This is a genomic window from Chryseobacterium sp. MEBOG07, from assembly GCF_021869745.1.
GTDB classification, from domain to species: Bacteria; Bacteroidota; Bacteroidia; order Flavobacteriales; family Weeksellaceae; genus Chryseobacterium; species Chryseobacterium viscerum.
In genome coordinates, this window is record NZ_CP084579.1 from 1672474 (window position 1) to 1730144 (window position 57671).

47 protein-coding genes, 2 tRNA genes, 3 pseudogenes and 1 riboswitch (2 of these 53 only partly in view) are annotated in these 57671 nt (G+C 36.0%); of the genes and pseudogenes, 26 read left to right on the forward strand and 26 right to left on the reverse strand.

Translation table 11 applies throughout. The annotated features are described in order from the left end of the window. The 4 genes from LF886_RS07680 to LF886_RS07695 form a co-directional block, all read left to right on the forward strand. Positions 1–705, forward strand: the final stretch of a protein-coding gene (locus LF886_RS07680; protein ID WP_410685529.1) for a zinc-dependent metalloprotease. 1881 nt of this gene lie to the left of the window's left edge; 705 of the gene's 2586 nt are visible here — the last part of the coding sequence; the start codon falls outside the window, past its left edge; the stop codon is at positions 703–705. Positions 706–711: 6 nt separating this feature from the next. Continuing rightward, positions 712–4044: a SusC/RagA family TonB-linked outer membrane protein gene (locus LF886_RS07685; protein WP_236853592.1), complete on the forward strand. Its 3333-nt coding sequence runs from the start codon at positions 712–714 to the stop codon at positions 4042–4044. A gap of 12 nt (positions 4045–4056) precedes the next feature. After that, on the forward strand, positions 4057–5376 hold the full coding sequence (locus LF886_RS07690) for a RagB/SusD family nutrient uptake outer membrane protein (protein WP_236853593.1): 1320 nt from the start codon (positions 4057–4059) through the stop codon (positions 5374–5376). Positions 5377–5455: 79 nt separating this feature from the next. Continuing rightward, positions 5456–6217 (forward strand): LytR/AlgR family response regulator transcription factor, encoded by a 762-nt coding sequence (locus LF886_RS07695; RefSeq protein WP_236853594.1) that lies wholly within the window; start codon positions 5456–5458, stop codon positions 6215–6217. Positions 6218–6490: 273 nt separating this feature from the next. Here the strand turns inward: LF886_RS07695 and LF886_RS07700 are convergent. Together LF886_RS07700 and LF886_RS07705 are read right to left on the reverse strand one after the other, a co-directional pair. Then, positions 6491–6563 (reverse strand) — tRNA-Phe (locus LF886_RS07700). 492 nt (positions 6564–7055) lie between these two features. Continuing rightward, complete coding sequence (locus tag LF886_RS07705) at positions 7056–8420, reverse strand: DUF3472 domain-containing protein (protein WP_236853595.1); 1365 nt, start codon at positions 8418–8420, stop codon at positions 7056–7058. Between the two features lie 633 nt (positions 8421–9053). Between LF886_RS07705 and LF886_RS07710 the strand changes: the two genes are divergently transcribed. Next, positions 9054–10175 carry a hypothetical protein gene (locus tag LF886_RS07710; RefSeq protein WP_236853596.1) on the forward strand — a complete coding sequence of 374 codons (1122 nt, stop codon included), beginning with the start codon at positions 9054–9056 and terminating at the stop codon, positions 10173–10175. A 321-nt stretch (positions 10176–10496) separates the two neighbouring features. Here the strand turns inward: LF886_RS07710 and LF886_RS07715 are convergent. From LF886_RS07715 to LF886_RS07725, 3 genes are all read right to left on the reverse strand, one after another. Continuing rightward, positions 10497–10569: transfer RNA gene (locus LF886_RS07715), tRNA-Phe, on the reverse strand. A 108-nt stretch (positions 10570–10677) separates the two neighbouring features. Beyond that, positions 10678–12519: a lysophospholipid acyltransferase family protein gene (locus tag LF886_RS07720; protein ID WP_124534040.1), complete on the reverse strand. Its 1842-nt coding sequence runs from the start codon at positions 12517–12519 to the stop codon at positions 10678–10680. A 22-nt stretch (positions 12520–12541) separates the two neighbouring features. Further along, complete coding sequence (locus tag LF886_RS07725) at positions 12542–13780, reverse strand: aspartate kinase (RefSeq protein WP_236853597.1); 1239 nt, start codon at positions 13778–13780, stop codon at positions 12542–12544. Positions 13781–14103: 323 nt separating this feature from the next. Here LF886_RS07725 and fbp point away from each other — a divergent pair, with 323 nt between their 5' ends. Together fbp and LF886_RS07735 are read left to right on the forward strand one after the other, a co-directional pair. After that, positions 14104–15120, forward strand: coding sequence for a class 1 fructose-bisphosphatase (fbp, locus tag LF886_RS07730; RefSeq protein ID WP_109737937.1), 1017 nt, complete (start codon positions 14104–14106; stop codon positions 15118–15120). Next, positions 15121–16125: an o-succinylbenzoate synthase gene (locus LF886_RS07735; RefSeq protein ID WP_236853598.1), complete on the forward strand. Its 1005-nt coding sequence runs from the start codon at positions 15121–15123 to the stop codon at positions 16123–16125. Between the two features lie 14 nt (positions 16126–16139). Here LF886_RS07735 and LF886_RS07740 read toward each other — a convergent pair whose 3' ends face one another. Both LF886_RS07740 and LF886_RS07745 read right to left on the reverse strand, forming a co-directional pair. Then, on the reverse strand, positions 16140–16307 hold the full coding sequence (locus LF886_RS07740) for a bacteriocin-like protein (RefSeq protein WP_236853599.1): 168 nt from the start codon (positions 16305–16307) through the stop codon (positions 16140–16142). 463 nt (positions 16308–16770) lie between these two features. Next, on the reverse strand, positions 16771–17901 hold the full coding sequence (locus tag LF886_RS07745; protein WP_236853600.1) for an alpha/beta hydrolase: 1131 nt from the start codon (positions 17899–17901) through the stop codon (positions 16771–16773). 129 nt (positions 17902–18030) lie between these two features. Between LF886_RS07745 and LF886_RS07750 the strand changes: the two genes are divergently transcribed. Beyond that, positions 18031–19728, forward strand: coding sequence for a glutamine--tRNA ligase/YqeY domain fusion protein (locus tag LF886_RS07750; RefSeq protein WP_236853601.1), 1698 nt, complete (start codon positions 18031–18033; stop codon positions 19726–19728). Positions 19729–20396: 668 nt separating this feature from the next. Here the strand turns inward: LF886_RS07750 and LF886_RS07755 are convergent. Together LF886_RS07755 and LF886_RS07760 are read right to left on the reverse strand one after the other, a co-directional pair. Then, a complete protein-coding gene (locus LF886_RS07755; RefSeq protein WP_236853602.1) occupies positions 20397–22325 on the reverse strand; it encodes an oleate hydratase in 1929 nt (642 codons plus the stop codon). Between the two features lie 89 nt (positions 22326–22414). Continuing rightward, positions 22415–23293: a helix-turn-helix domain-containing protein gene (locus LF886_RS07760; RefSeq protein WP_236853603.1), complete on the reverse strand. Its 879-nt coding sequence runs from the start codon at positions 23291–23293 to the stop codon at positions 22415–22417. A 303-nt stretch (positions 23294–23596) separates the two neighbouring features. On the opposite strand from LF886_RS07760, the gene LF886_RS07765 reads away from it, so the two are divergent. Beyond that, positions 23597–24778 (forward strand): MFS transporter, encoded by a 1182-nt coding sequence (locus LF886_RS07765; RefSeq protein WP_410685627.1) that lies wholly within the window; start codon positions 23597–23599, stop codon positions 24776–24778. Positions 24779–24872: 94 nt separating this feature from the next. Here the strand turns inward: LF886_RS07765 and LF886_RS07770 are convergent, their stop codons facing one another. Next, the gene (locus LF886_RS07770) at positions 24873–25838 is read right to left on the reverse strand and encodes a YpdA family putative bacillithiol disulfide reductase (protein ID WP_236853605.1); all 966 of its coding nucleotides are present in this window, start codon (positions 25836–25838) and stop codon (positions 24873–24875) included. Positions 25839–25937: 99 nt separating this feature from the next. Between LF886_RS07770 and LF886_RS07775 the strand changes: the two genes are divergently transcribed. After that, positions 25938–26582, forward strand: coding sequence for a hypothetical protein (locus LF886_RS07775; protein WP_236853606.1), 645 nt, complete (start codon positions 25938–25940; stop codon positions 26580–26582). Positions 26583–26632: 50 nt separating this feature from the next. Here LF886_RS07775 and LF886_RS07780 read toward each other — a convergent pair whose 3' ends face one another. From LF886_RS07780 to LF886_RS07805, 6 genes and pseudogenes are all read right to left on the reverse strand, one after another. Next, on the reverse strand, positions 26633–27919 hold the full coding sequence (locus LF886_RS07780; protein WP_236853607.1) for a glycosyl transferase family 1: 1287 nt from the start codon (positions 27917–27919) through the stop codon (positions 26633–26635). Positions 27920–27964: 45 nt separating this feature from the next. Further along, positions 27965–30504, reverse strand: a pseudogene (locus LF886_RS07785) (YfhO family protein). A gap of 31 nt (positions 30505–30535) precedes the next feature. After that, a complete protein-coding gene (locus LF886_RS07790; protein ID WP_103232921.1) occupies positions 30536–30766 on the reverse strand; it encodes a hypothetical protein in 231 nt (76 codons plus the stop codon). A gap of 58 nt (positions 30767–30824) precedes the next feature. Beyond that, a complete protein-coding gene (locus LF886_RS07795) occupies positions 30825–31874 on the reverse strand; it encodes a DUF6263 family protein (RefSeq protein ID WP_236853608.1) in 1050 nt (349 codons plus the stop codon). A 290-nt stretch (positions 31875–32164) separates the two neighbouring features. Continuing rightward, complete coding sequence (gene rlmB / locus LF886_RS07800; protein WP_236853609.1) at positions 32165–32923, reverse strand: 23S rRNA (guanosine(2251)-2'-O)-methyltransferase RlmB; 759 nt, start codon at positions 32921–32923, stop codon at positions 32165–32167. Positions 32924–33036: 113 nt separating this feature from the next. Further along, positions 33037–33510, reverse strand: a complete 474-nt coding sequence (locus LF886_RS07805) for a DinB family protein (RefSeq protein ID WP_109737943.1) — start codon at positions 33508–33510, stop codon at positions 33037–33039. A gap of 251 nt (positions 33511–33761) precedes the next feature. Here LF886_RS07805 and LF886_RS07810 point away from each other — a divergent pair. The 10 genes and pseudogenes from LF886_RS07810 (at position 33762) to LF886_RS07855 (ending at position 42539) form a co-directional block, all read left to right on the forward strand. Then, positions 33762–34765: pseudogene (locus tag LF886_RS07810) on the forward strand (AAA family ATPase). Further along, a complete protein-coding gene (locus LF886_RS07815) occupies positions 34765–35223 on the forward strand; it encodes a GNAT family N-acetyltransferase (protein ID WP_236853610.1) in 459 nt (152 codons plus the stop codon). The pseudogene LF886_RS07810 and the gene LF886_RS07815 overlap by 1 nt, the downstream one beginning before the upstream one ends. Before the next feature lie 66 nt (positions 35224–35289). Further along, positions 35290–36153 (forward strand): DUF58 domain-containing protein, encoded by an 864-nt coding sequence (locus LF886_RS07820; RefSeq protein ID WP_236853611.1) that lies wholly within the window; start codon positions 35290–35292, stop codon positions 36151–36153. A 58-nt stretch (positions 36154–36211) separates the two neighbouring features. After that, entirely contained in the window at positions 36212–37108 is an 897-nt protein-coding gene (locus tag LF886_RS07825) for a BatD family protein (protein ID WP_236853612.1), read from the forward strand. Next, a complete protein-coding gene (locus LF886_RS07830) occupies positions 37101–38093 on the forward strand; it encodes a VWA domain-containing protein (protein WP_152289818.1) in 993 nt (330 codons plus the stop codon). The genes LF886_RS07825 and LF886_RS07830 overlap by 8 nt, the downstream gene beginning before the upstream one ends. After that, the gene (locus tag LF886_RS07835; RefSeq protein WP_236853613.1) at positions 38093–39100 is read left to right on the forward strand and encodes a vWA domain-containing protein; all 1008 of its coding nucleotides are present in this window, start codon (positions 38093–38095) and stop codon (positions 39098–39100) included. The genes LF886_RS07830 and LF886_RS07835 overlap by 1 nt, the downstream gene beginning before the upstream one ends. Before the next feature lie 100 nt (positions 39101–39200). After that, positions 39201–39947, forward strand: a complete 747-nt coding sequence (locus LF886_RS07840; RefSeq protein ID WP_236853614.1) for a tetratricopeptide repeat protein — start codon at positions 39201–39203, stop codon at positions 39945–39947. A gap of 23 nt (positions 39948–39970) precedes the next feature. Continuing rightward, positions 39971–41686: a BatD family protein gene (locus LF886_RS07845; RefSeq protein WP_236853615.1), complete on the forward strand. Its 1716-nt coding sequence runs from the start codon at positions 39971–39973 to the stop codon at positions 41684–41686. Between the two features lie 44 nt (positions 41687–41730). After that, on the forward strand, positions 41731–42333 hold the full coding sequence (locus LF886_RS07850) for a MarC family protein (RefSeq protein ID WP_109737946.1): 603 nt from the start codon (positions 41731–41733) through the stop codon (positions 42331–42333). A 5-nt stretch (positions 42334–42338) separates the two neighbouring features. After that, positions 42339–42539 (forward strand): hypothetical protein, encoded by a 201-nt coding sequence (locus tag LF886_RS07855; protein WP_103232907.1) that lies wholly within the window; start codon positions 42339–42341, stop codon positions 42537–42539. A gap of 247 nt (positions 42540–42786) precedes the next feature. Here LF886_RS07855 and LF886_RS07860 read toward each other — a convergent pair whose 3' ends face one another. From LF886_RS07860 to LF886_RS07880, 5 genes are all read right to left on the reverse strand, one after another. After that, positions 42787–43755: a chorismate-binding protein gene (locus LF886_RS07860; protein ID WP_236853616.1), complete on the reverse strand. Its 969-nt coding sequence runs from the start codon at positions 43753–43755 to the stop codon at positions 42787–42789. A gap of 145 nt (positions 43756–43900) precedes the next feature. Further along, positions 43901–44329 (reverse strand): PaaI family thioesterase, encoded by a 429-nt coding sequence (locus tag LF886_RS07865; RefSeq protein ID WP_103234937.1) that lies wholly within the window; start codon positions 44327–44329, stop codon positions 43901–43903. A gap of 27 nt (positions 44330–44356) precedes the next feature. Further along, the gene (locus tag LF886_RS07870) at positions 44357–44944 is read right to left on the reverse strand and encodes a 1-acyl-sn-glycerol-3-phosphate acyltransferase (RefSeq protein WP_236853617.1); all 588 of its coding nucleotides are present in this window, start codon (positions 44942–44944) and stop codon (positions 44357–44359) included. A 315-nt stretch (positions 44945–45259) separates the two neighbouring features. Continuing rightward, the gene (locus tag LF886_RS07875; protein ID WP_236853618.1) at positions 45260–46981 is read right to left on the reverse strand and encodes a PspC domain-containing protein; all 1722 of its coding nucleotides are present in this window, start codon (positions 46979–46981) and stop codon (positions 45260–45262) included. An 11-nt stretch (positions 46982–46992) separates the two neighbouring features. Beyond that, on the reverse strand, positions 46993–47322 hold the full coding sequence (locus tag LF886_RS07880; protein WP_103234940.1) for a PadR family transcriptional regulator: 330 nt from the start codon (positions 47320–47322) through the stop codon (positions 46993–46995). A gap of 557 nt (positions 47323–47879) precedes the next feature. On the opposite strand from LF886_RS07880, the gene LF886_RS07885 reads away from it, so the two are divergent. Together LF886_RS07885 and LF886_RS07890 are read left to right on the forward strand one after the other, a co-directional pair. Continuing rightward, positions 47880–48575 carry an XAC2610-related protein gene (locus LF886_RS07885; protein ID WP_236853619.1) on the forward strand — a complete coding sequence of 232 codons (696 nt, stop codon included), beginning with the start codon at positions 47880–47882 and terminating at the stop codon, positions 48573–48575. Between the two features lie 8 nt (positions 48576–48583). After that, complete coding sequence (locus LF886_RS07890) at positions 48584–49174, forward strand: HD domain-containing protein (RefSeq protein WP_124533883.1); 591 nt, start codon at positions 48584–48586, stop codon at positions 49172–49174. 56 nt (positions 49175–49230) lie between these two features. On the opposite strand, the gene LF886_RS07895 is transcribed toward LF886_RS07890, so the two are convergent. The 5 genes and pseudogenes from LF886_RS07895 to LF886_RS07915 form a co-directional block, all read right to left on the reverse strand. Continuing rightward, the gene (locus tag LF886_RS07895) at positions 49231–49614 is read right to left on the reverse strand and encodes an acyl-CoA thioesterase (RefSeq protein WP_236853620.1); all 384 of its coding nucleotides are present in this window, start codon (positions 49612–49614) and stop codon (positions 49231–49233) included. Positions 49615–49729: 115 nt separating this feature from the next. Continuing rightward, positions 49730–49909: riboswitch (cobalamin riboswitch) on the reverse strand. 33 nt (positions 49910–49942) lie between these two features. Continuing rightward, on the reverse strand, positions 49943–50743 hold the full coding sequence (locus tag LF886_RS07900) for a hypothetical protein (protein ID WP_103234988.1): 801 nt from the start codon (positions 50741–50743) through the stop codon (positions 49943–49945). A gap of 30 nt (positions 50744–50773) precedes the next feature. Beyond that, a complete protein-coding gene (locus tag LF886_RS07905; protein ID WP_236853621.1) occupies positions 50774–51436 on the reverse strand; it encodes an ATP-binding cassette domain-containing protein in 663 nt (220 codons plus the stop codon). A 479-nt stretch (positions 51437–51915) separates the two neighbouring features. Continuing rightward, complete coding sequence (locus LF886_RS07910) at positions 51916–52584, reverse strand: hypothetical protein (RefSeq protein ID WP_236853622.1); 669 nt, start codon at positions 52582–52584, stop codon at positions 51916–51918. 128 nt (positions 52585–52712) lie between these two features. Beyond that, positions 52713–54859, reverse strand: a pseudogene (locus LF886_RS07915) (endonuclease MutS2). A 255-nt stretch (positions 54860–55114) separates the two neighbouring features. Here LF886_RS07915 and LF886_RS07920 point away from each other — a divergent pair. From LF886_RS07920 to LF886_RS07935, 4 genes are all read left to right on the forward strand, one after another. After that, entirely contained in the window at positions 55115–55396 is a 282-nt protein-coding gene (locus tag LF886_RS07920; RefSeq protein WP_236853623.1) for a hypothetical protein, read from the forward strand. Positions 55397–55525: 129 nt separating this feature from the next. Next, on the forward strand, positions 55526–56056 hold the full coding sequence (locus LF886_RS07925) for a GNAT family N-acetyltransferase (RefSeq protein ID WP_236853624.1): 531 nt from the start codon (positions 55526–55528) through the stop codon (positions 56054–56056). Between the two features lie 38 nt (positions 56057–56094). Next, on the forward strand, positions 56095–57093 hold the full coding sequence (locus LF886_RS07930) for an acyltransferase family protein (RefSeq protein ID WP_236853625.1): 999 nt from the start codon (positions 56095–56097) through the stop codon (positions 57091–57093). A 37-nt stretch (positions 57094–57130) separates the two neighbouring features. After that, positions 57131–57671: the 5' portion of a uracil-DNA glycosylase gene (locus tag LF886_RS07935; protein WP_124533867.1), read on the forward strand. Its footprint extends 101 nt past the window's final position; the window shows 541 of its 642 coding nt (coding positions 1–541); the start codon lies at positions 57131–57133; its stop codon lies beyond the right edge, outside the window.

The following is a 57671-nucleotide window of genomic DNA, read 5'->3' on the forward strand; positions in this document are numbered from 1 at the left end:
TATCTGAACAATACTGTTTTTGGCAACAAGAAGAAAGCTTACGAAGCAGTTCCTGCAGAAATACAGAGAAGAGCTGTTGATTATCTTATTAAAAATGCCATCAATCTTCCGGAATGGTTATTCTTCAACCCGATTACAGAAAAAACGTACCCGGTTAAAGATTCACCAATGGGACCATTCGAGCAGACACCGTATACCCTTGCAAGAGGAACGCAGTATGCGAATATCTACTCTCTGTTGATGGATGACCGATTGTTGAGATTGCTTGAAAATGAATTGAAACATCAGGTTTCTGGTTCTAAAGAAGAAATCTACACGGTTGAAAACCTATTTGATCAGCTAAGAACAGCTATTTTCAATAAAAAAGGAAGCTTGACGATGCTTGAGAAGATGACTCAGAAAAATTATGTGGATGCTCTGATCGTTTCGGTAAACAAACTATTTGAAAAAACAGCTGTGAAAGGATTGAGAGTAGATGATACACTGAATATCCCAACCATCTGCAACTTCCATGAAGATGACCATGGTCTTAGGAATATCAATTATTCATCCATGAAAAGAGTATCTGAAGTCACTACTTACAAAAGAGCAGAACTTCAGAAGGTTCTGGACTTACTGAACAGAACAAGATATAGAGGTGATGATGCTTCCAGAGCGCATTACACAGATTTAATCATTCGTATTCAAGAGGCTTTAAACAAATAAACAGCTATGAAAAAAACTCTAATACTTTTACCTCTTTTGGCTGCTAATATTGTAATGGCCCAGCAAAAGAAAACGATCACCGGGAAAATAGAAGACGGAAACACTTCCCATATCATTACCGGTGCCTCTATAAAAATAGAGACTCAATCTGTCTCTACAAAAACAGAATTGGAAGGAATTATCGAAAGTGTATCAGTAGGTACAGTAACCGATAAGGACGGAAAATTTATATTGGAAATCCCTGAAGATACAAAATCTGTATTGGTAAGCTACCCGGGCTATGAGTCCCGAGTGATTCAACTTAATGAAGGGCAGACCAATTATACAATAAGACTGACTTCTGAAGTTACAGATAAAAATAAGATCCAGGAAGTTATCATCACCGGATATCAGAAAATTGAAAAACGTAAGCAGACCTCAGCAGTTTCTACCGTGAAAATGGATAATATCAGCCAGGCTGGTGTTGCCAGTGTAGACCAGATGCTGGCAGGGCAGATTGCGGGTGTGGTAGTAACTCCTGAAACAGGGGCTCCGGGAAGTCCCGCGAAGATCAGAATCAGAGGTACAGCTTCTCTTTCCGGTCCTCAGGATCCGCTATGGGTAATTGACGGTCTTCCGTTAGAAGGAAATGATGTTCCGAACTTTACCGATAAAGATAATATTGACCAGCTTCAAAACTTCTCTATTGCAGGGCTGAACCCTAACGATATTGAAGATATTACCATTCTTAAAGATGCAGCAGCAACAGCAATTTATGGGGCAAGAGCTGCAAATGGAGTAATCTCCATTACAACCAAAAAAGGAAAAAAAGGAAGTATGAAACTGAACTTTTCAGCAGATACTTTCATTACATCACGTCCTGATTTTGACAAACTGAATCTTCTGAACGCTTCCGAAAAAGTAGACCTGGAATTGATGCTTGCCAAGCGTGCAGACCTTACTTACCGTGCAGATAAAGGGGAAGTGATGAGAATTCTGACTCAGAACAGCCAGCTTGATGCTTTCAGAAACGGAGGTTTTGATGCGTTGAACTCATTCACACGCCAGCAAATCGATGGTTTAAGAAACAGCAATACAGACTGGGGTAAACTGTTGTACAGAAATGCCATCAACAAACAATATGGATTAAGTGTTTCCGGAGGAAGTGATCGTGCAGATTACTATTTCTCTCTGGGATACTATGATGAAGAAGGAACAACTATCGGTACAGGTTTTAAACGTTACAACCTGACTTTAAAAAATAATTATAAATTAAGCGATAAGTTAAATGCAGGAATCTCTATTTTTGGAACGCAAAGTGAACGTACATCTTTTGTAACGGATGCTGATGCTTCAATAAACCCTGTTAATTACTCAAGAAATGCCAATCCTTATCTGAAACCTTTCAATGCAGACGGAAGCTACAACTATGATAAAGATATGGATGGTTATGAGGATCGTTATGTTCCTTTCAATTTCCTTGAAGAAAGAGAAAATACAAACTATTCACTGAAAAACAACTCTTTGAAAGCGATTTTAGATTTAGAATATAAAGCTTCAAAAAGTTTAAGATTTACCTCTCAGTTAGGTCTTCAGTATGACACCAATAAAACAGAGAAATTTGCAGCGGAGAATACCTACTTCACCAGAAAAATGAGAGAAAATACCCGTTATTACAAAGACGGTAAATACAATTACTTTCTACCAGCTGGTGCTGTAAAACAAAACTGGGATAATGATTTCTTCCAGTATAACTGGAAATTGCAGGCGGCATATAGCACAAAGATCAACTCAAAACACGAAATTGATTTGATGGCAGGAACGGAAATCCGTAAAACAGAGGATAATACGACCATTACAAGAGCTTTTGGGTATGATCCAAAAACCAGAAGAGCTACGGCAATTGTTTTCCCGAATTCAGGTTTTGGGGCAGATAAAAGATATGAAACATACCGTGAGGCAGCTCCTATAGAGAATGCTTATGCTTCTATGTTTGCTACAGCATCTTACACCTACGATCAGAAATATACATTTTTCGGAAGTGTAAGATATGACGGAACTAACCTTTTTGGGGTGAATAAAAAATATAAATACCTTCCAATATGGGCCATTTCAGGATCATGGCTGGTGACGAAGGAAGACTTCATGAAAAATGTTTCTGCGGTATCTAACCTTAGACTGAGAGCGTCTTACGGTCTTCAGGGGAATATCGACAGAAATACATCGCCATTCTTTATTGGTGAATACAATGATGCGACGATTCTTCCGGGAATGAAAGAAGGAGTCATCAATGTGATCAGCCCGCCAAATGATAAATTGAGATGGGAAAAAACGACCAACACCAACGTTGGTCTTGATTTAGGATTGTTCAATAACCGTGTTAGCCTTACCGCTGATGTTTACAGCAGAAAAGGAACAGATATGATCAGTATGAGAGAAACTCCTCTTGAAACAGGGTTTGAATACACGATGATGAACTGGGGAAGCTTGACCAATAAAGGTTTTGAATTGGCAATATCTACCAGAAACATCAATCATGATAATTTCAAGTGGACTACTACAATCAACTTTGCACACAACAAGAGTAGAGTATTGAGCGAGCAGCCTCGTGAAAACGCTTTCCTTCCTTCAAGAGAAGGTCTGCCTGTAAATGCAGTTTTCGCTTTGAAAACGGCAGGAATGGATGAGCACGGAAACCCATTGTTCTGGAAAGGAGACCAAAAGATTTCCGCAGCAGAATTCTTTAAATTATATGATGTGTATGCAGATTTTCTTCCGGGACAGCTTGTGAATACAAAACTTTCAAACGCTGAGCTGAGAAGTCTATTTACGTATGTTGGAGATAGAGATCCGAAATTTACGGGAGGTATTATTAACACATTTAAGGTAAGTGATTTTGACCTTACTATCTCTGCAACATTCAATCTGAAGCAGACGGTAATGAGAACACCTTCTTACCGAGGCATGGATCTGGATAGAGGAAGAAACTATACAAGAGATATCTATGAAGCAGGAGGTTCGCTTCCGGGAATTACAAGTCCTGAAATGGATGCTAATCCGGACGGATGGATGGCGAATAAATGGTTTGCCAGCAATCGCTCAAGCGCATACAATCTGCTTGATGTATGGGCAAAAGAGATCAGCTATATCAGAATCAGCAGCATCCGTTTGGGGTATACACTTCCTAAAGAGTTTACAAATCCTATGGGGATCAGCAGTCTGAGACTGAGTGTTGAAGGACGTAACCTGTTTGTATTCAGTAACGGATATAGCGGATATTTCGATCCGGAAACGTATGGTAATATTTATGCACAGCCTATCACCAAGTCGGTGACTGTAGGATTTAATGTTTCTTTTTAAAACTTGAGAAAAATGAGAAAAATTACAACAATCATAGCGCTTGCCGCAATCAGCTTTATCAGTATCGGATGTGACAGGTTTTTAGATATTCAGCCAGAAGGAAAGGTTATTCCTGTTACCGCTGAAGATTACCGAAAAGTACTTACGTCAGCCTATTCAAAATATCCCGTTCACAAATCTCTGATAGCCCTTCGTACCGATGAAACAAGTATTGATGACAATGGAGTAGATTTTATTTCTTATCGTGAAATTGCGATGTGGAAGGATTCAAACTATGACTCTAACTCTGCGGAGCTTCCTTGGTTAAGCTTTTATAACGTGAACTTCTATCTGAATCAGATCATCAACGAAGGCAGCAAAACAATGCAGGATTCTCCAGAGAAGAGTCAGATTTTGGCAGAAGCGTATGCGCTTCGTGCTTATCTGTATTTTGATATGGTGAACTTATATGGGAAACCATACAATAATGCTACAGCTTCTACAGACAGAGGAGTTCCAATCAATCTTGAAATTGATCTTGAGGAGGTATTGAAGCCCTCTTCCGTGCAGGAAGTATACAATCAGGTTCATTCAGACCTTAAAAAAGCAGAAGATCTGATGGTAGAGCAGAAGCAGGCATTAGGAACAAGCTACAGATTCTCAAAGACAGCATTGTTGGCTTTTGAAGCAAGAACAGCTCTATATGAAGGAGACTGGAACAAAGCAGTAAACTATGCAGATCAGGTATTGGCGGTAAAAGGAGATTTGAGTAATTTGAATACAACAAGTACCCCGCCTAACCATTATGCTTCTCCAGAATCTATCATGGCGTTGGACAATACTTGGGATAACTCTATAAAGAACTTATCTTTTGCATCTCCGGAACTGATTTCTTCATACAATACTACTGCTGATAAAAGGTTTGGCATGTATTTTGAAAAAAATGGTAGTAAGTATAAAGTCATTAAAGGAGGAAGCTTAGAATTCAAAGTGTCCTTCAGAACAGCAGAGCAGTACTTTATAAAATCTGAAGCATTATTAAAGCTGAACAAACTGACTGAGGCTAAAGAAACACTTCTGAAAGTATTGAAAAACAGATATACTCCGGACGGGTATACTTCGGTACAAAATACAGTGTCTTCAATGGATTCTACAGCATTCATGAACTTTATCATGGATGAAAGATTCAGAGAATTTGCTTTGGAAGGACAAAGATGGTTTGACTTAAGAAGAGCAAATCAGAAAAAAATAAGCCATACAATAAGTGGCAAAGAATATATTCTTCAGCAGAATGATCCGAGATATACCATTGAATATCCGATGAGTGCGAAGAAGAATAACCCTAATCTATAGAACTTCATATCAAATTCAATACAGAGGAAACCGCTTGAACTTAATTGTTTTAGCGGTTTTTTTGTACTTTTGCACCGTTATGAAAATTGCCATTATAGAAGATGAGCTGCTGGCTGTGAATTATCTGAAAAATCTTTTGGATACACAGAGCATAGTCCCTGTTACAGAGGCTGTTATTCTTCGTTCCAAAAAACAGGCAATTGACTTTTTTGAGAAAGATTCTGTCGATCTTATCTTTATGGATATTCATCTTGGTGACGGGATGAGTCTGGAAATTTTCGAACATGTAGAACTTTTTACCCCCATTGTTTTCATTACTGCGTTTGATGAATATGCCATGAGAGTCTTCAGGCATTTTACAATCGATTATCTTCTGAAACCTTTCGAGGAAGAAGATCTGCATAAAGCTTTACATAAATTCATCTCCATAAGAAACAATTTTGACCCTGAGCCTGTGCTTAGGTCCATTTCTTCATTACGCCAGACAGAAGATGAGGTGATGAAGCGTTTTATGGTGAGAGAAGGGAATAAGCTTAAATCAATAGACGAGCATAATACCGCTTATTTTTTTGCATCGGGGAAATACCTTTTCCTTACCACAAAAGATCATCAGACCTATATTTACGATGATACCATCAAAGATATTATTCAGAAGTTGAATCCCGATATTTTCTTTAAAATAAACCGTAAGTTTATCATTAATAAAGAAGCCGTTTCTGAAATTATCAAACATTCCAGTCAGAAAGTAGAACTTAGGCTTTCTCCGGAACCGGAAGTGAATGCTGAGATTTTTATCAGTAAGATGCAGATTGCTGAATGCCTGAACTGGCTGAACAGTTGATTAGACTTATTTGAATCTGTATCATTATATAAACGCAAAGTTGATCTTCAATCGTCATATTGGTAAGTGTGCTAAGAAAACGATAAGTCGCTTATGAAGCCCTATAATTGTGCTCACGCTTAAAAGAATCAATGAAGTTGATTCCCTGCTTTGCTTCCTCAAAATTTAACCTTATATATTAAATCTTTGCGTTAATTTTTACTTTATACCTGCATTAATTCCCAAGAAATAAAACAACAAAAAAACCTCTAAAATGAATTAGAGGTTTTAAAGTGGTTTCTCCAGGAATCGAACCAGGGACACATGGATTTTCAATCCATTGCTCTACCAACTGAGCTAAGAAACCATTTATGTTTTTGTTTATTACTTCGTTGTTTTAAAGTGATGCAAAAGTATAACATTTTGTAATACCACGCAAGTATTTTGTTATATTTTTTTGAATAAATCTATTGCTATAGCTGGTTTTTGTATTCAATGTTCTGTTCATCAGTGTTTTGATATGCTTTACTTTTTTTATTTTTTCAGAAAATTATTTTTAACTGTTTATTGCAGATGTATTTTTAGGGGTAAAATTCAGTAAAGAATTTTCTATCAGCCCTAGAAGTAGTATAGTTCCCTGTAATTTATAGCTGAAGCATTTTTATCGGTACTGTCTCTGTAAAAAACCGCATTCCTGATAGAGAAGTTTGCCCAATTCACTGAGCTAAGAAGTCAATGTGAGTATTGCATGTACTTCGTTGTTTATAGCAGTTATGCTATACAATTAAAATTAGGCATAATAAAAAAGCCAGTTCTTATTTTAGGATAAGGAACTGGCTATTTTTTTTAGATTATAATATTAGGGGAGGGTTGTGAAATTGATGTTGGGAGCCTGCGTAGGTGCAGTAACGGAAAACTGTGAGCCGGGAGCAACAGTTGTATTAAAGAACCCTCCATTTTGCAAAAAGAAAGAATTACCGCTTGTTCCTCCCATTGCGTCTATTCTTTGTTGTGCATTATAAGTGTTATCTACACTAAACTTTGCTCCGGAAATAGATACCCAGTTACCATTTGAAGTTCTTGCCCATTGATTTTTAAACTGTGCCTTTCTGCCCTGATATCCATTTTCGGGATTGAAATTTTCAACGAAACTGTAGAAGCTTTTAAGATAAGTATTGGTTTGAGGTCTCTTCCAGCTGGCGATCAGTTTCCATGTTGTAGCATCCGGAGATAAAAACCAGGCTGTAAAATCTGTTTTTCCAGTTCCATCAGGTTCTCCTTTTAATAAGAACTTATAGGTTTTTCCTGCGCTCCAGTTGTATTTATAATAGCTTTGTCCGCCAGAACCCTCATTGCCAAATTCTCCTATCGTTACTCCGGTACCTGCTCTGTTCAGAACAATTTTATGATCAGGAGGAATGTTATTGGGATTATCCGTATCAAAAGGGCTCCATACAGAGAATAGAATTCTTCTTTCTGTAGCAGAGTTCACCTGCATTCCAAAATAGCCAGTACTAAAGCCATTGGCCATAAAATAAGAGCCAATCTTATCTTCTCCCACAGGAACTGTTACCTCGTTGTAATAATAGCTAACATTACTAGTGGTTGGAATTATATAATTCAGGTGGCAGGAAGGTCCTCTGCGTGCCCAATAATAGTAAGAAGGATCATTGCTGTACACATTAGTTCCTGTAGAAGCTGCTCCACCGAAAGTAACATCTGTGACATCTGCAAAGTAACCACCGGTTTTAGAAACACCCTGAAGATCTACTTTTACATAACCTGGAGTGGAAACAGTAAAATCTCCAACAGTATACTCCTTATACGTAGATCCTGTTAAAGTAACATTCTTGGATTTACTGCCTATAGTTACTTTTACAACACTTTTACCCGAAGGAACAGAGGCTTTTAATCCGATGCTTAATGTTCCCGTATTACTCACTCTGAAATAGGTGCTGATAACACTATTGGAGTTCGTCCAGTTACCTAAGTTACTTGAGGTAATAACCTCGTTGGCTCCCAAAGGTTTTACTGTTAAAAAAGAATTACCGGCAACCGGCACACTGAAGGAGTTTGCTTTCTTTAAAGCGGAGATGTTTTTTTGTGTTGCAGCGGTGTCCTCTGCTGCCATAGTGCTTTCTGCACATGATTGAAAAATGAGCATAGCAGCAATACCCCAAAAAGTATTGGCTAGTAATTTTACTTTCATAATTGTGTTTTTCATTAATTTTATCTGGCTAAATTAAGTTTTATCTGTTAAATAAAAAAAAATAATTCTCATAATTTTGATTGTTTTTCATGCTAAATAGAATTGTTTTTCTATTTTTTTGATGGATAATAAACAAAAAATTAAATCACGAAAAGATTTAAAAATTTAAAAGAGAAAGGAAGAAAACGATCTAAATCAAAAATGAAGTTTGTAGAGAGTGTTTATAGCAGGCTTTATTGTGTTACTCACTTATTTTTGATGTTGTAATTGGAGATATGACAATTATTCAGGCTCCGGTTGGAGAGAAAGGAAACAGAATGACTTGGAGAAAATATATAGAAACTAGATAATTTACAACTTTTAAGTAGATTACTAAGACCCTTATACTTTTTCATGTGTTCTGAGAAAATTTTTGCACAACCGTATTACGATTTGATAGTATTATTTGCAGACCCTTGCAAAGCTAATCATGACCATTTTTTATTAAGTATCTAGATCATAAATAAATAATTATATTAGTGACAAGTTTAACAAAATACGGATATAGTATTTTTTTTACGAAATTCTTATATCTTTTGTTTCGTAAAGAATAATGTTAAGCTTCATTTTGTACAAACCAAAACCGAAAAATATTAATTAAAAAAAACTATGAACTCAACCGAAGTAATAAATCATACAAAATGGTTTTCGAAATTTTCATTATCTTTTTTAGCAATTGTTGGTACTATAAATACTGCTCTTTTTATAATCTCACCTCTTTTACCCTATAAAATTTCACAATTTATACTCCCTGCCGGATTTTTTGCATTAGGCTTAGCAATACTATTCTCAATTGGTTTTTCTTTTTATTGGCACAAAAAAGAAAATAATGGAACTTTTAATTCTATAAAATATATTTCTTGGCTTTCAACATTGTTGCGTTATTGGATTGCATTTCTACTGTTAGATTTTGGCTTTCAAAAAATATTTGAAGTTAATTTTAATTATTCATATCATATAAGTGATTCTTTATCAGGTGCATTAACAGGTCCGGAGTTAACCTGGAAGTACTATGGATTTTCTTACGGACTTGCTGTAATTGTAGCGTTTTTTCAAATCATTGGTAGTATTCTTTTGTTATTTAAACGTACAACTTTATTAGGGATTACAATACTTTTACCTGTAATGCTGAATATTGTTTTGATTAATATTTTTTATAATATTGGACCAATTACATTATTTACATCAATCCTAATAACATTAGGCTTAGTTAATCTGTTTTTACAGCAAAAAGTTAATATAATAAACTTCTTTAATCAATACAAAAATAGACTACCATCAATTGGTAATAATTTTTCACGCTCAATCGCTCGTGTGTTATGTATTCTAATTCCTTTATTGTTTGTTATCTACTATAATTATGACGTTCACCTTTCAAAAAAATATTTTGGAAAATGGAAAGTCACGTCGATGTCACGTAATGGAAAATTGGTTAAAGACAATGAATGGCAAGAAGATACTTTGGCTTGGAAAACAATTTATATTGAAGAAAGAGGAAAAATGTATTATTGCCCAAATCCATTTATGTATGTGGATAGTACTTCAATATTTATGAAATATCATTACGATGATAAAAAACAGAATTTTAAGGTTATATCTTACGAAAAGAATCCGACTAAACCTGATACAATTCCTGTTCAGATTAACAATTTTAGAAATAATTCAATGCAATGGAAGATGATTTTTTACAAGGATACTATTCAAATGAATTTAAAGAGAGAAAATTTTTAACTTACACGCTTTCTGGAAAAGTGTTACTGATGTTGTTCACTGTTCATAATTACAATTTTGTGTAATCATATTTGAAGTAATAGGCCTCTTTTATCGGTTGGCTATAACCCCATCAATTTTAATATAAATACGATATTTTGTTATATTACTTTTTGAACCCACTAGTCAAGATGTTCAAATTTTGAATAGGTCTGCTTTGATAGTGGGTAGGGTGGGGAAATTTGCTGAGTATACAAATTTTAGTGGGGAAGCATTAAATGTGAGAAAAGTGTTGCTTGTAAAAAACAAAAAAACCTCTAAAATGAATTAGAGGTTTTAAAGTGGTTTCTCCAGGAATCGAACCAGGGACACATGGATTTTCAATCCATTGCTCTACCAACTGAGCTAAGAAACCATTATATTTTTGTTTGACTTACTTCGTTGTTTTAAAGTGATGCAAAAGTAGCAAGTTTTAGTATACAAAGCAAGTAGTCATCGTACTTTTTTGAATAAAATTAAAAACTTACTGATTATCAGCCGGATTATTTTCCTGCTCCTTTCTGATCTGTTCGCTCATCTCTTCCAATACCGGTTTTATCGTGTTTTCTGGAAGATCACTGATTCGGATATACATCAATCCATCGATCGCATCATTGAAGTTAGGGTCAACGTTGAAAGCAATTACTTTAGCATTTTGTTTGATGTATTTCTTGATCAAAACAGGAAGTCTCAATTCCGGTTCAAGGTCATCGATAATCTTGTCCAGCTTATTAAGGTCAGATTCCATTTCCTCAAAGAAAATGTTTTTGTCCCTGTCACGAAGCTTTACTTTATATTCATTCCTTGGAGTGATATATTGAGCTACTGCAGAATCAAAATAATTGGAACGCATAAATTCGATCATCAGAGATTTTGAGAACTCCGAGAACTTATTGGAGATACTCACACCACCCATCAGGAACTTATGATCAGGATTTCTCAGACATACATGTACAATTCCTCTCCATAAAAGGAAAAGAGGAAGAGGTTTCTGCTGATACTCCTGGCAGATATAGGCACGGCCCATTTCAATCACTTTTTTGAAGAAAGGATGAATGTCCTGCTCAAACTCAAATAAAGAGCTTGTATAGAAGCCTTTGATGCCATATTTTTTCATTACCTCTCTACCAAGTGCCATTCTGTAAGCACCGGCCAGCTTTTTCTCACCATTGTCCCAAAGGAATAAGTGGTGGTAATGTTTGTCATATTCATCAAGGTCAAACGGAAGGTTACTTCCTTCACCTACCGCACGGAAAGTAAGCTCTCTCTGACGTCCGATTTCCCTCATAATAGAAGGAATTTCTTCGTATGTCGTGAAGTAGATCTCATAATTTCCGTTACTGAACAACATTTTATCTGTTCCTCTCAGCTTATCAACATCTTTTATGATATCTTCCACAGGAGTTTCATCAATAATATTCTGAACGATATTTTCTTCCTTCAACAAAGGAAATTTTACGGATAAATTCTGAAGATTGATGCTTTGAGCAAGGGATTTTCTCTTTTCGTAGTAAGATTTCATCATATACACCTTACGCTTCAGAAATTCGCCCAATTCCTCAATCGTTTCCATTTCGTCCATGGCCTTTACAGTGATCTGTCGTCCGATTCTGATTCTGATAGGTTTTTCCCTGTCATTCATCATTTCAGCAGGAAGCATCAAAGTCTGTAAATTCGGATGAAGCTTAGCCACCTGATAAAAAAGTCGGCTGTTCTTAGCATGGAAATACATAGGAACTACCGGTACTTTAGCCATTCTGATAAGCTTAAGTGCCGTTTTTTCCCATTCTTTATCTAAAATTTCTCCGTAAGGATTGTTTTTGTTGGAAACTTCTCCCGCCGGAAAAATACCTACACAGCCACCGTTTTGCAAATGCTTGAGAGTTTCACGCATTCCTGAAGAGCTGCTGTAAGCTTCTTTTCTACCTTCAAAAGGGTTTACTGCGATTACATACGGTTCCATAGGTTTGATCTTTTCCAAAAGGAAATTTCCCATCACCTTAAAATCCGGACGAACCTCAGATAAGACCTTGCACATCAGAATCCCGTCAATAGCACCCAGCGGATGATTGGAAACCAGTATAAATGGTCCCGTTTTGGGAATCTTTGCCAAGTCTTCTTCAAAAGCTACATAACTTAGGTTTCTTTCTCTTACAAATGAGTCGAAAAAGTCTTTGCCTTCCTTGTCTTTTAGTTTATCGTATAATTTATTTACTTCGTTTATTTTAGCAATGCTCATCACAGCAGATGCTACTGGGTTCTTTAGAAACCCAATTTTGTTTAAGCCGGAAGCTTTGATCAGATCGTTTTTCGAAATTAAACTCATGTGTGTTTAGTCGCAATTAATATTATTGTGTTACCATTTGAAGAGTATTCTTGGAAATTTGTTCCAATAATACATTTTTTTCATGGTAAAATTTATCAATGTGATCCATCTTCGCATTTCTTACTGTGAATAAAGATACATTTTTAATTGTTTCGGTTTTAAAAATTTTTTGAAGCTCTTCTTCGAGTTCTTCAATATGATTAAACTTATCTTCAAGGCACAATGCCAGGGAGATTGCAGTATTCTGCATCAGGGAAACTTTGATCTTATATTTAGATAAATATCCGAAAATTAAGCTCATATGATCTTCTGCAATAAAAGAGAAGTCTCTGGTAGAGATTTTCAAAAGATCCTGATTTTCTTTTAAAATATAAGATTCTTCGTTTTGGTTTTTCTCGGAAGCACCTACTTTTGTTCCTTCTTTAGTGGGATCTACGAAAGATTTTACATAAAAAGGAATGCTTTTTTGCTGTAGGGGCTGTAATGTTTTCGGGTGAATAACGCTTGCCCCGTAATAAGCCATTTCAATAGCCTCTTCATAAGAAATATTAGAAAGAAGCGTTACATCATTGAATTTTCTTGGATCTCCGGTCATTACTCCCGGTACATCTTTCCAGATGGTCATAGCTTCAGCATTTAAGCAGTAAGCAAAAATAGCCGCAGAGTAGTCAGATCCCTCTCTTCCTAACGTCACCGTAAAATTATTGTCGTCGGAACCTATGAACCCCTGGGTTACATAGCAGATTTCAGGATTAAGATTGGAAATGAATTCTTCAGTTCTTGTCCAGTCTACGGTACCCTCTCTGTATGAATTATCCGTTTTAATATAATCTCTGGCATCTAACCATTGATTGGTAAACTGGATTTCATTCAGGTATTCACTCAATATTTTAGTAGAAATCATTTCTCCACAGCTTACTACCTGATCGTATACGAAACTGTAGTTAGGAGATTTATTTCTTCTTAAAAAAGAATCAATATCATCAAAAAAGATATTGATTTCAGCGAAAACCGCATGGTTTTCAGGGAAAAGTCCTTCCGCAATCTCAATGTGTTTTCGTTTTATCTTTTCAATCTCAGTTTGATAGTTATCCTTTTTGAAATAAAGTTCTACAACTTTTTCCAATTCATTCGTGGTCTTGCCCATTGCTGAAATTATCAGCAAGCATTTGGCAAATCCCTGGCTTTTTAGAACCATAGACACGTTTTTCACACTCTCAGCATCTTTTACTGATGCTCCACCAAACTTGAAAATTTTCATTAAATTGTTAAAAATAAAATTGTTAGATAAAAAATTACATGAGTTTTTTACGGACGTCAAAATTATAAATTTACAACGAGATATGAAATAGCCTAGCGAAATGATAGAATTAAGATTTCCTTAAAATCAATAATTGTTGAAATAATCTGATTTTTCATAGGTCTGTGATAGCAAATTCGGGGACCCTATTTTTTGTAACTGCTTCATATAATGTTGCATTTGTCTTGTATTGTATTGAGATACAGTAGGTAACCTCTTTTGTAATTAAATTTCCTTAATGCGATAAATTTTCCGAAATTTGAGCAAAACGTAAAAAGAAAAATATGTCAAATCAACCATTACAGACTTTAGGAGAATTTCTTATAGATAAGCAGGACGATTTTCAGTATTCTACAGGTGAATTCTCTCGTCTTCTGAGTGCCATAAGATTGGCTTCGAAAGTGGTAAACAGAGAAGTAAATAAAGCCGGAATTGTAGATATAACAGGAGCTGCCGGAAATCAGAATATTCAGGGTGAAGAACAGCAGAAATTGGATGTAATCGCTAATGAAATTTTTATTACGGCTTTGTCTCAAAGAGAGGTTGTTTGTGGTATTGCTTCTGAAGAAAATGATGATTTTATTGATATTAAATGTGGAGAAAACGGTCATTTAAGTAAATATGTTGTACTTATCGATCCGTTGGACGGATCTTCCAATATTGATGTCAATGTTTCTGTAGGAACCATTTTTTCTATTTACAGAAGAGTTACAGAACCTGGAACTCCCGTACAGTTAGAAGACTTTTTACAAAAAGGAATCAATCAGATTGCTGCAGGATATGTTATTTACGGTTCTTCTACAATGATTGTTTATACTACCGGAAACGGAGTGAATGGATTCACGCTGGATCCTTCTTTGGGAACTTATTATCTTTCTCATCCTAATATGACTTTCCCAAGAACAGGTAAAATCTATTCTATCAACGAAGGAAATTATATCAAATTTCCTCAGGGGGTAAAAAATTACCTTAAGTACTGCCAGATGGAAGAAGGAGATCGTCCTTATACATCAAGATACATCGGTTCTTTGGTAGCAGACTTCCATAGAAACATGCTGAAAGGAGGAATTTATATCTATCCTTCTTATTCACAGGCTCCGAATGGTAAATTAAGATTGTTATACGAATGTAATCCAATGGCATTCCTTGCAGAACAGGCAGGAGGAAAAGCAACAGACGGATTCAGAAGAATTCTTGAAATAGAACCTACAGAACTTCACCAGAGAATTCCGTTTTTCTGTGGAAGTATAGAAATGGTAGAGAAAGCAGAAGAATTTATGCGTATCGACAGCGTAAAATAAATGGAAGCAACTTATTTAAAATATTTATTACAGTTTAAACGCCCGAGTGGAACATCTCGCGGCGTTTTGCTTGATAAGGAAACCTTTATCCTGACTATCTCAAAAGATGGAAGAAAAGGAGTAGGTGAGTGTGCTATTTTCAGAGGACTGAGTTTCGATGACAGACCTGACTATGAAGAAAAACTAAAGTGGCTTTGTGAAAATATAGATCAGGACACTTCTTTTTTGAAAGAAGAGTTGAAGGAGTTTCCATCAATTTGGTTTGGTTATGAACAAGCTGTTCTGAATCTTAAATATGGAGACAGCCTTTATTTTCCAAGTGAGTTTACCGAAGGAAAATCTGCTATTACCATCAACGGTCTGATATGGATGGGAGAGGTAGGATACATGGAAGAACAGATTCAGGAGAAGCTGGAAAAAGGATTTCATTGCATTAAATTGAAAATCGGTGTCGATTGGAAATCAGAACATGTTATTCTTCAGAAGTTAAGAGAAAAATTCTCCAAAGACCAGCTGGAGCTTCGTGTAGATGCCAACGGAGGATTCAGTAAAGATGAAGCCGTTATCGTTTTGCAACAGCTTGCAGATCTTCACATTCATTCCATTGAGCAGCCTATCAAAGCCGGAAACTGGAATGATATGGCAGAATTGTGTGCCAACACACCCACTCCAATTGCATTAGATGAAGAGTTGATAGGGATTATTGATCTTGAAGAAAAGAAAAAGCTTTTAGAAAAAATACAACCCCAATATATCATTCTGAAGCCAGCATTGGTAGGAGGATTTTCCGGTTCGGATGAATGGATTTCCCTTGCTGAAAATCAGAATATAGACTGGTGGATTACTTCCGCGTTGGAAAGTAATATTGGCTTGAATGCTATTGCTCAATATACATTTACAAAAAAAAGCCCAATGCCTCAAGGTTTGGGCACTGGAGCTTTATTTGTCAATAATTTTGAATCTGATCTGGAACTCAGAAATGAGCTGCTATGGTTCAAAATATAACTGAGAAGAGTTAATTAGCATGATGGAGCAGGTGAATCCACGCATGTAGCCTGGCCACAGTAGTCAGGAGCCCATGATCTACAGCACATAGCACTTGGGTTCCAGCTGTTGCATCCAAGAGGAGGTCTTCCTCCTTTGATCGTCTTTAATTCTCCTCTTTTGATTTTTTTTAGATTTTTCATGTTTAATATTTTATTTGATTGACAATCAAATGTCGAAAACTTTTTTCAATTATACAACATGTAGGGAATTATTTAGCTATATTTAACAATATGGCGAAAATTATTATATAGATATTAAATATCAAGATGAATAGGTAGAGAAGTAATCTGAGTACTAAAAATGAAAATACATTCCTGCATTAAATTTGTAGGAAGTGTAGTCAATTTTCAGTTCTGTTTAATGGCTAAAGTAGTTTTCTATCGAATAGTTAATATTTAGAGGTTGTTATTCAGTTAAATCACATCTTTTACGAAGATGGCCTTCTTTATATAGTTTAAAATATAAGAAAACCTTTTTTTAATCTGTTCCATAATAAAAAATTGTAATTCCCTATACTTTGAATTGGCAATCTCTATGCCATACTCTAGTATTGAATTAATTTTAACGCAGAGTTCATTTTTTAAGGATTATTTTAATTATTTGTTAAGAAATAATTGTGAAAATATTTTCAGTATTCTTTGTTCTGTTGGTAATGAGGTTTCTGTCTATTCCATTTAAATTCTGAATGATATCATTCTGTACCTGTGAACTTGAGAGATATCCCCAATGATGTCCTACTTCATATTTTAAGCTGTTTAAAAGGTCATCTTTCACAAACGTACAATCAATAATAGAAACAATATCCTTATAACGGTCAATGTCACTCGGTCCGTTTTTACCCAGTCTTGGCGTCAGAATGTTTTTGGTGAACTGAGAAATGCCCAAAACTGCATCCTGTCTGTTGAGATAAATAGATATCCGGTTGGCTAATAAGGGCAGTTTATTAAAAGAATCTTCAGAATCTTCAAATACTTTATAGGTCACATCTGCATTCAACAGAAGAACCTGATCTATGACACGAAGTATATTTTCACGTTTAAGACTGTACAGCATGCTTTGAAGGACTCTGTTTCCCAAAGAATGGGTCATAATATGAATTCTTTGGTTGCAGGGCACAAGATCCCGGTTTGAAAAAATATCCTTTAAAAACTGGGTATAGAAATAAAACATTCTCATCAGTGATGCTCCGGAATTGATACTGGATGCCTTATCATCAAAATAACTTAACGGAATAATACTCCCTGAGGCAGGCCAGCTTACAAATAAAATATGTTCTACGGGCGATGCCGGATTATCAATGAATATTTTCTTAAGGTCTAGAATAGCTTTTAATTCATCATCAAAATCATACAAATAACCATGGATGAATATCAATACATCACTCCTTTCTTTAGTAGAAGACATATTTTTATAAAGCTCATAGAACATTCTCTGAGTTCCGCCCAGATTATTGGCTGTAAGAGGAGAAGTTTTAACTCCTTTTTCGCTCAACAGAACATCTAAAACGTCTTGATACCCTTGTTTTTCGGGTTCGGAGAACAGTTTGTAGTTTACAATATTCCTGTTGGTGTAATCTTTCTTTTTTTTGGCTTGTGCAGTGGGTTCCTTATAGTTTTCAAAATCACATTTCGCAATCCTGAAATTGGGAATTGAGTATTCATCATTAGAAAAAGAGTCCACTTTTTCGCCTTTATGCCGGATGATTTTCCGGTTGCTTAAGATATAAACGGCCATGATGGTGATTGGGTTAAAATGGTTTTAGCTTTCCCGAAATTAGTGAAAAATATTGAATTATAAGCGATAAGGCTTTTAAATTATCACTTTTACAAACGCTTATTTTTCCGTAACTTTGTGAAACTTTTTTTGCTAAAAAATAAAAGCTACCTTAATGGAAGAAGAAAAAAATCCCTCAATTTTATTGAGCAAATTATTGAAGATGATCTGGCAAACGGTTTGAATAAAGATCAAATCCGTTTCCGTTTTCCGCCTGAACCAAATGGTTACCTGCATGTAGGGCACACAAAAGCAATCTGCATCAACTTTGGGCTGGGCGAAAAATACAATGCTCCCGTAAACCTTCGTTTCGACGATACGAATCCTGAAAAAGAAGAACAGGAATTCGTAGATTCTATCATGAAAGACGTAGAATGGTTAGGTTTTAAATGGGATAAAGTTTTGTACGCATCCGATTACTTCCAGCAGCTTTACGATTGGGCAGTTCAGTTAATTAAAGAAGGAAAAGCTTACGTAGATGAGCAAGCGTCTGAAGTCATTACAGAACAAAGAAAAAATCCTGCAGAACCGGGAGTTGAATCTCCATACAGAAACCGTCCTGTTGAAGAATCGTTAGATTTATTCGAAAGGATGAAAAATGGTGAATTTGAAAGTGGTTCAATGTCTCTTCGTGCAAAAATCGACATGGTTTCGCCAAATATGAATATGCGTGACCCTGTTATGTACAGAATTTTGAACAAACCTCACCACAGAACAGGTACTGCGTGGAAAATCTATCCAATGTACGACTGGGCTCATGGGGAATCCGATTATATCGAACAAATTTCACACTCGTTGTGCTCTTTGGAGTTTGAAAACCACAGACCTTTGTACAACTGGTATTTAGATCAGGTGTATGAAGAAGGAAGAGTTAAAAACAAGCAGAGAGAATTTGCGAGAATGAACGTTTCCTATATGATTACTTCCAAAAGAAAGCTGCAGAGATTGGTAGCGGAAGGAGCTGTAACCGGATGGGATGATCCTAGAATGCCTACCATTTCAGGAATGAGAAGAAAAGGATATACTCCGACGTCTATCAGAAACTTTATTGATAAAGTAGGGGTGGCGAAAAGAGAAAATCTAATTGAAATTCAGTTGCTAGACTTCTGTGTACGTGAAAACCTGAATAAGGTAGCTAAGCGTGTGATGGCAGTTGTAGATCCGGTAAAATTAGTGATCGAAAACTATCCTGAAGACAAGGAAGAATGGTTGGATACTGAAAATAATCCTGAGCAGGAAAATGCAGGAACAAGAGAAGTACCTTTCTCAAGAGAATTATATATCGAGCGCGAAGACTTCAAAGAGGAAGCTAACAATAAATTCTTCAGACTTAAATTAGGCGGAGAAGTTCGTTTGAAATCTGCTTACATCATCAAAGCTGAAAGAGTAGAGAAGGATGAAAATGGAGAGATCACAACCATCTACGCTTCTTATGATGAGAAGAGTAAATCTGGAAGTGGAACAGAGGAGAGTTTAAGAAAAGTAAAAGGAACTCTACACTGGGTATCTGCAAAACATGCTATTCCTGTAGAAGTAAGAAGCTACAATCATCTGTTTACAGTGGAGCAGCCTGATGCGGAGAAAGATGTTGACTTCTTAAACTTCATCAACCCTGAATCTGTAACTACAGCGAAAGGTTTTGCTGAACCAAGCCTTAAAGAAGTTGCGATAGGAGAGCCACTACAGTTCCAAAGAATTGGATACTTTACAAAAGATCAGGATTCTACAGAGGATACATTCGTATTTAACCGTACAGTAACGCTGAAAGATTCTTATAAGCCTGAATAATTTTCAGGATACTTAATATATAAAAGCAGGACTTCATTGGAGTCCTGCTTTTTATTTTTGTTGAGCAACGCAAAGGCGCTAAGAAATTCATGCATTGTGAATATTTTTAAGTCGTAAGGAAATCAAAAATTTCCAGCAAGTGTACTACTTAATCAATCAATATTTTTAGGCTAAGAAATTAATAGTGTTCAATTTTATCGGAGATAAAATCCTTGCGCCCTAAAAACGCTTCGGAAAAAAATAACCTTGCGCCTTTGCGTTTTTCAACAGACAGTTTTATAAGCCACAATTAATCTTAATATTGGAAAAAATAAAAGCAAGACTCTAACAAGCCTTGCTTTTATTTTAATAGTTTAAAATCTGAAGCTTAAGATTCTATTTTAAAAAGTCTTTGTCACGGTATGCTGGATTAGGATATTTTTAAAATCCATGAGGTTTATTTTTTAAACTCATTATTTATTTTTTTAACGCAAAGGTTTATAAAAACTTATTATTATTTCAAGAGGGCAAAGGCAGATAAATCGGCTTCGCAAAAGCTATACGCTTCATTAAATCAACTTGTTGATTCTCTTCTTTGCTTCCTCTAATAAATTATTATAATTCTAAATCTTTGCGTTAAGAATAAAGTATGCACTACTTTAAAACTATTGTTTTGTGAACTGGTATTTTTAACCTTTTACTCCTTTTACCCATTCCTGAAATCTACTCAAGAAAGATTCGTGTTCTTCTTTTTCTTCCGGACGGTTTACCAGGATATGTTCAAAATAAGTTCCTTTCAATACTTTTCTTAATATTCCTTCTCCTAAGAATGGTTTGTAGTCATTAAGAGCCTGGGTAGCTTTTAATAAATGTCTGATATCATATTGTAAAGGATTGATATCCGGAACTTGTTTGTTGAGGTTAAGAAGATTGTAAACAGCTATTCTAGCAGTTCTCACAGAACTTTCCATGGTGAATACAACGTCATTATTGGTTTCTACAAACTGTCCTACAAGACCTAAGTTGGTACATCCTTCAGGAACGACTCTAGGACGGTCTCCCTGTGCTCTTGGCATAAACATGGAAGTGATGTAAGGCATGAAGGCGGTACGTACAATTGTATTTTCTATAACGTTATCCAGTTGGTCCGTCATTCCAAGGTGATAACAAAGCTCGGCAAGAATTTCGTTTCCTGTACATTGAGGCATTGTTTTTTTGATGTAATTACCTTCTTTATCCATTAGCAAAGCATATACCCATACTACAAGGATATCATCCGGCTGAGTAGGGAAGTGCGGCTGTCTGTTGCAGGTAAAGCTCATCACCCAATTGGAGTCTGTAATGGTAATAATACCTCCTGTAGCGGTTCTTCCAGAATAAGGATCATTCACACACATCTCTTTCAGTTTCTCAGTGAAAGCGGAAGGACGACATGTTAATGTGGCAGATTCCCATGAAGATTTTTCGATGTGGCTACAGAATTTCTCTGGTTTTCCGAATACTTCAGATTTTGCAGCAAGATTTTTCCACAGTTTCCATCCGGCGCTTTGTCCTGCACTACTGTTATCTATCGTAATTTCAGGAACGGTATTGTTATCACCGTAGAAAGTACTTTCTGTCATAGATCCGGTTGTTACAATAACATAATCATCTTTACCAATTGGTATTCTTACTTCTTCTCCGTTTTGTTCAGTAATGATTCCTTCTACTGTTTTTCCTTCGGTGTTGATATGAATATCAAGGTCTTTTACCATAACATTAAACTGAATCTGTACCCCTTTTTCAACCAGGAAGTTTTTCAGAGGGGTTACGTAGGTATCATATTGGTTATATTTAGGGAAAACCAGACATGAGAAGTCTTTCATTCCGTCAATAGCGTGAAGGAATCTGTGCATATAGAGTTTCAGTTCAAGCAAGCTGTGCCAGTTTTCAAAGGCAAACATAGAACGCCAGAAAAACCAAAAGTTACTGTTCAGGAAAGATTCTGCAAAATAATCTTCAATGGTAAGATCATCAAGCTCTTCTTTTTTCTTTAACAGAAGTTTTACAATGGCAAGCTGATCTTTTTTCTCAAGACCGAATTTACTGAAATCCTGGATCTGTCCCTGATTGTGAATTAATCTCGCTTTAGAATAATTGGGGTCATTGTCGTTGACAAGTCTGTATTCATCCAATACGCTATAGGGAGCCGGTAATTCCAACGCAGGAATATCCTGGAACATATCCCATAAGTTTTCATACGTCATGTCCATTTCTCTTCCTCCACGGATAATATAGCCGTCTTTTGCGTTACCGGCACCATCCAGAGATCCTCCTTCAACATTCAGCTGGTCCAGGAAAATAATGTTTTTGCCTGGTACACGGCCATCACGGATAAAATAATAAGCGGCAGACATACCTGCAATTCCGCTTCCTACAATATAGATTTTACTGTTTTCGTAAGACTGTAAAGGAATTCCCTTGTTACGTTGATAGTTTCCGATCTGGTCGGAAAAAGGCATAGTTTTTTCAGGAGTGTTAATCTGAACTTCTTTACTTGAATCCGGTTCGTGATTTACTTTTCCGAACTGGTCAGAGGCATTTAAAACTTTGTCGAATTTTGAATTGATCGTACTCATTTTGTATTGTTTTTAATTAACAGTATAAAGGTACCTCTATTCACAAAGCGATATATATCCCCAAGTTCAGAATTATTATCCCCAAATTCTCATGACTGAATATTTTCTTTCATTCTGTACTCTGAAGGAGAAAGCGTCGTATGTTTTTTGAAGAAACGGCCGAAAGCCGATGCGGAATTAAACTGAAGTTCAAATGCAATTTCCGAAATCGTTATATCAGGATTTCCAAGCATGACATAAGCTTCTTTCAGTAAGGCTTCGTCAATAACCTCATGAGGTGTTTTTCCGCTTGCCTTTTTAATGATCTCTATGAGGTATTTATTAGAAATATGCAGCTGATCGGCATAAAACTGAACCGTTCGCTCCTTGTTGATATTTTCTCTGATCAGTTTATTAAACCTCAGATAAAGATCTTTTTTACCTTCTTCTTTTTCTGGATTTGCAGCGTTTTCCTGTTCCATAATTTCAGCTGTCTCCAGCAGCAGATTGAAAATAATGGTACGGATAATTTCTTCGGTAAACTTTCCCTGCTTCTTTGATTTCTTATCAAGATAATCCAGAAGGTTTTGCAGCAACGATGAATTTTTTGGAGAGGTTTTTACGATGTTGTAGGAACCTTTGGAGAAAAGATTCATTTTCTCGATGATAAAAGGATTGGAAATATTTTTAATCAGGAAATTCTTGTCAAAGAACAGCAGTTTCATCATAAAATCTTCACTGGTCTTTACAAACTTTACAATGGTAGAAGGAGCAGACATCAGAAAACTATGAGCATCCACTTTGTATTTCTGACGGTCTATCTCAATATTGATTTCTCCTGCGGTACAAATACACATAGCGTAATAATCCATTCTGAAAGGAGCTTTTGGGAACTCAAAAATGGGTTTTCCGGAAGAAATGTAGTAGGATTGGCGGCAGTCAATACTGTAAAAGGATAGTGTATCATGTAAATTTTCGTAGGTTACCATTCTTCCGTATTGGTTAAAAATTTATTGTGTTTTTAAATGGGTTTAGCTTAAAAACCCTCGTTGTTACTGCAATTTACGATTTTTATAAAAGTATTTAGGCTTTAAATAGTAAAAAAAACTCTTTTTTTCAGGATACAGTTGATAGTCTGTTTTAATGGATGTTATTTATAAAAATAGGGTTTAAACAAAGGCTTTTGGGTTATTTTTATCTAATTTTGCACTTTCAAATTTCCCCAAAATAACATTGTGAGATTAATTAACGTATATACGAGTTCTTTCAAAGGACTCTCGCAGGAGAGTTGGATGCTGGCGTTGGTTATGCTCATCAACAGGGCCGGTTCTATGGTACTTCCTTTTCTGGGAGTTTATATGACCAATCATTTACATTTCAGCATTGAAAATTCAGGAATTGTACTGAGTTTTTTTGGAATAGGCTCGGTCCTTGGATCCTGGCTGGGAGGAATGATTACCGATAAAATAGGAGAGTATAGGGTACAAAGTCTGAGCTTACTTCTCAGTGTTCCTTTATTCTGTATGATTCCGCTTTTTACGACCGAAGCTGGTTTGGCTGGAATTATTTTGGCGCAGAGTATTGTAAGTGAAACTTTCCGTCCGGCGAACTCGGTAGCGATTACCAAATATGCCAAACCTGAAAATATTACCCGTGCATTTTCACTCAACCGTATGGCTGTAAACCTAGGGTTTTCTATTGGACCTGCATTGGGAGGTATTTTATCTGCTATTTCTTATGAGTTTCTGTTTTTCAGTAACGCACTGGCCGCTTTTCTGGCGGGGCTGATGTATATCTGGTTCTTTAAAGATCGTGCAAGATTGGCCAAACTGAAAGCAAAAAAGGTAAAAGAAGCCATCATTGTTAAAAAAGAAAGTTCTCCCTATCGCGATAGGAAGTTTTTGATCTATTGTATTTTCTGTATGCTGTTTTCAATATGTTTCTTCCAGCTGTTCAGTACGCTGACGATATTTTATAAGGATACAGCACATCTGAGCCAGCAAAATATCGGCTATATTCTGGGATATAGCGGTTTTTTGATTGTGCTGCTTGAAATGGGGCTTGTGCAGGTAGCGGAGAAGTATTTTACTTTAGCTTTTACCATGCTTATCGGGACATTCCTGTGCGGAGTTTCTTATGCGATGCTGGCTTTTGATTACAGTATAGTTACTCTTATTGTTTCTATGACCTTGCTTTGTGTGGGAGAAATTTGGACGTTGCCTTTTATGTCCACTATTACAGCATTGCGCTCAGGAGAGAATAACAAAGGTGCTTATATGGGGCTGAATGGAATATCATTTTCTATAGCATTCATCATTACACCCTATATAGGAACACTGATTGCAGAGAAATTAGGCTTCAACACGCTGTGGATTGGAACAGGAGTACTGGCAGCAGCTATTGCAGTTGGTTTTTACTTTATTGTTCCATGGATGCTGAAAGATAAAAATAAGATAGAAGAAGAGGTGATATAAGAGATATTATGTTTTTCATTCATGAATTTAAAAAAAGGTTCGGGCAATTTCGTAGAAATTGCCCGAACCTTTTTTGATATATTAATGTTTAATATTAAGATTTAGAAAGAATCGTATTAATAATCATATTCGCATGAATTCTCGAATTTTCAATGAACCAAAGATGAGTATCTTTTCCTCCACAAACCACTCCTGCCAAATAAAGGTTGGGAATATTGGTTTCCATAGTTTCAGAGTTATAGAAAGGATTCAGACAATCTCCATTGAGTTCGATGCCTGAGTTTCTTAGAAAATCAAAATCCGGAAGATAGCCTGTCATAGCCAGTACAAAATCATTGTCAATTTCATAGGCTTTCCCATTCTCATCTTTAAAAACAACCGTGTTTTCCTTAACTTCTATCAGTTCTGCATTAAAATGAGCTTTGATACTGCCTTCTGCAATTCTGTTTTCAATATCCGGTTTCACCCAGTATTTTACACTTTTTGAAATCTCAGAATGACGGACGATCATGGTTACTTCAGCCCCTTTTCTATACGTTTCCAGTGCGGCATCTACCGCAGAATTGCTTGATCCTACCACCACAATTTTCTGCTTCGCATAAGGGTAGGGCTCGGTATAATAATGCTTGACCTTCGGAAGATTTTCACCGGGAATATCCATAAGATTGGGGATATCATAGAATCCGGTAGCAATAACTATATTTCTGGCCAGATAAGTTGATTTCGTAGTTTTGATTTCAAATATTTCATCATTTTTCGAAACACTCAGTACCTTCTCATACAAGTTGATATTCAGCTTTTTTTGTCTGGCAATTCCCTGATAGTATTCCAATGCTTCCTGCCTTCCTGGTTTTGGAGCTGTAGAAATAAAAGGAATTTCGTCAATTTCCAATTTTTCAGCAGTGGAGAAAAAGCGCATATACAAAGGATAATTGTAAAGTGAATTGACAATGGTTCCTTTTTCTATGATTACGTGACTAAGATTGTTTTTTTGAGCTTCAAGAGCACAGTTTAAACCAATAGGTCCGGCTCCGATAATGAGAATGTCCAAAATTTCCATATAACAAAGGTACAATGGAAATTATAAATTATCAATGATGAATTCATAATTCTGCTTGGCATCAGTTTTGGTGTTTTTACCTAAGACAAAATTTGAAATATGAAAAAACTATTTATTCCGGTACTCGCTTTAAGCTTTGTTGTAGCCTGTAACAAAGAGGCTGGGAAACCTGTCCCTAGTAAAATTGATTCTGTCGCACAGAAAGCAAAAACAGACAGCGCAAGTACTATTCAGAATAACGCTAATAAAGAAGCCGTTTTAAAACAGACCAATGATGAGGTTTTGAAAGTTCTGAAAAATAAAGACTATAAAGCTTTTGCTTCCTTCATTCACCCGGAAAAAGGGGTTCGTTTTTCAATGTATGCTTATGTAGATCTGAAGGAAGACAAACACTTTTCTAAAGCAGATTTTGAAAAATATCAGCCTACGAAAACATTATTTACCTGGGGAGCACATGATGGTTCGGGAGATCCTTATAAAGCGACGATCAATGATTATCTTGGTAAATGGGTCTTTTCTAAAGATTTTACAACATCACAATATTCGCTGAATAAATTTATTGGCGGTGGTAATTCTTTAAATAATTTAAAGGAGATCTATCCTAAAGGTGACTTCACCGAAAACTATATCAAAGGAACCGAAAAATATGGGGATATGGATTGGAAAACAGTTCGTTTTATATTTGAAGAATTTCAGGGTACATATTATCTCATCGCAGTGGTGAATGACCAGTGGACGATATAGAAGTTAAAGGCTGGGAATAGAACTTCCAGCCTCTAAATTCCTTTCTTTTGTTATAAAATTTCGGTCAGTTGACGGGTTAGGTTTCTTCTCGAGAACTGCTCAATATGTTGAGTGTTTTCAAGAGGATTCCCATTTTTCCAAAGATCAAACTTTTCAAGGATAAACTTCTTGACAGTTTCTGTATCTTGATAGCTAAAGTGCTTTCCTGCATGGGTTTCTTCCAGAATTTTTGCCACATCAGCTTTGTCCGGACCGAATGACAGAATCTGCTTTCCTGAAGCCAGGTATTCAAAGATTTTTCCGGGAATGATCCCTTTTGAAGATTCATTTGGAAAATTGGTGATCAGAAGAAGATTTGAATTCTCCATTTCCTCTACAGCCTTTCCGTGGGCAAGATATCCAAGATTCATTATATGATTTTTCAGACTTGAGTTCTCAATAGAATGCAGGATTTTATCGTCTATTCTTCCTACAAATTTCAACGTAAAACTAGCGGCAAATTCCAGGTTCTCTTTGATCAGTTCATCAAGTGCCTTCCAAAGATTTTCGGGATTTCTTAGCTGTTCCAAAACTCCGATATAACTTAATGTAAAAGTTTCACCTATTGGCTCTTTCACCTTTTCCTGTGAATCAGTTTCATCATATCCATTTGTAATACAAACTGCATTGGCTCCTGCTTTCCGGAAATTTTCTGCATCAGTATAGCTTGTAGCCAGAGTGATGTCTGCATTTTTGAATACAGCACTTTCAAGCTGACGGTGTTTGTTGTCCGAGCTTTTGGTTAATTTCAAATGTTTGTAATAGGAAATCTCGGTCCATGGATCACGGAAATCGGCAATCCATTTTAGATCCGGCATTGTATTCTTAAGTCCCAAACCAATCAGATGGAGTGAGTGGGGTGGGCCGGAAGTAACAATCGTATCTATTTTATTGTCTTTCAAATATTTTTCCAAAAACTTAATGGATGGTTTCACCCAAAAAACTCTGGCATCAGGAATAAAAAAATTACCCCTCACCCAGATCGAAAGTTTAGATTTCAAGCTTTGATTTTTTCCTACATCAAATTGCCCCGCTTTAAATTTCTTGTTGCTTTTATTAAGTTTTTCAGCCAGCTGATAGGGTTCCCAGATTTTGGTTCTTACCATCTCAATGTTTTCAGGAACATCCTTCATCAGCGTTTCATCCAGCAATGGATAACTCGGGTTTTCCGGAGTATAGATGATCGGTTTCCAGCCAAAATCCGGAAGATATTTTGCGAACTTCAGCCATCTTTGAACACCAGGACCTCCCGCAGGAGGCCAGTAATAGGTGATAATCAATATTTTCTTTTGTTCCATTTTTAAGCTCTATGTCATTCTGAATGACACTTTGATTATATAGGATTAAGCTTTTTGTTCAGCTACAATTTCTTTTTTCTTTTTTTTGTTGATCCAGAAGATACCAAACGCAGATAACAGGATAAATAATCCGAATGAAAGCAGGGAAAGCCATTTTCCTTTTTCAATTACTTCAGGTTCAAATACCATTCTGATGTGGTGATTTCCTGCCGGTACATGCACTGCACGTAGTAAGTAATCTGCTTTGATGTATGGAACTTCTTTCTCATCCACTAATACTTTCCATCCGTGAGGATAATAAACTTCAGAGAAAACAGCCAATTGAGGAGTTTTCGACTGAGATTTAAATTCAAGTTCATTAGGCTGATATTTCGTCAGGTTGATAAATGCTGTAGAATCTGCCTGAACTGGTTTGTTGTCAAAATACGATTTATCAGATGATGCGATAACCGCTGTTTTTTGTTGTCAATAGTTCCGATAGATTTAATTTCCTGATTAGGAGTATCTACAAACTTCAAGTCGCTTACAAACCATGCGTTTCCATTGGCTTTTGGATTAGGAACAACCTGTGGCTGATCAGGACCTCCGAAAACCAGATATTTAGCATTTAATAAGTTTAATACATTAGGTGTTTTTACACTGTCGACATTGTTGATATACTCATTCAGTATATCATCGTATCTTCTTAATTTTACAGCGTGGTAACCGCCAATTGAAGCCTTAAAATAAGAGGTATTGGTTTCACTGGTTACGCCCAGCGTCTGGTTGTAAATTCTATAGTGAGTTTTGTCTTTTTCAGTGATTGTTTCCAATGTTTTGTTGATATTGACATTGGATAAAATAGATTCCAGATTTGGATTTCCCTGAACTTTTTCAGCCAGAAGATCTGAACTTTCTGTCTGGAATGGATTTTCAGCAAAGATCTTATCTACGTAGTTTTCGTCATTCAAATAACGTTTGTTTACAGTCCAAAGATCAAATAAACTTACGACTCCGATGATGACCAGAGCAATATTCTGATTAAGCTTTTTCTTTAAAGTTAAGAATAATGCTGCTGCAGTAATCGCTACATAAATAAATGCTTTTATCGCATCTATTCTGAATAGTTTATATCTTTCATCTACCAGAAAATCGAGTAGGAAAGGAGGGAAGTATGTCTTTTCGCCTTCTGTTGAAAACCCTAATAATGATTTTCCAAAGATCAAAAGAATCAATAAAAACCCTAATGTTCCACCTCCTGTATAAAGAAGGATTTTTTGTTTGTATTCTTCAGTCAATTTCTCATCTGTGAAGAAATTGTATAATCCCAGAATGGCAATTAAAGGGAATAATAATTCTACTACAACCAGGATTGAAGAAGGAGCTCTGAATTTATTATAAAAAGGAACGTAATCAATAAAGAAGTCCGATAATGGCATAAAGTTGCTTCCCCAAGCCAACAAAATAGTAAGGATGGAAGCTCCTAAAATCCAGTAACGGTATTTTTTCGATGCGAAGAAAAAGCCTAATAAAGCAAGGAAACACACAATAGCGCCCTGGTAAGCAGGACCTGAAGTTCCCGGTTGGTCTCCCCAGTAAGTCATTCCGCCGAAACCTTTTGAAATTCTGTCCATTTCAGCCTGTGAGCCTACATTTTCCTGAACCATTTCCTGAACTTTGCTCATCATTTCTTTTCCTTCCGGCTCCTGGCTTCCACCACCCATTAATCTTGGGATAAACAGGTTTAAAGTTTCCAGCTGTCCATAGCTCCACATCAGCATACTTTCTTTATCCATTCCAGATTTTCCAGAAGTATGACTGTCGTTATCTAAGATCTGCTTTCCACGAACCGTTTCTTTTACATATTCAGAATTGGCCATGATTCTTTGCGAATTCATTCCAACACCAATAATGCATGCTGCCGCGATTATTCCCGAAGAAATAAGGAAATGCTTCATCGGTGTCTTCTTCAGAATAGCTCTGATCAATTCAGACAGGAATAAAAATCCTAAAGCAAGGAATAAGTAATAGGTCATCTGCGGGTGGTTGGCTGCGATCTGAAGCCCCATAAAAAGGGTTGTCACAATGAATCCCCAGATGTATTTTTTTCTGATATAAACCAGTAAAATTCCGGCTAACAGCGGAGCAAAATATTCAATGGTATTTACTTTACCATTATGTCCGGCTGCGATGATAATGTAAAAATAGGTCGAAAGTCCAAAGAAAGTGGCTCCAAGAAGAGCATATTTCCAGTTTCTGACTACTACCATTCCCAAAAGGAAAAAACCTGCAAAAAGCAGGAAGAGATAATTAACCGGCCTTGGCAGGAAATTCAGATTGCTGTCGATTTTTTTGATGATGTCACCTTTAAACTGGCTTCCCATCTGATAAGTCGGCATTCCCCCGAACATAGAGTCACTCCAATAGGTTTCATTTCCGGTATTGGCTCTATAGTCGAGCAGTTCTTTAGCTCCTCCTCTGTATTGCACAATATCATGCTGGAAAAGTTGTTTTCCTGTAAATACAGGAGTGGAATATAAAAATGCTAAAACTATAAATACTACTAATGAAATTGCAATATAAAGGAAGTTTTTGTTTTTTGCCATGCTGGTTATTATCTTTTATTTCTTGGAATGTTTACCTTTTGTCATTACTCTCTTTCACCTCTTCATAGTCTACAGTCTCTGCATCCCATTTAAGGTTCTGTTTGTTATTCTTATTCGAGTCGTCTATATCCTGCTTTCCGTTGTTTTGATTGTTGTTATTAAAACGGTAACTATAAAATGTCTTAAAGAAGATTCTTTTGAGAATATTCCAGACAAAGAAAATGATAATCGCAGTGAGTACTAACTCAAGAATGTACTTCATAATTTTTAGATTTAAAATTCAGGGTTTAGAGTATAAACCCTGAACGTATTTACTTTAATTATTTAGCAGATGGGTTTACCATTACAGAAGAATTAGAAACGCTTTTCATAGATTGAGACTGCTTTCCATCTGAAATAGTTTCTACCTGTGTTGTTTTTACGTTGATATTCTGGTTGGTAATCCATCCTGTGCTTTCGTCAAACTTAATGGTTCCGTTCTGAACCAGTTCGCTGCTCATGCTGTGTGTAATCGGTCCCTGAGCTTTCTTTTCTGTTTTCTTAGGAATGCCTCCGGTTACCGCAATTTCTGCAGTTCCGTTTCCTAAGCTTTTTATGACATAGTTGGATGTCACTTTAACGCTTCCGCTTGCGTCTGCATTTTCAGAAGTTGACCACTTTTCACCTACTTTTACTCCTTTTTTAGGAATAATCATCAGGTTTTTGTGGAATTGGTCTTTCAATACTTTTTCGTTGAATGATCCTTTAAGGCTTGCTACAACATTCGCTTTTTCATTGGCATCTTTGATAAGAGTACCTACTGCGGTACCTACTTTTGTATAAACAGCATCAAATCCTGTGATAGAAAGTACGTTACCTTTTGTATCCATTTTCATGGCAAGCTTGTTTCCGGTAAGCGCTTTGTTTACATTCCAGATCATTTTAAGATCATCTTCTTTTGGAAGAGGCAGTTTAGTATCTACAACTACGGTCTTTCCTTGTGCAGCCTGAGAATTTCTTTTTGCAACAAGGTTAAGGGTCATTTCGTATACATTTCCTTTGATATCGTCCACTACAAAGTTCATTTCATCTGTAGACTCACTGGTTGCAGTGATAGATTTTCCCTGAGGATCTGTCATTGTTTTTACATCTCTCTGGTAAGTTGTAAGAGGATATGTTTTTCCTTTTTCAAGCTTAAATGTTTGAGTGATAACTCCAGCAGAATCTTTGATTGCCGGGTTTTCTGCAACTTTTGCTACAGAGTCAGCAGGAACTTCTACTGTTACCGTTTTTCCGGTTTTAGGGTCTACTTTCGTTATTTTTGCCGTTTCTTTTTTACAAGATACAAGAGCTATTGATGAGATAAGCGCAAGCGCTGCAATGTTCTTCATTTGATTTTTAACTTTATTTTTTACTACTATTTCTTACTATATGGTCTGCAATATGATGCAGCTTTTCCCATAACAAGTCAATAACTGTGCAGAATTTGTACCAATAATGATTGGGTCCATTTTCAAGGGTTTCTCATATAAACTTTTAGAGGTCGGAAATTTTGATTTTCCTATTTCTGTTGTTCCGTAATTATAGGAATAACTTTTACCATCCTGTTGCTTTATTTTTGTCTGTACATTCAGAGTACATATAGTTAAAAATAATGGTAAAAGTGATTTTATGTTATGGTTTAAGGATTCGGTATTACGACCATTTTCTGTCTTACCGCTTCATACAAAATCGCTCCACATGCTACAGAAACATTCAGAGATTGAGTTTTTCCTTCGATAGGAAGTTTTATTTTTTCGTCAGAATGATGCAATACTTCTTTAGAAATTCCGGTTTCCTCATTTCCCATTACAATGGCACATGGTTCTGTGAAGCTGACATCATAAATGAGCTTCTCCGCTTTTTCACTGGCTGCATATACGGAAATTCCGCTCTGCTGAAGAAAATCTACCGTGTGTGCAAGGTTGTTTTCTTTACAGATTTTAATATTATAAATTCCTCCTGCGGAAGTTTTTATCGCATCAGAATTGATAGGAGCAGCTCCTTTTTCCGGAATAATAATAGCATCAATTCCTACACATTCTGCAGTTCTGCAAATTGCTCCAAAGTTTCTTACATCGGTAAGTCTGTCCAGAATCAAAAGAAAAGGCGTTTTCCCTTGTTCAAATAATTGTGGAACAATATCCTCCACTTTATGAAATGGTACATCTGAAATAAAGGCTACCACACCCTGGTGGTTTTTTCTTGTAAAACGGTTAAGTTTTTCAATCGGAACATAATTAGGACGGATTTTATTTTTCGCTAAAATTGTCTTTAGTTCAGCATAAATAGGACCCTGAAGTGCGTTCTGCACAAAGACCTTGTCAATCGTTTTTCCTGCTTCAATTGCTTCAATCACGGGACGCAGCCCGAAAATGAAATCGTCTTTTTTATCTGTCATTTTATTATTTTAAATAGTGAGTTGTAAAATGTCAATCTAACCTTATCAATCCATTTTTGGTTGATAAAATCATCTTTTATTATCATTGACTGGCGAAGTGAAATTCACATCAACTATCTTCCTTTTTCTCCTAGAATTGCTCTTTTTTGAGCGATCACATATCCATAGTGAAGGCTTTCATGCATATTGTTGAAGATAATTGCATCCTGGATGCTTTTCAGGTCCATTCCGAAACTCGTGGTATAAGGCGTGTAGTCTGAGAAGAAATCGCTGTCATAATCTTTCATCAGAATCTTCGAAGTTTCTGTAAGCAAAAACTCTAAATCTTCCACTTCGGATTTCTGAACATCCAGGTTGGGTAAAGTTCCCTTTTTGTAAGTTTCGATCCAGTATTTATCAATACGGAAAGGGTTTCCGCTCAGGTAATAATGCAGAAGCTGCTGTGTAGCAACAGTGTGTGCAATATTCCAGTAAAGATTATTATTGAAACCATCCGGAATCAAAAGCAGATCTTCATGAGAGGTGTTTCGAAGTACATCCAAAAGGTTCTTTCTTACCTGTCTGTGCGCTTGAAAATGATAATTCATTTTGCAAAATTTTTAATCACCAAAAATAGTTTAATAAACTGGAAATGACAATTTTTGAGCAGATGATTAAAGCAAAATTTATATATTTTTATGAAAAAATAAGATAATCTTATTGAGTTTTAAGCCTTCAGCGGTTCTTGACCTTGCATCAATACTGGAATATTTAACAAACTTTAACTCAAAAATAGCATTTATTATGTTGATTAATGCAAGTATTTATCAGAAATTTACCACTTATTTTAAATCAAGCTATGTCAGAGATATATCAAGCTGAAGATATCCGCCAATTGACGGAAAAAATAAAGGAAAAAATTACTTATTTTCTCTTCTGAAACAGGAAATCAACAAAGTTATTATTGGTCAGGAATACATGGTAGACCGTCTTCTGGTGGGGCTTTTGGGGAATGGTCACGTTCTTCTTGAAGGAGTGCCGGGATTGGCAAAAACTCTTGCGATAAAAACATTGGCAGATGCTGTTCATGGCGAGTTTTCCAGGATTCAGTTTACCCCGGATTTGCTTCCTGCAGATGTTGTAGGAACAATGATCTACAGTATCAAAGACAATGATTTTTCCATAAAAAAAGGACCCGTATTCGCGAACTTTGTATTGGCGGATGAGATCAACCGTGCGCCGGCAAAAGTACAGTCGGCTCTTCTGGAGGTAATGCAGGAAAAGCAGGTGACCATTGGTGATGAAACCATGAAGCTTCCAAAGCCATTCCTGGTATTGGCAACACAGAACCCGATTGATCAGGAAGGAACTTATCTGCTGCCTGAAGCACAGAGCGACCGTTTTATGTTGAAATGTACCATAGACTATCCTTCTTTCGAAGATGAAAGACAGGTAATGAGAATGGTTTCCACTTCACATCAGCCAACAGTGAAACCTGTGATTTCTCTTCAGGATATTATAGATGCTAAAGAATTGATCAACCAGATTTATCTGGACGAGAAAATTGAAAAATATATACTGGATATGGTGTTTGCAACACGTTATCCGGAAAACTATGGTCTTTCTGAGCTTAAAAATTATATCAGTTTTGGAGCTTCTCCAAGAGCTTCTATCAACCTTGCTATCGCTTCAAGAGCGTATGCGTTCTTAAAAGGAAGAGCTTTTGTGGTTCCTGAAGATGTAAAAGCATTGGCAAAAGATGTATTGAGACACAGAATGGGCTTAACTTTTGAAGCTGAGGCTGAAGAAATTTCAACAGAAGAAATTATCAATAGAATTTTAGCAAAAATACAGGCACCATAATGAGTGAAGTAATCATTAGAAAAGCAGTTCAGGAGGACTGCGCTTCCATGCTGGATTTAATCAGGGAATTGGCTGAATATGAAAAAGCACTGCATGAAGTCACTGTAACATTAGATGAGTTTACAGATGACGGTTTCGGGGTTTCTCCGGTATGGGGAGCTTTTGTAGCCGAATTCAATGATGAAATAGTAGGAATATCGTTGTATTATGAAAGATATTCTACATGGAAAGGAAGAAGATTGTATCTTGAAGATCTCGTAGTAACAGAAAAATTGAGAGGAAAGCAGATCGGAAAGAAATTATTTGATGCCACATTAGAATATGGTAACTCCAATAATTATAGCGGTATGGTGTTTCAGGTATTAAACTGGAATGAGCCGGCTATCAATTTTTATAAAAAATACACTCCAAAGTTTGATAATGAATGGTTGAATGTATCCATTGAGCTTAAAGGGTAAATTGTACAGAATCTTGTAATTAAACCTTGAACCTCAAACTTTGAACGTTAAACCTTAAACTTGTCTATGCAGATAAAAGATATTGTAAAAAGAGTAAAGCAGATTGAAATCCGTACCAGAAAAAAGACGGAGGCTGCTTTGATGGGGCAATATCACAGTGCCTTTAAAGGGCAGGGGATGACTTTTTCTGAAGTTCGTCCGTACCAGTTTGGAGACGAGATCAGAAGAATCGACTGGAACAAAACGGCACGTTTCCGTGAGCCGTTTGTAAAAGTAATGGAAGAGGAAAGAGAGTTGACAATGATGATTCTTGTTGATATTTCTGCTTCCATGGATTATGGTACAAAAGTTCAGCTGAAAAGAGAATATGTAGCCGAAATTGCCGCAAGCTTAGGATTTTCAGCAGCAGGAAATAATGACAAAGTAGGATTGATCCTGTTTGCGGATAAAGTATATAAAGTAATTCCCCCTCAAAAGGGAAGAAAGCATATTCTTTCGATCATCAGTAATATTCTGACTGCCGATTATGTTCCGACAGAATCTAAAATAGATAAAGCCCTGGAATATATGATGGGGATTTTTAAAAGAAAATCATTGGTTTTTCTATTGTCAGATTTTGAAGATGCCTATGATTCAAAAATGCTGAGAGTCGCATCAAAGAAACACCAGCTGCTGGGGATGAGGATTTATGATGAAAAAGACAATGAGATCCCAGATGTAGGATATGCCCGTCTGTATGATGTGGAAACCGGAAAGGAGATATGGGCTAATACTTCCAGCGCAAGATGGCGGTATACCTTTGCGGAAGCTCAGAAACAAAAACTGAGAGCTTTGGAAGAAGATTTTGCCAACAGTTCGGCAAGTTTTATGAATATTGATACCGGGTCAGATTATTCAAAATTATTGTATAATTACTTTCAGAAAAAATAACATCGAGCTTAGCTCGTAACTAAAAAAACATGAGGCAGCTGCCTTTATTATTTTAACATTGAGAAAAATACTTTTAATATTATCTTTTCTGGTCTGTGCGAATGCTTTTTCACAGATATTATCCTCTAATGTAGAAAAGAAAACCCTTGCTCTGGGAGAAATCAATCATCTTACGATAAAGATTGATAATCTTAATGAACAACAGGTAACTTCAGCTCCGAAAAATGAACTGCTTCCTTTTCACTTTGAAGAAACTAAGGACAGTATCGGGCAAAATCAAAATTCTTATGAAAGAAAGATCGAATTTTCTGTTTTTGAGGAAGGAAAATTTACCATTCCTGAGCTGGAATTCAAAGTAGGAGATAAAATACTTAAGACAATTCCTTATGAAATAGAGGTCATCAATACAGCTCAAAAAGCAGATCAGATCAATGACATCATGAATAATAAGGATGTGAAACTTGAACCCAAGGATTATTGGGAGCTTTATAAGTTTTATATTCTTGCGGCATTGGCAGCGGTGGCTCTTATTATTGCCATTATCATGTTTGTGAAATGGGGCAGAAAATCCAAAAGTTCTCCCGTGGTTGCAACCAATCAAACGTTGAAAGAGCTGGATTCCCTTAAAAAGAAAAAATATATCGAAGGAGGAAACTTCCGTTCATTTTATGTTGAACTGATTGATATTTCCAGAAACTTTATCACAAAACAATATCACCTTCCGGCAGATGTACTTCTTACTGATGACCTTATTGATGTCATGAAAAAGAATAATACCATTTCGCAGGACAATGAAAAAGTAATAGAAGATGTATTCCTGAGAGGAGATCTGGTAAAATTTGCCAAGACTTTCCCGGATGAGGTTACGATGGAGAGAGACTTTGCCAATATCAGGGATTTTGTGAAAAGATCATCCAAAGATTTAGAATTTGAAAACTTAAGAAAGGATGTTTAATTTTGAGTTTTACAGTCCATGGTTTTTATTGCTTTTTCTGCTGTTTATCCCACTTTTAATTAAAGATGCCGGGAGACGCAAAAGAAAAGGGATAAAAGTTCCTACGACAAAAAATATGGATCACAGCGGTGGTATCCAGGGTGTACTTTTTTTACTGAAAATCTCAAAGTATATCATTCTTTCTGCTTTGATCATTGCTATGGCAAGGCCGAGAACGTTTACCATTTCGCAGGACAGAGATGATACAAAAGGGGTAGATATTATGTTATCTATTGATGTTTCTTTGAGTATGCTGGCTAAAGATCTTAATCCGGACAGAATTACTGCATTAAAAGATATTGCTGTAAAGTTTGTCCAGAAACGTCCGAACGATAGAATAGGCGTTGTAGCTTATGCTGCAGAAGCTTTCACAAAAGTTCCTGTGACTTCGGATCATCAGGTTGTTATTGACGAGATTAAAAATCTGAATTCTGCCGGTCTTGAGCCTGGAACAGCTATTGGAGAAGGACTTTCCGTGGCAGTGAATCATTTGGTTAAAAGCAAAGCAAAAAGTAAGGTAGTGATACTGATGACAGATGGGGTAAGCAATATTCAGAATGCTATTCCTCCGCAGGTAGCTGCTGAACTGGCGAGAAATAATAATATAAAAGTGTATTCAATCGGGATCGGAACCAACGGTTATGCCCTGATGCCGACCTCACAGGATATTTTTGGAGATCTTATCTTTACAGAAACTGAGGTTGCTATTGATGAAAATACACTGAAAGAAATTGCACAGACTACCGGAGGAAAGTATTTCAGAGCTACCTCAAACAGCAGTCTGGAAGAAGTATATAATGAGATCAACCAACTGGAAAAATCTGATGTGAAAGTTTCCAAGCTTTACAATTATGAAGAATATTTTAAGATATTCCTTTGGATCGCTTTAGGAATGTTGGTATTTGATGCATTATTGAGATGGGTGTTTTATAAAATTTTAAGCTGATGAGTTGGTCTTTAGGAAATTATTGGTATTTACTTTTACTGTTGCTTTTGCCGCTGTTAGCCTCCTTTCTGATCCGTTTTTTAAAATGGAGAAATAAAAAAAGAGAAATTTTTGCAGCCAGCCGGTTTCATGATAATTTATTTGACAAGAGCTCGGGATTTACGAAGTTTTTCCCTGCTTTATATTTGATAGGAACATTATTTCTGATATTCGCTATTATTGACCTTCTGAATGGTTCGGAGGAGGTGAAGAGTACCCAGAAACTGAATAATGTGATCTTTATGCTGGATGTATCCAACTCTATGAATGCGGAAGATATCGATCCAAGCCGTCTTACAGAGGCTAAGAATCTGATGATAGCCACCATGAAGAAAATGAATAATGATAAGATCGGTATTGTCATCTTTGCCGGGAATGGAATATCTATCATGCCCCTGACGACCGATTATAATACTGCAGAGACCTATATCAGCGGTATTGAAACCAGTTCGATGCAGATTCAGGGAACCGATTTTCTGAAAGGGATGCAAGCAGCGGCTGAGAAATTTAAAAATGTAAGCAAAGGATCCAGAAAAGTCATATTACTGAGTGATGGTGAAGATAATGAAGGAAATGACAATGCGGCAATAAGACTAGCCAATAAAGAAGGAATAAGCATTACTTCTGTAGGTATTGGTACTGATGAAGGAGCTCCGGTTCCGGAATATGTTTTTGGCCAGCTGATGGGATATAAATCAGATGTAAACGGAGGAACGGTAATTTCAAAAAGGCAGACTGAAGCTTTAAAGAAAATGGCAGAATCTACGGAAGGTACTTATATTGACGGAAATAACATCAATGAAGCTCCAGACAGGATTGTAGATGCTATCAGCAAGAAGTCTGCAGGAGCAGTAACATTAGTGAAATCTCAGAATGCCAATCATTATTATCAATATTTTTTAGGAGTATCTATTCTGTTCTTCTTTTTAATTTTTATTTTTAATCCTAAAAAAGATTTTAATGTGTAATTTTCACCTCATTTATAGAAGAAATTCTACAAGTACTTTAACCGAATTTTAACAAATAAAACTCTGTTTCTTAACATATAAAGGAATAATTTTGCAAGTGATGAATACTAAAATCATATTTTTATCGTTTATTGTTGCCATCTCGCTCTCAGGCTTTTTGTTTGGGCAGGAAAACTACAGAAATTTAGTTCATGAAGGCAATCAGAAATTTGACGGTAAAGATTATGACGGAGCCTCCTCAAAATACATGGAAGCGATAAAATCCAACAATAAAGATTTTACCGCTCATTATAATATGGGGAATGCTTTGTATAAAAGTAAAAAATACGAAGAGGCAAAGGCAGAGTTTGAAAAAGCAGAAAAGCTTTCACAAACACTTCCAGATAAGATGGCCGCTCTTCATAATCTGGGGAATGCATATATGCAGATGAATCAGCCGGAAAAAGCCGCTGATTATTATAAAAAGGCTTTGAAGCAGGACCCTTACAGTGAGGCGACCAGAAAAAACTATGAGATTGCCAAGCTGAAAGAGAAAGAAAAAGAACAACAAAAACAAGAACAGAATAACTCAGGAAAAGGCGGCGGTGGAAATGATCAGAACAAAGGTGATGATCAGAGCAAAGGCGATAAAGACAAAAAACAAGATCAGGGTAATGGTCCACAAAACGAAGGTAAAAGTGACCAAGGTGACAGCCCTAAGCAGAATCAAAAGAATGAAGGCAGAATGCCAAAGAATCTTGAAAATGCGATCTTAGATAAAATAAACGAAAAAGAAAAAGAAACTGCCAGAAGAATTTTGAACAAAAATTCTTATTCGATGCCTGAAAGCAACGAGAAAGATTGGTGATGCAACACAAATTGATTTACATATTGCTTACTCTAGCATCCGTAATTACTTACGGACAGGTAAATCTTACTCTGGATGCTGATAAATCTGATTATACAGGAAAAGATATCGTAAATCTTACCATCGTTCTTGAACTTAACGGAACTGACCTTGTACAGCAGACAGGTTTTCAGATGCCGGATCTTTCAAAATTTAATATTATAGGAAGTGGATCTGTTACCAATACCGTGATTGATCCCGCTACCAATACTTTAATTACTCAAAAAATATCCAGAATTGCTCTTGAACCTAAGAAAAAAGGTAAAATAAAGATCGGTTCAGTTCTGGTTACGGTCAATAATAAAATCTACAAAACAGAACCTTTTGATGTCAATATCCGTGATATTGTTGACAAAAGATCATTAGCGGCCAATACGTCCAATGATGTCTATCTGAATATGGAGATCGAAGACAGGGAGGTATATCAGGATCAGCCTACCATTGCTGTTCTTAGGGTGTATTCAAGAAGTATGGATAACCTGAGAAAGGTAAAGAATATCCATCTTCCACAACAGGACAATATCAATGTACATCCTATCAATTTTGATAAATCTGAGATAGATCCGTCCGGATATGGAAATATGCCTTCACAGGTATTGGCCATGTTTATGGTATTTCCAAATGAAGCCGGTTATGTAGAAGTTCCTGGGGTATCAGCCTCTGTAAGTACCTATTCTAACAAATCTAAGATTGTTTCCAATAAAGTAAAAATCAATGTAAGAAGACTTCCGGAAGGAGCACCGGAATGTTTTAAAAATGCTGTTGGAAACTTTAATGTAAACGTATATAATGCTTCCAAAGAAAAACCGGAAGCCAAGAAACCATTGAATGTTGTAGTGAAAGTTTCAGGAGAAGGTAACCTGCCGGATATGGAACTTCCAAAAATTGCAGCATCTCCGGATTATGAGGTTTTTGCTCCGAAAATTACCTCTAAAATTTCTCCGGGAACGACTGGAATGAAAGGAGAGATTCTGGCGAACTATGTTATTATTCCGAATAAATCCGGAACGATCTCTATTAAAACTGAACAATTTGCTTTCTTCGACCCTGAAAATAAAGAATATGTAGATCTGGGACAAAAAACATTGGATCTGAATGCATTTTCTCACGACCAGATCCTGGAAGCCCGTTCTACGGTAGAAAAGGTAAATGAGTATACCAATAACCTTTTGGAAACGGTAAATACTCCGGTTTTAAAAACAACATCGTTTAAAGTAAAAGAAAAAAGTAAATTCCACTGGAATGTTCTTTTTATCAATATTGCGATTCTGGTAAGCTTATTTGTTGCTTATCTGTTATTTAAAAATTGGCAAAAAAAACGTACATTAGTTAGGGAAACTGTACCGGCAAAACCTTTAGGTTCAGTAGCTGAAACAGAAAAACAGATTAGAGAATTGCTGAAAACAGATATCAATGATTACTTTGGATATCTGGAAAATCTTAAGGATAACGGAGAGTATGAAAAGTTCTTTGTCACACTGGAAGAATTGGATGAGGAAGTAAGAAGCCAGTATTTCCAAGGCTCTGCTGCGGAGTTTAAGACTTTTCTTGAAAAACACAATGGGTCTTCAGTAGCGGAAGAATACAGCAAATTACAGCAAAGAGTTCAAATGGAAAAATATAATCCTGTGAAATCTACTGATGCTCTTGAAGAACTTTTGAAAACAATTGTTAATTTATATTCACAAATTAGCAAATAGTCAGTTTATTTTCATATTTTTGCGAAATTTTTAATTACAAAGAGATGGAAATTTTTGATGGTTTTTCTTTTAAAGAGATTGTTACCAGCTTTATGGTTCTGTTTGCCGTTATCGATATTATCGGTTCGGTGCCTATTATCGTAAGCCTTCAGCAGAAGTTTGGAAAGATTGAAGCTGGGAAGGCATCAATCACGGCGGGTGCTATTATGATCGTTTTCCTTTTCGTAGGAAATAAGATCCTTAAACTTATTGGTGTGGATGTAAATTCCTTTGCAATTGCCGGAGCTTTTGTGATTTTTATCATAGCCCTGGAAATGATTTTAGGAATTGAAATTAATAAAACAACCGAAGCAAAGGCTGCATCTATTGTACCCATCGCATTTCCGCTAGTAGCAGGTGCCGGAACCTTAACAACGGCATTGTCTCTTAGAGCTGAATTCCATGATATTAATATTATCCTGGGAATTATTCTTAACACAATTTTCGTATATTTGGTGCTGAAATCAGCGAAATGGTTGGAGAGCAAAATCGGGGATGCTACTTTGATGATCCTTCAGAAAGTTTTCGGAATTATCCTTTTGGCAATTTCAATTAAATTATTCACCGCAAATTTTGCACAGTTGGTGCAGAATTATATTAATTTTTAAGAGTCATGAAGAAGTTTTATAAAGTATTTTTAGTACTGTTTATTGTATTCATCGCCATCAATCTTTACGCTATCAACTGGCAGACAACAGATATCTTAGGAGATGAAGATAACCTTAGGTTTGTATTCTCAGCATCAGCTGCTGCAATAGGCCTTATCTTGCTTTTCGTTATGGATACCTGGAGCAGAATCGGTGTAAAGAAATAAATTGAATATTTCATTATAGATATAGGACCTCTTTCGTTTTTGAAGGAGGTTTTTGTTTTATTAGGCGGAAGGTAATAGGTAGCAGGGATAAGATTGTCATTAAATATAATATTGCTTTTCTATTCAATAGGGGCGGGCTTTAGCCCATTTAAACAATTTGTAAACGTTCCTATGGCTTTAGCCAAAACCTATAAAATAAAGTGAAGCGCAATTATATTTTCGTAACATAGAAAATATTCACCAACATCTAAGAAATAACCAGATTTTTCAATATCGCTTCAGACTTTAGTTCCGTTTCCTTCCATTCTTTTTCAGGGCTGCTTTGAGCGGTTATTCCGCCTCCGACAAAAACATGTACAGCGTCTTTATAAAGCCTGGCACAACGCAGATTCACAAAATATAAAATACTCTCTTCAGTTTCGACCTTAATATAACCTGCATAGAATTCACGGGGAAATTTCTCGTATTTACGGATATTTTCATTGCAAAAATCTTTAGGAATACCACAAACTGCCGGAGTAGGGTGAAGGTCCTGAATAATCCTGTCAAGATCCTCTGGTTGAATGGTCGTTTTAAAATCTGTTCTTAAATGCTTAATATTTCCGGAAATATGATCATAGGTTTCCGATTGCTGTACCTTATCAGAATAGTTTTTCAGAATGTCCTGAATATAACTGGTGACCGGTTTTTGTTCTTCAATTTCTTTTTCAGACCATTCTTCCAACACAGGAAGAGTTCCTGCCAGCGCCATCGTTTCAAACTCATGGGTTGTTTTATTGAACTTCCCTAATACTTCTGAGAAAGCTCCCATCCATGCATTTTCTCCGTCATTGAAGAGGTATCTGAAAGCATTCGGGTAAGATTTACATACATTATTAAAACTCTCTTTAAAATCAATGATCCTAAAGTCTGTGAAAATTTTCCTTCTTGAATAAACCAGCTTAGGAAGATTGTTTTCTTTAATCACTTCAATGACTTCCTGTAATGTTTTACAGTATTCTTCCCTGGTTTCGGCGATGCTGTCGGTTGGGGCATTAATGAATGCTTCATTTGTGATCGAAGTTTGATCAAATTCAGACGGATCAATTTCAACAATATCTCCATTGAAGTGAATATGATCTAAGCCATTATAAGAATGAAATTCGACCGCATTTTTTATATTTTTTTCATCTGTAGACAATAGTCTTTCGTCGAAAGGAAGTTTGAAATAAATCATGAGTTATGAATGCATTTTGAAAATTAACCACAGGAAATTCCGGTTGCAATTTTCCTTTCTACAAAGGTATTATTAGTCTTAAATATGTCAAAATAAAAAGAGCTTAAATTTATTTTAAGCTCTTTATTTTTTATGTTGTTGTCACTTATCTATTGATGATATTATTCGTCATCGTAGTGTGGTTGATAAGCACTCCTTTTTCGTCACGGATTTCAATCTCAGAAACGTGCATAGTCTTTCCTTTTCTGATAAAACGTGCTGTAGCAGTTACAATTCCGTCTTTTTTGCTTTTCAGGTGGTTAGAATTGATATTAGTCCCAACTCCATAATACTTTTCACCATCAATAAATATATTAGACAGGCTTGACCCTAAGGTTTCAGCTAATACGCAGCTTGCTCCTCCATGCATGATCCCAAACGGCTGATGAGTTCTTGGAAGAACAGGCATTGTCGCTGTAAGGGTTTCATTTTCAAGATCAATATCGATGAACTTTATTTCAAGCGTTTTGGCAAGCGTTACATCTCCCCAGTTATTGATGAATGCTAGTATTTCTTCTTTTGTCTGACCTTTCATGTTGTATGATTAATTTTGTTTCTAGTTCTATTCATTTCCGGTTCCCATAATATTGGGATTCCAGTTGGTAGGGATTTTAGGGACAATATCATTTTTCACATAATACTCCTGAATTTCCTCCATGATTTCTGAAAAAGGAACCGATGCTATTCTTTCATAAGGAATGGTGTACCCCAAATAAACAATGTTTCTTTTGAAATCACCGGCAGCCAGTACGATAGGAACTTTTGCTGCCAAAGCCATGTGGTAGAATCCTTTTCTCCATTTCGGTACCCAGCTTCTTGTTCCTTCCGGAGTAATCACAAGGCTGAAATCTTCTTTGGAAAATTGGTTCGCTACGAAATTTACAAGGTCGTTTTTCTGGCTTCTGTCGATGCCGATCCCTCCAAGTCCTCTTACAATACTTCCGTACCAGGCTTTGGTATGGGCATCTTTAATGATGATTTTTAAAGGTTTCTCTAAAGACCAATAGGAGAAATTCCCTAAAATGTATTCCATATTATGAGTATGTGGTGCTACCACAAGGATGCATCTGTTCAGGTTGTTGACATCGCCTTGTAGAACGACCTTCCAACCTAATATTTTTAACATTGCTTTACCTATTAGCTTTTTCATAGATTTCTTGGATTAAAAACAAAAAAGTATAACCAAATTTTGGTTATACTTTACAAATATATTGAAATATTATCGCTCTTAAAATAAACCGCTAATTAAATCTACGATTTTCATTACGAATTCCATTGCAAATTGTATCATGATGAGGCTGTGTTTTTGGTTGATTGGTTATTAAATTTTAACAGTACGAAATTAAAACATTTTTTTTACATAAAGAACTAAATATTGCTTTATTTTCACTTTTCCGAGAGAAGAAGGGTGTGAATTTCAAACGGTTGCCATCCACCCACACCTTCTACCACTCTCTGAAGTTAATTATTTAGTTTGTATGGAAATTTCGTTTTTTCCGTCTTTGATTTTGATGTCCACATCTTTGTTTATTTTCTTGATATTGGACACTGCAGAATCAATTACTTTCTTTGCCTGGTTGTTTGGAACTTTTTTACCGTTTACGATGATGCTGTCCTGATCATCAGAGTTGTATTCGATACTTGAACCGTTCACCGTGATTTTATTTTTTTCAACTCTAACACCGTTGTGGTATTCATCTCTGTCCTCTTCGTTGTCATTGATTCCGTCTCCATCTAAGTCTCCATCTATATTGATATCGTTCTTCTTCATTGAGATAACAATAGTTTTTTGCGGAACTACAAGCTCATAATTTACGCTGTAGTCTCTGAATCTGTGTTCATATGGATATTTTACATAGTTTGGAAGTAATACTCTATTGTTTACAACTTCTACAGGAACCGTCAGCTGGATAGGGAAATTATAACCATTTCCTTCCTTTTTGATGATCAGATAAGGGGTTTTGATATCCGGTTTTCTGGTTACATCTACTGAAATATAATCTTCTTCATACACAGATCTTTTATCAGAATAAATATCGTTGTTATAAGCTTTAAAATTCTGAGGAATGTTGATTTGCTTTACATCCACATACAATGTATCTGAAGTCGTGTTGATGGCAACATTTTCTACATCTTCTTTATTTCCTTTGTAGATCATGTTCTTTTTAGCCATGCTTAGTCCAAAGTAAGTTCCTAACCCGATCAGAAGAAGAAATAAACCTCCAATTACCCATCCGATATTTCTCAGTTTTGTTTTTGGAGAGAATATCTTGATGCTTAATAAACTGAAAAGAATAGCAGGAATTAAACTTCCTATGACCATCATGGCTGCCAGTACTTTATCAAGTCCCTGATCATCCATATAGAATCTGATTTCATTAGCACCAGGGAAGTCTGTATCCATTCCGAAAAGACCGAATAATACAAATACTCCGATAATGCTTCCTACAGCCATCAATACGAAGAACCCTCCTACAATGTATTTGAATACATTCCAGATACCGCTTCCTGCATTGTTGATGTAAGGTTTGTTTTCGTTATATATCTCTCCGACCCTCTGAGTAGATTCATTGGCAAACTGCACCAATTTATTAGACTCATTTTTAAGATTGTCGAAGTTCATAGGCTTTCCCTGCATTTTCAGGAAATCTGCTGCTGTTTCAGCTTTTGGAAGTACGATCCAAAGGATTACATATAAAAGACCGATCAATGAAGATGAGATGGCTGCTGTGAAAATTCCTAGTACGAAGATTCCCAGCCAGATTGCTCTCATTGTGGTAATATCCATTCCTACATATTGAGCTAAACCTGCACAAACTCCGGCTACTTTTTGTTTTTCCGGATCACGGAACAGTTGTTTTTTATCTGTATAATTGTTTCCTGAATAGGTATTTCTTGCTGATGTTTTTTCAGAAAAATAAGCTTCTTCCTGTTCTTCAATTTTTTCTGGGCTTCCGATCTGTGCGATTACCTTTTCTACATCGGTATCGTTGATTACTTCACGTTTTCCCAGAGAATCTTTGAAAATCTCCACCATTCTTATTTCTATGTCATGCATTACCTCATCAGCCTCAGAAGCGTCCAGTGAGCTTCTCAGAGCATTCAGGTAGTCGCTGAGCTTTATATATGCGTGTTCTTCTATGGTAAAAGAAAAACCTGCGAGTCCTATTGAGAGTGTCTTGTTCATAGCTTTGTTTTTTAATTTTGTTGGGTGATTTGGTTTACTGACGCTGTCAGCTCATTCCATGTGTTTTGAAGTTCATCCAGAAAGAGTTTTCCTTTTTCTGTGATCTGATAATATTTTCTGGGTGGCCCTCCTGTAGATTCTTCCCATCTGTAAGAGAGAAACTCTCCGTTTTTAAGTCTTGTAAGAAGAGGGTAGAGGGTCCCTTCCACTACATCCAGTTTTCCTTTTTTCAGTTCATCAATAAGATCGGAAACATACATTTCTCTATTATTGATGAGACTTAGAATACAGAATTCCAGAATCCCTTTTCGCATTTGCGCTTTGGTATTTTCGGTATTCATCTTTGATAAGTTTTGTTAATTAGTTATATTTTTAGAAAAATGCTCCTAGCTAGTTGAGCCTATTCTAATTTTACATTACAAAGATATGTAAAATAAATGGTAATATGCAATACAAAGTAGTGGTATTTTTAAAATAAATAATGTAAATAATTGATAATCAATTTAATAATTTTATATTTGGATTTTGATGAAATTGAATTTCAGTGGGAAATGGGTGAAAAATCTCTAAATTTTAAATGAAATTGAAATAAATGCAGAGGAAAAAATCATTATTCATTAATTATTGCTTATTACCGATTACTCATTACTCATTACTCATAACTGATATCATAGCCTCGATAGCAGCGGTTACCCCACAGCAGGTTTGGTTTTAGATTTGGAGCGAGGAGTATGAGCGGATAGCGGGAAACAGCTTCTTATCAACGGATATTCTTTTATTTGAATGAATAAAACTGTTTTAAATTCTGAGAGATAATGAGATTGAGATTTTGAGATCGGTATTATGATTCGTATTTTTGTTAGCAATAGAAAACACCTAAATCCAAATTACTATTACCATGAATATTTTAAATAAGTACAAGAACTTATCGGCTTTTCTTTTATTGGGTCCCTTATGTTTCGGGCAATATCAGTTTGAAGTAAAAAATGTGTCAAAGAGCTATAGTGCCATTATCAAGGTAGAAAATTGTTATGACAGCCGATGCAGTGGAAAGGGAACTGTGGAGTTGTTTGATAACAGAAACAGTAAGGTACAGACTTTTGTTTCCGATGATCTTGTTCTGGAAACAGAAGAAAGCCTGAAACTGACTTCGGGAAAAATGATTCAGTTAACAAAGCCGCAAAATTCTGTGATTATAGATGACTTTAATTTTGACGGAACAGAAGACATTGCCATAAGGAACGGAAATATGGGGAACTATAGCGCTGCTTCATACGATGTATATGTGTTCAATAGTACCAGAATGGCATTTGTGAAGAGTAAAGAGCTTACGGATCTTGCTTCCAATTCCCTTGATATTTTTGATGTGGATGCCAAACGTAAACGCCTTATCGCTTATGGAAAATCAGGATGCTGCAATTTTTTTACGATGGAATATGCCGTAATTCCGAATAAAGGACTGGATATGGTCTTTGAAAAGGAAGAAGATACAACCAATGAAGGTCAGGTAAAGGTAATAACGAAAGAAAAGATCAATAATAAATGGAATACCAAAACGAAGGTATATCCTGCAGATCAATATAATAGAAAATAAGAAGTAAGATGAAAATTCAGAAAGAGATCGATTTTATCCTGGCAGTGGATGCTTTGAAAAATGTACAGAGAAGAAATTATAATGCAGACGATTCCCGAAGAGAAAATACAGCGGAACACTCCTGGCAGATTATCATTCTGGCTCAGATTCTTTATCCCTATGCGAAAAACCGCACCGATATAGATTTGTTAAGGGTGATAAGAATGCTTTCCATTCATGATCTGGTGGAGATAGAAGCTGGAGACACTTTTATTTTTGATGAAAAAGCAATGGTAGGGAAGTTTGAAAGAGAGAAAGCTTCTGCTCAGAAGATCTTCGGAATTCTGGATGAACCTTTACGTTCGGAATTCTTTAATCTGTGGCTTGAGTTTGAAGAAGAGAAAACACCGGATGCTGTTTTTGCCTGTGGAATAGACAGAATAATGCCGTTTATCTTAAATTCCCACACTTCAGGAAAGAGCTGGACGGAAGCCGGAGTAACAGAAAAACAAATTAGAAATATACTTGAAAATGCGATCACAAGAGCCTCGGATGAAATGGGAGAGGCTTTTGAACTGCTGCTGAACAGAAGTCTGGAAACAGAAAAAGTTTTGAAGTAATTTCAGTGAGAATAGAAAAAGCTTCGGGCGGCCAAAGGCCGCCCGAAGCTTTTTAATTATAGTATCTGGATTGGTTTCTTGGATTCGTCTATCGCTACAAAAGTGAAATCACCTACAATGGCTTTTTCTCTTTCATAGGAATACATCTGCTCGGTGTAGATCTCAACGTTTACTTTCATACTGGTTTTTCCTACGTATGACACTTTTCCGATCAATTCAACAATCGTTCCAGCAGGAATAGGTTTCTTGAAATCGATCTTGTCACTGCTCACTGTTACCACTCTTTTTCTTGCAAATCGGGTTGCGGTAATAAAAGCTACTTCGTCCATCAGCTGCATCGCCGTACCACCAAAAAGGGTATCATAATGATTGGTTGTGTTAGGGAAAACCGCTTTAAAGATTCTGGTTTCGGATGCTTCAATTCTTTCTTCTGTAGTCATATATCATTATTAATTAAAGCGAAATAAAATGATATTAAAATAACAGAATAATGACAGGAACTTATAGAATTCCTGAAACAATCCATCATATCAATACAACTTCAAATCGCGAAAGTTACATGTTTAAGAAAAAGGCAGGTCTCCTGACTCGTAACATCTTTATCTCCTTCCCATGCCTCGCACAGTGGATCTTTGATAAAGATTTCAGTTACTTACAGTTGCGCGACAGTCCGTGATTTTCACACGGTTCCCTTTTAATCTGCAGTGATGCAGAACCAATTTCTGTGATGAATAAGTGTAAAACTTTTCGAGTGCAAAAATAATGAATTTATTCCGGATTATGGTAAATAATCTGGCTGATTACTCTCCCTTTCTTGATTGTCCAGAGAGTGGTATATCTGTTCTCACCCGAACCATTTATCATGTATAGGAAAATATTGTCATTGTCAAGAGAGGTTACTCCAATGTTCTCAAAATCCATGGTAGGCTGGAACATATTTTTGATCGCTTCTCTTACAAAGACAGAACCTCTTCCGGGCTGCTGTACTCTGATCGATTTGATCTCGGTCATCCCTTCAGGAAGATCGTTTCCAATTCCCCAGGGCTTTACTTTATCGATGGTAAGAAGTTTTCCTTCTGCATCTTTTTCCTTTTTACGGTAGCCTGCGTTGGAAGGATAGACATCAATCACAACCTTGCTTCTTTGAGCGGTAGGAATTTTCGGATCAGAATTGTCTGTGAAAATAAGTGATCTCCCGTTTTTAGATTTTGAAGGAGTATACGCCGGAAGCTGATCGATATAAGCAATACGTTCTTTATTGACCATTCCTTCTTTATCAAGAGTTTCATAACGTACAAACGGTTTGTCATCATCCTGTTTTTCAGGATATTTGATCCAGATCCATTCTGTTTCTCCGGGAGCAGGCTTTACATAAACGAATACATCACCTTTACGCATACGGATCTTGTCTACAATTTTTCGGTAATTGTCTTTATGAACCCGTACATTGGCATATCCCTCTTCAGCTTTTACAACTCCGAAAGGAACCTTATTCTGTCCTTTTACAAAGGCTAAAGAAAAAATACTGAAAGCGGATACATAGAATGCTTTGTTTATGAAAGTCATCATGAAAATTTTTTGATCCCCCAAATATATAAATTAAATGCTTTTCGGGAGATAATTATACCGCTGCAGTTCTTTAAAATCTTGTATTTGTTTCAGATGGCCGTCAGAAAGCAGATATATTGAGTCTGAAATATCCAGAACATCCTGATAATTATGATCAGAAATGATAAAACCTTTCTCGCTTGACTGTTGGCGAATGGTTTTCTTTAATTCTTCGCAAACTATTGGAGAAAGACTGTGGAATGGTTCGTCCAGTAAAGCAAAATCAGCTTCAGAATGAATGATCATCAGCGTTTCAATAAGTCTTTGCTCACCTTTGGAAAGGTTTTTAGGCTTTTCATGAAGAAATGGATATATGAGTTCTGAGGAAAATAAAAGGTCTGTGTTTTCTTTATTACAGAAAAGAGGAATCAGTCTTTTAACGGTTTCGTATTTAGGGAGAAAGAGGTTCTGCGGTAAATAGGAAATCCTGTTTTTTCGGTCTGATCTATTTTTCAAAACTTTGTCATCACATCTGATAAACTGAGTATCACTGCTGATAACTCCGAAAATGATTTTTAATAAGGTCGATTTTCCGCTTCCGTTTCTACCCAATAGCCCTGTGATTTGGCCCGTTTCACATCCAATATAAATGTCCTGCAAAATTTTTCTCTCATTGAAGGATTTTGTTACACTGTCAATATGAAGTTTACTCATAAAAATAAGGTTATAAATTTTACAATGAGACTCAATAAAACAGTTCCGCCCCAAAGAAAGATTCTTGAAAGTCCTAAGTTGGCGTAGAAATAATATTCGTTTTTGAACCTTAATTCATAAATAAAGTAGTGAAAGACTGGTAAAATTAGAAGAAAACTTAATCCAAACGTTTCAAACCCGAAGGGAAGCAAAAAAGAAATGACTAATGAAAACAGCAAGGCAGGAAGTACTATTTTTTTATAAAAAATCCAGAGAATAGAAAAGTTTTTGATCATATAATAACAGTAAAATGAGATACCAATGGAAATGTATCTTTTACATTTTTAATTTCAAATGTATTGAAAAAATACAATAATATTTGAAGTAGATGTAAAGTATATTCCGGAAAACTCCTTATTTTTCAAAGGAATTTTAAAACTAATAAACATGACCAAAAAACTACTTTATGTATTCTCTTTTATTTTATCAGGAATACAGTTTTAAGATTCTGTATTTTGTTTTGTATAACCATAGATGGCTTGTGGATCATTTTTTAGAAAGTAAGAAAAGACTCCATAGAATAAAAGAACGAAAAGATATAAAACCGCACATAGATAAAATGCAGTCCCGAAACCATAGCTGATTGAAATATCACTTCCGAATCCCATCGCCATTTTATTATTTCCAAATCCTTCCATATTGGATTGAAACGTCAGATAAAAAATAAGTAAAGAGGCGAGCCCTATAATAGAGAGAATGACATGATAAAGATATTTCTTTCTGATATTCTTCATCACTTGAACGGCAATTCCTGCGATAGCAGCCAGCAATGCAATGATGATAAATGGGTTAGGAGAGATATTTTGATGGTCTTTTTTATCTTTAGGCTCATTCAGAGGCGAATATTCAATGTCTGTGTCTGAAGAGGTATCTGCTTCTGCTTTATCATTTCCGAATGCAGCGCCAAAAGGTGAACTTTTTTTGAGGCTTTCCTTCATTCGCTCATTGATGGCTTTTTTGGAAACTCCCGTTACAAGATCAGTTCCTTTAACAGACATTAGAGTGGTATCTCCACATTTTATCAGGAAAAACGGAAAGAAAAAGCATAGAATAATAACCGTATAACTGGGTATTGGCAAAAGGTCTGAAAGTGCTTTTAATGGTTTCATAAATTATAGTTTTAGATAAAAATAGAAAAAATATAGGATAAAGCATAAAAAAAAGAGAGAGCACCTTCTGGCACTCTCTCTTAGTATTTGCGTACAATGAGTTCGTTTTTAAACTCATTTCAGATTAATTAAATTCTCTCAAGTTCATCGGCATCAATCGTTGTCTTGAAGGTTCCGTAATTGACAATCACCTTGTTTCGGGAAATCTTCTCGATCGTTCCTACGCTGGTGCTTCCTGTAATACGAACACGTTGTCCGATTTTCATCCAAACAGCTCGGTCACTTTTACGCTGTTCTTCCAGTTTTTCATTGGTTTCTGCAATTTTTTCAATGACATCCTCCTTTTTCAACTGTTGAGTGATTTTTCTCTTCACGACCTGCAGACGTTTAGTTTCATCTTTGTCATGACCTAATTTCCTGAATTTCTCCTGCTCAAGAAGCTTTACAAAGTCTTTTACAACATCTTTTCTGGATTTTCCTTTGGTATAACTGTCGATGAATGTTTCAATCTTATTTCCAAACTGAAGTTTACGATGTTCCTCCTCATACAGTTTTTGGAAATTGAACAGTTTCTGTTGAAGCTGGTCATTCAGTTTTTGAAGATTATCACGCTTATCTTCTACAGATTCTTTTCTTTCTGCAAGATCAACTTTCAGTTTTTCAACCTCGAATTTCTCCTGTTGCAGCTTTACAATGGTCTTATCGAGATTTACAATATCATGTTCTACCTTTTTCTTGGCAGAATGGATGATAAATCTTGGGATTTTATTCTTTTCAGCAACTTCAAAAGTAAATGAACTTCCTGCCTGTCCTACTTCAAGTTTATACATCGGCTCCAATGTTTCTTCATTGAAAAGCATGGCTGCATTCTGAGCATTTGGAAGCTGTTCTATAACCAGTTTAATATTGGTATAGTGCGTTGTAATAATAGCAAAACTCTTTTTATCATAGAAAAACTCCATGAAACTTTCCGCCAGAGCACCTCCTAGTTCTGGATCAGAACCTGTCCCGAATTCATCAATCAGTAAAAGCGTATTGGCATCAGCCTCACGGATGATTCCAGACATTTTTTTCAATCGGGATGAATAGGTTGACAAATGGTTTTCAATGGACTGATTATCCCCGATATCGGTCATCATCTTCTCAAAGAAAAACATTTCAGACTTAGGATGTACAGGAACCAGAATACCACTTTGAATCATCAGTTGTAATAGTCCGACCGTTTTCAACGTGATAGATTTTCCACCGGCATTGGGTCCGGAAATACAGATAATTCTGTTATGATCCGTTAAACTCAGTGTCTGTGAATGGATAATCTTATTCTCAATCTTATTTCTCAGCCACAACAAAGGATGATAAGCATCTTTTAATTTCAACGTTCTATGATGGTTGATTTTCGGAAGAACTCCGTTGATCAGTTCACTGAACTTAGCCTTAGCTCTCGTAAGGTCAAGGTCAAAAATATAAACCTGATATCTCCATAGCTGAGGTTGAAATTCTGCCAGTTCTGCCGTAAGCTTTCGGAGAACTTTATCAATTTCTTTTTTCTCTTCTTCCTCACTCTCGCGAAGTTTGAAATAATGCTTTACAACACTGTCTGGCTGAATGTAAGTAATGGAACCCGTTTTGGAAATTCCTAACGTTCTTCCGGGAACTCTTTTTTGAATCCTGATTTTACGGCCAAAACCCTTTGGTCGTCAATAATCGTTTCCCGTATATCATCCAAAAAGTCACTCTGCCCATACGTGGTGAGTGCACGGTTGAAATTTTCCTGAATCGCTTTTTTAGCATGCTGAATTTCAGTTCTCAAATCCTTTAAAGCTGGAGAGGCCTCACTTTTTACCTCACCAAAACGGTTGAAAACCTTATCTACTTTATCGATGATCTCTTTTCTGAATTCCAGTACAGAAACTTCTTCCAGTAAATTAGGGAAGGTTTCCGGCATGGTAGGAAAGAATTTTTGCAGTTTCCCGATCTGTTCCGTGATGGTTTTTATTTTGATGAAAGCCGTGTTTTCCAAACGGTAGTTCTCAATCAGCATCACTTTCAGCTCACTTTCAATATCTTCATATTCATCAAACGGAATCGCATTTGAACTTTCAAAACTCGACAGATATTCTGAGGTTTTTTTTAAGGAAAGTTCCGCCTCTTCTATTTCCATTGGGCGAAGTTGAAGAATTTTTTCTCTTGTTTTCGGAGAATACGCAAATGGGGAGATTTCCGCGAGCAATTGCGGAAACTCTAATTCGTCTAAATCTTCTTTATCTATATACACAGTGCAAATTTAGTGAGAATTTTGATTATTACGTATATCCGAGAGATTTACAGAATAAATTAACGTTGAATTGGATGTTTTTTTAACTATTGAGATGATGAAAATTTTAAAATTTGCTTTTGAATCTCTAATTATCATTCCTTCCTTAGAAACGCTTAATGGTTTACATTAAAAAATAGAATCATTCTTTTAGAAGGAAAAAGTTTGAACGTATAGTGGTTAAGGCTTATATTTATTGCACTAATAACGATAACCATGAAAAATTTACTACTTGCTCTTCTTTTTCTCTTGGCAGGTATTCAGGTTCAGTCCCAAATTCAAAAAAGTGAGACTATAAAAGGTGAACAGAAAACCAATAGCAGGAAGAATAAAAAAACTGGAGGTAAAAAGCTTTTGGTGAAAAGTCTTAAAAATAAAGGCATGAAAGAAGCTTTCAATCATCCTCGAAAAAAAGAGGATCATTATGATAAAGAGTACAAAAGAATGATAGAGATAAAGAAAAATCTATTGTTGTTTATGAAAGAAATTACTCCATAAAATACGGCGTGTACTTATTTATGAATCTTGATGCTGACAAAAATGAATTTTCGGAAGCGCTGGCATTAAGAGATATTTGAAACAATAGCACTGAACAGAAAATATAAAACTATTTATTCTATCATACCAATGAAACTGGAAACCACAAGATTGATTTTAAGAGAAATCAATGAAAACGATACTGAGGATATTTTACGCATTCGAAGCAATGAAGTAACCAACCGGTTCGTGCGGAGAAATTCACCAAAAAATAATTATGATGCACTTCAGTTTATTTTAACCATTAAAGAAAGAACTAAAAACAATCAGACCGCCTATTTTGGAATTTCTTTAAAAGGTCAGCAGAATCTTATCGGAACAATTTGTCTTTGGAATTTTTCTGAAGATCGGAAAACAGCAGAAGTCGGTTATGAATTGCTGCCGGAATATCACAGACAGGGAATTATGTCCGAAGCTTTGAAAGCGGTTTTAGACTGCGGATTTAATGAATTGCATTTACAGGAAATTGTAGCAATTACCAGTAAATTTAATGAAAATTCAAAAGGGATTCTATTAAAGCATGATTTTATTTTGGAAGAGGGGAAGGAAGATGAAGGATTTCCGGATAACATTATTTTTAGCTTAAAAAGAGTGTCGGATAATGATAAACACGAAAACTAATAGGTTTTTTTTATCTTTATCGCCGATTGAAATTATATATGAAAAATGAAATAAAATCTTTAACGGGGCTTAGAGGGGTAATGGCATTATGGGTTACTTTTTTTCATTTTTTTCAATTTAAAAACGAGATTCTTCAAAATCTGATAGGTAAAGGTTATCTTGCTGTAGATGTCTTTTTTGTACTAAGTGCTTTTTTGCTTACAGTTTCCTACTCTGAGAAGTTTAAAGCTTTGGAATTTAAAATAATACAGACTTTTTATAAGAAAAGAATCAATAGGATTTATCCGATATATTTTTTATCAATTGTTTTTATTGTCCTGTTGATGGGAGGTGTTCCGTGGCTTACCTTTTTTATTAATGCCGGATTGGTACAGTGCTTTTTTAATCCAAATCGTTTACTGAATATTGTCTATTGGTCATTGAGTACAGAATGGATGTGTTATCTGATCTTCCCGTTTATGCTTTATCTGATTATACGATATAAAATCCGTGGTGAAATCCTGATTATTACAGGCTTGCTTTTAAGATTAATTCTCCCTTATTTTCCTGATATATATCTTCGTTCAGCAGGTTCAGTGAATATGCTGAAGTCTACGGAATATCTCGATATTCCGTATGGAGTAAACTCTTTAATCAGAACAATAGCTTCTTATTTTTTCGGAATTGGGGTTGCTGTAATGCCACGACTTACGTTAAAAGGCAAATGGCCTGTGTATGTTGCGCTTATTTTATCTTTAATACTGCTGTTTACGACCAAAGGTTTGATTTTAATTCCATTTTTATCAGCATTGATTATAAAGCAATTATATACGGGAGAGAAGAATTATCTTCAAATGTTTCTGGAGTCTAAGCCTATTTATATTTTAGGAAATATCTCATATTCATTGTATATTATCCATTATATTATTAAGAGCCAGAATTTTATAATTGTGGATGTTCCACTCCTTAATCCCTTATTATTAATTGCATCTTCGCTGCTGCTGTCCTATTTTACATATATGCTGATCGAAAGAAAATTGAAGATATTTAAGGTATAATCTAAACTCTTATTTTTAATATTATTACTTTTGCAGTATGACCTGGACAGAAATTTTAGCCCCAATAAAGAGTACGGAATACTTTACAACCCTTTGGGAGAAGGTAAAGAATGAATACGCAACGACCCAAGTTTTCCCACCGAAAAATCAAATTTTCAGGGCATTGGAGCTGACAGCTTTTGACGATGTTGAAGTTGTAATTATTGGTCAGGATCCTTACCATAATGATTTTCAGGCAAATGGTTTGTGCTTCTCTGTTTCTGAACAGGTTGCCACGCCACCGTCACTTAAGAACATTTTTATTGAATTGAAAGACGATTTGGGAGTTGTAAGAACTTCTAAAGAACTTGAAGACTGGGGGAAACAAGGCGTTTTACTTTTGAATGCCACTTTAACGGTTCGTGCCCATTCTCCTAATTCACACAAAGATCTTGGCTGGGAAACATTCACTAATTTTATCATTAAGGAAATTTCAGATAAAAAAGAGAACGTGGTATTTGTATTGTGGGGGGCTTTTGCGCAAAAAAAAGCCGAACTTATAGATCCGGCTAAGCATTTTATTCTGAAATCGGCACACC

What these genes read in the sequence shown, in the direction of transcription:
- LF886_RS07850 (WP_109737946.1), top strand. Translation starts at nt 41,731, where the DNA reads ATGGAAATTTTTGATGGTTTTTCTTTTAAAGAGATTGTTACCAGCTTT.
- LF886_RS07835 (WP_236853613.1), top strand. Translation starts at nt 38,093, where the DNA reads ATGAGTTGGTCTTTAGGAAATTATTGGTATTTACTTTTACTGTTGCTT.
- LF886_RS07685 (WP_236853592.1), top strand. Translation starts at nt 712, where the DNA reads ATGAAAAAAACTCTAATACTTTTACCTCTTTTGGCTGCTAATATTGTA.
- LF886_RS07885 (WP_236853619.1), top strand. Translation starts at nt 47,880, where the DNA reads ATGAATATTTTAAATAAGTACAAGAACTTATCGGCTTTTCTTTTATTG.
- LF886_RS07760 (WP_236853603.1), bottom strand. Translation starts at nt 23,293, where the DNA reads ATGGTAACCTACGAAAATTTACATGATACACTATCCTTTTACAGTATT.
- LF886_RS07770 (WP_236853605.1), bottom strand. Translation starts at nt 25,838, where the DNA reads ATGGAAATTTTGGACATTCTCATTATCGGAGCCGGACCTATTGGTTTA.
- LF886_RS07695 (WP_236853594.1), top strand. Translation starts at nt 5,456, where the DNA reads ATGAAAATTGCCATTATAGAAGATGAGCTGCTGGCTGTGAATTATCTG.
- LF886_RS07815 (WP_236853610.1), top strand. Translation starts at nt 34,765, where the DNA reads ATGAGTGAAGTAATCATTAGAAAAGCAGTTCAGGAGGACTGCGCTTCC.
- LF886_RS07775 (WP_236853606.1), top strand. Translation starts at nt 25,938, where the DNA reads ATGAAAAAACTATTTATTCCGGTACTCGCTTTAAGCTTTGTTGTAGCC.
- LF886_RS07840 (WP_236853614.1), top strand. Translation starts at nt 39,201, where the DNA reads ATGAATACTAAAATCATATTTTTATCGTTTATTGTTGCCATCTCGCTC.
- LF886_RS07755 (WP_236853602.1), bottom strand. Translation starts at nt 22,325, where the DNA reads ATGAGTACGATCAATTCAAAATTCGACAAAGTTTTAAATGCCTCTGAC.
- LF886_RS07805 (WP_109737943.1), bottom strand. Translation starts at nt 33,510, where the DNA reads ATGAATTATCATTTTCAAGCGCACAGACAGGTAAGAAAGAACCTTTTG.
- rlmB (WP_236853609.1), bottom strand. Translation starts at nt 32,923, where the DNA reads ATGACAGATAAAAAAGACGATTTCATTTTCGGGCTGCGTCCCGTGATT.
- LF886_RS07780 (WP_236853607.1), bottom strand. Translation starts at nt 27,919, where the DNA reads ATGGAACAAAAGAAAATATTGATTATCACCTATTACTGGCCTCCTGCG.
- LF886_RS07705 (WP_236853595.1), bottom strand. Translation starts at nt 8,420, where the DNA reads ATGAAAAACACAATTATGAAAGTAAAATTACTAGCCAATACTTTTTGG.
- LF886_RS07790 (WP_103232921.1), bottom strand. Translation starts at nt 30,766, where the DNA reads ATGAAGTACATTCTTGAGTTAGTACTCACTGCGATTATCATTTTCTTT.
- LF886_RS07740 (WP_236853599.1), bottom strand. Translation starts at nt 16,307, where the DNA reads ATGAAAAATCTAAAAAAAATCAAAAGAGGAGAATTAAAGACGATCAAA.
- LF886_RS07900 (WP_103234988.1), bottom strand. Translation starts at nt 50,743, where the DNA reads ATGATGACTTTCATAAACAAAGCATTCTATGTATCCGCTTTCAGTATT.
- LF886_RS07905 (WP_236853621.1), bottom strand. Translation starts at nt 51,436, where the DNA reads ATGAGTAAACTTCATATTGACAGTGTAACAAAATCCTTCAATGAGAGA.
- LF886_RS07690 (WP_236853593.1), top strand. Translation starts at nt 4,057, where the DNA reads ATGAGAAAAATTACAACAATCATAGCGCTTGCCGCAATCAGCTTTATC.
- LF886_RS07860 (WP_236853616.1), bottom strand. Translation starts at nt 43,755, where the DNA reads ATGATTTATTTCAAACTTCCTTTCGACGAAAGACTATTGTCTACAGAT.
- LF886_RS07820 (WP_236853611.1), top strand. Translation starts at nt 35,290, where the DNA reads ATGCAGATAAAAGATATTGTAAAAAGAGTAAAGCAGATTGAAATCCGT.
- LF886_RS07720 (WP_124534040.1), bottom strand. Translation starts at nt 12,519, where the DNA reads ATGAGTTTAATTTCGAAAAACGATCTGATCAAAGCTTCCGGCTTAAAC.
- LF886_RS07870 (WP_236853617.1), bottom strand. Translation starts at nt 44,944, where the DNA reads ATGAAAAAGCTAATAGGTAAAGCAATGTTAAAAATATTAGGTTGGAAG.
- fbp (WP_109737937.1), top strand. Translation starts at nt 14,104, where the DNA reads ATGTCAAATCAACCATTACAGACTTTAGGAGAATTTCTTATAGATAAG.
- LF886_RS07920 (WP_236853623.1), top strand. Translation starts at nt 55,115, where the DNA reads ATGAAAAATTTACTACTTGCTCTTCTTTTTCTCTTGGCAGGTATTCAG.
- LF886_RS07855 (WP_103232907.1), top strand. Translation starts at nt 42,339, where the DNA reads ATGAAGAAGTTTTATAAAGTATTTTTAGTACTGTTTATTGTATTCATC.
- LF886_RS07765 (WP_410685627.1), top strand. Translation starts at nt 23,597, where the DNA reads ATGCTGGCGTTGGTTATGCTCATCAACAGGGCCGGTTCTATGGTACTT.
- LF886_RS07710 (WP_236853596.1), top strand. Translation starts at nt 9,054, where the DNA reads ATGAACTCAACCGAAGTAATAAATCATACAAAATGGTTTTCGAAATTT.
- LF886_RS07880 (WP_103234940.1), bottom strand. Translation starts at nt 47,322, where the DNA reads ATGAATACCGAAAATACCAAAGCGCAAATGCGAAAAGGGATTCTGGAA.
- LF886_RS07795 (WP_236853608.1), bottom strand. Translation starts at nt 31,874, where the DNA reads ATGAAGAACATTGCAGCGCTTGCGCTTATCTCATCAATAGCTCTTGTA.
- LF886_RS07895 (WP_236853620.1), bottom strand. Translation starts at nt 49,614, where the DNA reads ATGACTACAGAAGAAAGAATTGAAGCATCCGAAACCAGAATCTTTAAA.
- LF886_RS07925 (WP_236853624.1), top strand. Translation starts at nt 55,526, where the DNA reads ATGAAACTGGAAACCACAAGATTGATTTTAAGAGAAATCAATGAAAAC.
- LF886_RS07830 (WP_152289818.1), top strand. Translation starts at nt 37,101, where the DNA reads ATGTTTAATTTTGAGTTTTACAGTCCATGGTTTTTATTGCTTTTTCTG.
- LF886_RS07875 (WP_236853618.1), bottom strand. Translation starts at nt 46,981, where the DNA reads ATGAACAAGACACTCTCAATAGGACTCGCAGGTTTTTCTTTTACCATA.
- LF886_RS07865 (WP_103234937.1), bottom strand. Translation starts at nt 44,329, where the DNA reads ATGAAAGGTCAGACAAAAGAAGAAATACTAGCATTCATCAATAACTGG.
- LF886_RS07725 (WP_236853597.1), bottom strand. Translation starts at nt 13,780, where the DNA reads ATGAAAATTTTCAAGTTTGGTGGAGCATCAGTAAAAGATGCTGAGAGT.
- LF886_RS07890 (WP_124533883.1), top strand. Translation starts at nt 48,584, where the DNA reads ATGAAAATTCAGAAAGAGATCGATTTTATCCTGGCAGTGGATGCTTTG.
- LF886_RS07910 (WP_236853622.1), bottom strand. Translation starts at nt 52,584, where the DNA reads ATGAAACCATTAAAAGCACTTTCAGACCTTTTGCCAATACCCAGTTAT.
- LF886_RS07930 (WP_236853625.1), top strand. Translation starts at nt 56,095, where the DNA reads ATGAAAAATGAAATAAAATCTTTAACGGGGCTTAGAGGGGTAATGGCA.
- LF886_RS07745 (WP_236853600.1), bottom strand. Translation starts at nt 17,901, where the DNA reads ATGGCCGTTTATATCTTAAGCAACCGGAAAATCATCCGGCATAAAGGC.
- LF886_RS07735 (WP_236853598.1), top strand. Translation starts at nt 15,121, where the DNA reads ATGGAAGCAACTTATTTAAAATATTTATTACAGTTTAAACGCCCGAGT.